Genomic DNA, 52305 nt, shown 5'->3' with positions numbered 1-52305 from the left:
GCTCCCCCCCCTACTCCCCATAGAGCGGCACAGGCACGAGCGTCGAGCCCTCGAGCCGGCTCTGGAGCCGATCGAAGCCCTCGTGTCGGGCCTCGTAGGTGCCGACGAGGACCATGTGCCCCGTGAAATTGTGGCGATCGTGGAAGTCGACCAGGGTGTCGAGGGCGGCGCTCAGGTCGTCGACGATCTCGGGATCGGCCGGTGGCACGATCGCGAGGTAGCAGCGCAGCTCGGTCGGCGCGACCTCCGTCAGCTTGTTGAACACACGCACGGCGTCGGCCGCGAGCCCCGCTGGACGGATCGTGTGGCGATCGACCTGATAGACGTGCTCCCCGGTCACCAGCGAGCTCATGTGAAACACGACCAGCTGGCGGTAGGGGATCCCCGTCGTCGCGCTCTGGCGCCTGGCCAGGGCGATCGCGTTCTCGATCAACCGACCGATCCGCATGCTGCCCACGGCGACGACGATGGTCCGATCTTCGGTCTCGATCTCGGACGACTCGACGGTCTCGACCACCCGACGATAATAGCTGTGGGCCGCCCGCAGCAGCGGCCGGTGGTTGTAGAGAAACAGCACGCCGACGACGCCCACGCCGACGATCACGACCAGCGTGTGCAGCTCACCGATCTCGCCGCTGTAGCTCCCGTACATGCTCAGCAGCGCGTAGCCGAGCACGACCAGGCCGATCAGCGCGGCGGCCGGGATCTTGGTCCCGCCGATGTTGAGGTTGAAGGGCGCCCAGTAGACCCGGCGATCGTTGGCTCGGAACTTGCGCAGGAGGATGAAGGCGATCACCCCCGAGAACATCACGAAGCCGAAGGTCACGCCGTACCAGCGCTCGAGCTTGGACAGGTTCCAGTCGCCCTGCATCGCGAGCAGCAAGATCGCGATCAGCATCATCCAGTGGATCCGCGAGAACGCGCCGCGCTCGTTGGGGTCGAGGATCATCCGCGGCAGGAGGCTGTCGCGGGCCATCGTCAGCCACAGGCCCCGGGCCCCGGCGAAGCCGGTGTTGCACGCGCCGATCAGCATCAGCGCGGCGTTGGCGACGATCACGATCTTCCAAAAGTGCGCGAGGCCGGCCGAGCCAAACACCCCGACCACCCCCTGCTCACCGAGGACCGCGAGCAGGTAGCTCGAGCTCCCAGCCAGCTGCTCGGGGTCGAGGACCAGGAACAGCAAGATGCTGAGTGAGCCGCCGATCCCGAGCAGCAAGGACAGCATCCAGCGGTAGATCTTGGCGATGTCGCGGCGCGGGTTGTCGAGCTCCTCGGGGATGTTCATGACCGACTCGACCCCCGACGCGCCGAGGATCGAGACCCCGGCCCCCGCCAGGATCAGCGGCGCGCCGAGGCGCAGGAAGCCGGGCAGCTCGCTGACCACGCCGTGGTGCTCGTGGGTGTCGGCCTCGGCCGAGGACTCGGCGGCGGCGACGAGGGCCTCGGGCAGCGCGCCCCCCTCGAGGAAGCGCGAGAGATCGGCGCCGTGAATCAGCAGGTAGATCAGGCTCACGAGGATCGTGATGCCCATGACAACCAGGTTGATCACAAAGATCGTCTTGCTGACCTTGACGCTCTCTTTGAGGCCCTGGTTGTTGAGGATGAACAGCATGATCAGCGGCGGCAGCATGATGACCGCCGACGAGCTCATGACCGCGCTGAGCATCAGCCCGAGCAGCGCGGTCACGACGACCGCGATCGTGACCTTGCGCCACTGACTCGGCATCACCCACAGGCCAAAGCCGATCGAGGGGATCACCGACAGGCCCATGGCCATGAGCGTGCGCGGGCCCGTTGAATTCGCGACCAGCGAGGACACGTAGTCCGAGTAGGCCAGCAAGCTGACGATCGCCGTGGCCACGTAGGAGAAGCTAATCACGAGGCCGACCAGGGCCGCGGCCAGGATCGCCAGCTTGCCGAGGTGACCCAGGGCGTAGCGGGTCATCACGTAGGTCCCGCCGTTGCTGAGCGTCAGCAGCACCGCCTCGACATAGAGCGGCACGAGCAGGAAGAGCAGCAGGTACAGGCCGATCTGAAACAGCGGCGTCGCGTAGCCGACGCCCGCGGCGATCAGCGCGCCCGAGCTGTAGTAGGGCGAGGTCAGCGGATCGGGCCCAACGAGGAACAGCCCCTCACGCCAGCTGAGCCGCTTCTCGGCGTGCTGCTGTGGGGGCTGGTCCGGGCTCGCTTTCGCGGGCGGGGCCTGAGTCTGAGCCTGCTGGGGTGCTTCGCTCATGATTTCGAAGCCCCCAGCTCGTGATCACTCTTTGATGTCGCGCCAGAAGTCGTCGGGGACCTTGTGGACCTGCGTGAAGCTCGAGTCGGGGATCACGTAGTACCAGCGCTCAAACCGCTTGGCGAGCATCTCGGCCCGCTCCTGGCCCCGCGGCTCGCCGTCGAGGGACGGCTCCCCGGGGTTTTGATCCCGGCGCGGATCGTAGCCGACGTTGACGAACATGTAGCGGTTGGCCCGGGCGTTCTCGGCCTGCTCGTCGGGCTCGGCGTCCTCACCGCCGGCCGACAGGGCCTCGCCGGTCGCGTAGGTGACCTCGCCAAAGAACAGCGTGTAGACGACGCCGTCGTTGGAGAACAGGTGAACCTCGCCCTCGTTGCCGAGCAGCGACAGGCGCGGCGGCTCGCCGACCAGGAAGAAGCCCTTCGAGCGCATCTCGAAGGGATCGAGGCGGGCGGCGCGGGGCCGGACGCCGACGATCTTCATGCGATCGGAGGCCCCGACGATCTGCTTGACCTTGGTCGGGTTGAGCTCCTTGCCCTCGGGCGCGAGGACCGGCGCGGGCAGCGGCTCCTCGCCCTCCCAGGTCTCGGGATCGATGCGCTCGCCCTCGGGCCCGAAGACCGGCGGCGCGGCCACGGCCCACTCGGTCGAGGGCTGGCCGTCCTCACCGAAGGCGCCCGAGTCCGAGAGCTCGAAGTAGATCGGGTTGTCGTCCTCGAGCGTGGTCTTCTTCTCGCCCGTGGCCTCGTCGCTCGCCTCGACGACGCTGTAGCTGTTGCTGAGCACGGCGACGATGTCGTCGGACTCCATCTTGAGCAGGTCGTCCTCGATCCAGTCGGTGAACTTGGTCGAGACCTGCGGATCGAGCTCGACGGCGTAGACCCGGTTCTCGCCGGGGTAGCGCACGAACTTGAAGCCCGGGCGCTCGGGCACGTCCTTGCCGATGATCACGTCGGCGAGGTTGGTGCCCGAGGCGTCCTTGATCGTGACCCGGCGGCCGCGCGTGCCCTCGGCGGCGGCCTCGTCCTCGGGATCGACGACGCCGAACTCGGCGTGGTCCTTGGGGTCGTCGCTGCGCACGACGTCCTTGTTGACGCCGATGAACGAGGCCGCGGCCTTGCCCATCTGCTCGGTCCCGTCGGCCGGGTAGTCGTTGTGGCTCGGGATCACCCACTTGCCGTCGTCGAGCTTGACCGAGAAGCTGGTCAGCTGGGCCGACTCCTCGTCGAAGTCCTTGACCTCGAGGAAGGTCGCGGCGTTGGGGTCGACGAAGTCGGGGAACAGGGCCTCGCCCGTGTCCTCGAAGGTCGGCGGGGCCATCGGCACCGGCCGCATCGACATCGCGCCAGCAAAGCTCAACAGGGCGAGCACGCCCATGATCACGGTACCTCGCGTCATCAGGATTCCCTCCGCTTGCGGCTCTCGGGGATCGTCGCGCTCTCGCGCCTGCGCTTGCGTATGAACACCAGCAGACCGAACAGGATCGCCGGCAGCGGCGGCACGAGGATCGCGGCGACGCGGATGCGATCGCGGACCTCGTCGACGGCGCGGGCGTGGTCGGCCTTGATCTTGTCGATCTCCTGCGACTTCTCGCGCTCGATCTGCTCGGTCTGGGCCTGGAGCCGGCGGTTCTCGGCCTCCTCGGCCGCGCGGATCTTGATCTCCTTGGTCCGATCGTCGATCCCGGTCTCGGCCCGAATCGCCTGGACGGCCGCATCGAGCGAGGCCTGCGCTTCTTTGATCTTGTTCTCGGCCGCCTCGCTCGCGGCCTTGAGCCGGGCCTGGCGATCCTCGTTGGCCTTCTTGGTCATGTCGTCGACCTGGGCGAGGCGCCGAAACTCGGGCTGGCGCTTGCGCAGCTCGATGAAGCGGGTGTCGTCGAGCAGGCTGTCGATGACGTTCAACAAGAAGGTGACGTTGTCGAAGCGCATGTCGATCAGGCCGTCGCCGTCGAGATCGCCGCCGCGCTCGTGGAAGCTGAAGAAGCTGTCCGCGAACATGTCGAGGTCGGTCAGCACGACCGCGTTGATGTCGCGCCCGCCGCCAGAGCTGCCCCCGCTCACGCGCACGCCGAGCTTCATGTTCTCGAGCCCGTCTTGGGCCGCGAGCTTGTGATAGTCCTGCGGGACGCCGCGAAACTGGAGCCCAAACAGGAAGTTGCTGTCGTCGACGAACACCTCGAAGGGATCCCAGCCGCCCTTCTCACCGGTGGTCAGCAAGGGCGTGACGCTGGTGTCGCCGCCCGAGAGCGCCCGGACCTCACCAGCGAAGAGCAAGACGATCTGCGCGAGGCCGTCGACGGTGATGTCGCCGCCCTCGAACTGACTGCGAGCGTCGCGCTGGCCCAACACCACGATGCTGCGCGGGGCCTCGGCCAGCTGCGGCTCGGGGTTCTCGAGGTCGAAGGCGACGTGGTCGTCGGGCCAGTCGACGCCGATCGACGCGAGCAGCCCGCGGTAGTTGCCCTTTTCCTGGGCCGGCTGGCCGCCGCCCATCATCCCGCCCTGCTGCGGCGGCGGCAGCATCGGCTGGCTGGGCGCGAGCTTGGGGTTGAAGAAGGGCATGGGGTCCGCGACGATCAGCGCCGGGCGACCCGCGAGCAGGTAGGCCTGGACGATGTCGAGGCCCGACTGAGGCAGGCTCGAGACCTGCGGGATGAACAGCACGTCGACGTCTTCGGGGATCGGCGTGCCGGGGTTGAGGCTGCGGACCTCGTACTGCTTCTCGAGCTCGTCGACCACGCGCCAGCGGGGGATCCGGCGGCGGGTCTGGAGGTCGAAGTCGCCCATGATCTTGGTGTCGTCGCGGATGATCCCGACGACCTTCTTCTTGGGCTGGGTCACGACCTCGAGCGCGCGGACGATCTCGTACTCGACCGAGAGCCCGCGATCGAAGAAGGGCACGACCTCCTCGCGCGGTCCGCTGGTGAAGGCCACGCCCATGAACACGGGCATGGTGTCGACCTTGCCGCCCTCGGAGCTCATCAGCGGACGCGGGGCGATCCCGTACTTCTCGATCGCCTCCTGGGCCTCCTCGGAGAAGGGCTCGGGCTCGTAGATCCGGACCGTGAGCCCGGGCCCCCCCGAGGCCTCCATCTCGCGCAGGATGTTGAGCAGGCGGCTGCGCAGGGGCACGAAGGGCCGCGGGACCTCCTTGGACACGTAGGCCGTGACGACGACGGGCGGGACGACCGTGGTCTCACCGGTCTCCGCGTCTTCGACCTCGGTCCCGACCCCGCGGATCAGGGTCTTGGTCCCGGGGGTGATCTGCGACAGGCCTTCGCTGGTCAGGTCGGCGCGCGCGTTGGAGCGCTCGGCCATGTAGGTGACCGAGGCGACGATCACGACGAGCGCGAGCAGCCGCAAGAGACGATGAATGCGAGGTGTAGTGGTCACCAGTGCCTCCGTCCGAGCATGAAGGTGCAGACATAGAGGACGACGACCGCGATGCCGACGAAGTAGACGACGTCGCCGAGGCGGACGATGCCCTCACCAAAGCCGTAGAAGTGACGCTCGACGCCGAGCAGGCCGAAGCTCTCCTCGAAGGCCGCGAAGGTGCCGGTCAGCCACATCACCAGCGCGACCACGGCGCCGCCGACCCCGACGTATCCGGCGTTCTCGCTGCTGCCCTGGATCGTGATCCAGACCAGCGTCGCGGTCCCGGCGATCAGCCCGCAGCCGACGATGCCGCTGGCCCAGGGCGCGGTCCCGGCGAACACCAGGCCCGCGCAGCCGACCGCGCCGAGGATGAAGGCGACCGTCGCGTTGGCGCTGAACATCGAGGCCAGCAAGCCGACGCCGACGAACGCGACCCCGACCAACCAGTAGCCGAGGTAGGTCGAGGCCATCAGCCCGACGTCGGGGTCGCCGAGGCGGGCGAGGACGGCGACGTGGGCGAGCGCGAAGCCGAGGCCGATCGTGTACACACCGAGCGCGCCGAGGTACTTGCCGAGCACGACCTCGACGTCGCGCACGGGCATGGTCAAGAGCAGCTCGTCGGTCCCGCGGCGGCGCTCCTCGGCCCACACGTTCATGGTCACGGCCGGGACGAAGAGCATCAGGATCGCCGGCATGACCTTGTTGAGCAGGGCGAGATCCGCGAGGTTGCGGGCGAAGAACCCGGCCTGCAAGAACGCGCCAGCGCCGGTCGCGGCGATGAACAGGGTCAGGAACACGTAGCCCGCGGGGTTGCCGAGGTAGCTGCCGAGCTCGCGTCGGGCGATCGCCCGGGTGACGGTCCAGTCGATACCCATCAGGAGTCCTCCTCGTCTGCTTGGTCGTCTGCTTGCTCGTCGGCTTCGGCCTCCGGGGCCCCAGCGAGCTCGTAGAAGCGAGATTCGAGCGAGCGCCCGTCACGCAGCTCCGCGACGCTGCCGTCGAAGACCAGCCGGCCCTCGTGGATCATGATCACCGTGTCGGCCACGGCCTCGACCTCTTGAAGGATGTGCGTGGACAGCAAGATCGTCTTTTGTTGGCCGAGCTCGCGGATCAGGCCGCGGACCTCGCGGATCTGGAGCGGATCCAGGCCCGAGGTCGGCTCGTCGAGGATCAGCACGTCGGGATCCGAGAGCAGCGCCTGGGCCATGCCGACGCGCTGGCGGAAGCCCTTGGACAGCTTGCCGATCGGCTTGTGCAGGACCTCTCGGATCGCGCACTGCTCGACCACGCGCTCGATCGCCTTGTCGATGTCGCCGAGCTTGCGGACCTCGCCGAAGAACTCGAGCAGCTCACGCGGGGTCATGTCGAGGTAGAGCGGACCGTTCTCGGGCAGGTAACCGAGGCGGCGGGCCAGCGCGATCCGAGACTCGGACGAGCCGGGATCCTTGCCGAGGAGCTCGACGGTACCGGAGCTCGGCGCGAGGTAGCCGGTCAGCATCTTCATCGTCGTCGACTTGCCGGCGCCGTTGGGTCCGAGGAAGGCGGCGACCGTGCCCTTGCGGACCTCGAAGGACAGCCCGTGAACGGCGACAAAATCGCCGTAGACCTTCGAAATCGCGTTCGCGCGGATCGTCACCGGAGCGGATGAAGTGCTCATATTTCGCTCATGGGTTGGAGTACTCGGGTGCTCGGGGGTCGCCTGAGCGGCGACCGGGAGCCCCGAACACGTGAAGCGGGGTTCTATGCCAGACAATCGACAGCTTCAAGCCGGCCTGATCTCACATGGTTTCCCCCTGCGACCGCCACCTGTAATCCGTCTCATGCAAAGCGCAAGGGGCAAAATGTTCGCGTGCTCGCCCAAAAGGTCGCGGACGCCTACGCAGGTGTTTAGACTCCGCCCCATGGTTCGGCTCCCCTGGCCCCTCCCCTGCTTCCTCGCCCTGACCCTGGTCGCGGCCTGCACAGGCACGCCGCCCGACTCGAACGCGGCCGCCCAGCCCCCGGCCGACGCCGAGGACAGCAGTGACCCCCAGCCCGACGCCGAGGTCGAGCCCGATCCGGCGCCCGCGGGCGAGACCGGCGAGCAGGCCGAGGCCGCGCCCCCGCCCGATCCCTGGGGCCCGATCACCGACGAGCAGCGATCGATCCTGCTCGCCGGCGACGAGGAAGCGCGGATCAAGACCGACATCCACTACGTGAAGACCAACGAGCGCCGTCACGACGTGTGGTTCCCCTACCTCGACAACCGCCGCGGCATCTACATCGGCGTGGCCGCCGACCAGAACTACACGCTGATCGGGGTCGCCAAGTCCGAGTTCGTGTTCTTGATGGATCTCGACTGGCGCGTGACCGAGCTCCACCGCGCCTACGAGGTCCTGATCGAGGCGTCCGAGGATCCCGAGACCCTCCACCAGCGCTTTCACAAGGACAACCAGGACGCCACGATCGCGCTGCTCGAGGAGGCGCTCGGCGATCAGCTCGACGACGATCAGCTCCGCCAGCACATCACCAGCTGGCGAGGCGCCCGCGAGACCGTGTATCGCCACCTCGACAACGTCATCAAGCGCCAGCGCGAGGGCGTGGCCTCGAGCTGGCTGTCGAACCCCGAGTACTACGCCCACATCCGCAAGCTCTACCAAAACGATCGCGTGCGCATGCTCGTCGGCGATCTGACCGGGCCGACCACGCTGACCACGATCAAGACCGCGGCCGAGGGCCTCGGCCTCCCCGTCGGCGTGTTCTACCTGTCGAACGCCGAGGAGTACTACAACTACAGCCCGCAGTATCGGGCCAACATCACCGGGCTGCCGGTCGCCGAAGACTCGATCGTGCTGCGGACGATCTACTCCAAAGACTGGGTCCACGCCGACGCGCTGTGGAACTACCAGGTCCAGCCCCTCGCCGACTACCAGGCTCGGCTCGGCGACAGCAAGAACAGCCGGCGCACGCGGATGCTGGCCCACGCCGACAAGGAGGGCGTGCTCGAGCGCAACCCCGACGACGTCAAGGGGCTGAGCCGCGTGAACATCGGGCTGCTGCCGGGCTGGGGTCAGGGCGGCGAGGCTGCGGCGCCGAGCGAGGCGGCCGAATGAGCGCCGCGCGGGCCGACTTGCTCGACCTAGAGCCCGAGCGCTTCGCCGCCCGCCTGCGCGACGAGGGCGGCCGCGCGTACCTGACCTGGGACCACGACGCCCGCCGCGTGGTCGCGAGCGCGCCGTGGCTCGACGAGCTCGCCAGCTGGCTCGGCGCCGACGAGCGTGACTTTCACGAGCACGAGGGCGTGTTCATGGCGGTCGGCCCCGAGACCGGCGCGCTCATGACCGCCGTCGTACACAAGACCGTCCGGGGTCAGGCCGCCGGCGGCCTCCGCCAGTGGCCCTACCCGCGGCTCGAGGCGCTGATCCGTGACGGCCTCCGCCTGTCGCTGGGCATGAGCCGCAAGAACGCGCTCGCGGGCCTGTGGTGGGGCGGCGGCAAGGGTGTGATCGCGCGCCAGCGTGGTGATCGCCACGCAGACCCCGGCTACCGACGCGCGCTCTACCGTGAGTACGGCGCGTTCACGACCTCCCTGCGCGGCGTCTACGTGACCGCCGAGGACGTCGGGACGAGGCCCGAGGATCTCGCCGCGGTGTTCGAGACGACCCGCTTTGCGACCTGCGTGCCCGCGAGCGTCGGCGGCAGCGGCAACCCCTCCCCGGCGACCGCCAAGGGCGTCGTGTGTGCGATCGAGGGCGCCCTCGCCCACACTAGTCGCGGCACGATCGCGGGCAAGACGATCGCAATGCAGGGCGCGGGCAACGTCGCCAGCTACATGATCGGCGAGCTGCTCGAGCGCGAGGTCGGCCGCGTCATCGCGACCGACATCTGCGCCGCGCGCTGCGAGCAGGTCCGCGATCGCTTCGCGCACGCGGGGGACCGGGTCGAGATCCGCCACGCCGCGCCCGGCGACCTGGCGATCTTCGCCGAGCCCTGCGACGTGCTCGCGCCCAACGCCCTCGGCGGCGTGCTCGGGCCCGAGACGATCCCGATGATCCAGGCCCCGATCGTCTGCGGCGCGGCCAACAACCAGCTCCTCGATGATCGCCGCGACGACCGAGCGCTGGCCGAGCGCGGGATCATCTACGTGCCCGACTTCGTCGCCAACCGGATGGGCATCGTCAATTGCGCCAACGAGCAGTACGGCAACCTGCCCGACGACCCCGCGATCGAGCGCCACTTCTCGCGCGACTGGGACAACGCGGTCTTCGTCGTCACCAAACGGATCCTCGCCCGCGCCGAGCGCGAGCAGACCACGACCTCGCTGGCCGCCAACGCCCTCGCCGACGAAGCCTGCCGAGTCCCGCACCCGATCTGGGGCCACCGCAGCCGCACGATCATCGAGGGCCTACTCGCCAACACCCGCTAGAGCGGCGCAGCTCAAACCAACCCACGAACGTGCAGGACGGCTGCGGGGGTCAAAACACCTACCCCGGGCCGGGTGGGGCTGACATGCCCATGCGCTCGTCGGGGCACGCGAGCTCGACGAGCAGATCGAGGCGCATGACCGGCTCGGTTCCGTACATGGTCTTGTGCCGCGCGCCGAAGTGCAGCGCCCACTCGCCGCCCATGTCGCCGAGCGGGTTCTCGGCCAGATCACGGATCCCGACGCTCCCGCGCGTCGTGTAGTGCAGGAACAAGCCCACCTGCCCGCGCCCACCCGAATCGACCGAGTCGACCAGGTCGGCGCGCATGTCTTCGATGTCGGCGCACAGCTCGACGGGCACGGGGCGACTGAGGGTCAGCGCCAGGACCTCGGGCCGATCCTCGTAGCCCTCGAGCGAGGTCACGACGAACGGCAGCTCGTAGTTATCGCTGCCCGCGAGGTCGTAGTAGTAGCCCGTGGCGTAGCCCGATCCGTAGTCGAGCATCGAGTAGGCCATGCTCAGCCGAAACTGGCGCGGGTTGACCGACTCGGTCGGGGCGAGGCCCTCGCTGAAGGTCAGCTGCACGCGATCGCGCGCGACGAAGCGGGCCCCGAGCACGACCGGTGCCTCGGCGTCGCCGCTCGAGCCGGGCTTGGGCCGCGACGAGGCCTGCGCCGCCTCGCAGTCGCAGTCGGGCGCGGGCGTGTCGACGACCGGCTCGCCGCCAGCCTCGGGATCGACGGTGAGCTCGGCAGGCGCCCGCCGACAGCCGGCCGGCAGCAATACCGCACAAGAAGCGACACAGGTCGCTAGTTCGCGAATCCGCACGCTCATCACGACCATCATACTCAGCTCGACGCGGATGTGTACCCGCGCAGGGCTCGGCGCCAGGCCAGGCGGGCGATCGCGGCCAGGGCCAGCGCCGTGACCACGGCCCCGAGCACCTCCGACGCCCCGAGCGCGCCGCTGAGACTCTGCGCGGGGTAGCTGGTCATGACCGCGAAGGGCACGACGAAGGTGAAGACCAGCTTGAGGGGGCCCCGAAACACCGAGATCGGCCAGTGGGCGAAGTCCAGCAGCGTCTCCATCAAGAAGGTCAGGTTCTGAAGCTCGAGCGCGCGGAAGCTGGCGCTGAGGATCAGCACGCCGAGGGCGTAGAGCGACACCAGCCCGCACGCGAGCACGAGCGCGAGCACGCCGAGCTGCCCGGCGCTCGGCGTCAGCTCGAGCTGGATCGTAGCGACGACCGCGAGCACGACCCCCGTCAGGACCTCGATCAGGCTCCAGGGTTCGAACGCCGCCGACAGACACGAGACCAGGCCATCGACGGGGCGCAAGAGCAGATAGTCGAGGGTGCCGGTCCGGATCTTGGCCATCGACTCGGACACCGCCGGCTGGACCGCGCTCGCAAACACGCCCGAGATGATCAGGAAGAAGCCGGTCAGCAGCACGATCTCCCACGGACCCCAACCCGCCACGTCGTCACGGTGCTCGAGCGCGACGATCAGCGGCACCAAGCCGCCGAGGCTCCAGGCCAGGCCGACCACGCCCTCGGTCCAAAAGCCAACCCGATACTCGAGCGCCGCGAGGGTCGACACCCGCAGCTGCGCGCCGACGAGCGCCAGGTGCCGCCTCAGCGCGCCATGCTCGAAGCCCTGCCCTGCCGAGCTCATGCTCCCTCCGTCATGCGCCGAAAGCTCCGTAGGCCCGCAGCCCCCAGCGCCAGGCCAGCGCAGCGAGGGCCCCGAGCGCGACCAGCCACACGAGCTGCAGGCCGATCCCGGCCACCGCCTCGGCGACCGACAGACGACCGATCAGGAGCTCGACCGGGAACCCGAGCGCCGCGTGAAAGGGCAACATCCGCGCGACCTCGGCCAGGCCCGCGGGGAACAAGCTGGTCGGGACCAGATAGCCAGCGAGCACGACGTAGGCCCCGAGCCACACGTCGTAGAGCGCCGCGGCCTTCGTCAGCCAAAACGCCAGGCAGCCGATCGCCAGCTGGGTCACGAAATTGATCGCCCACGCGAGCGCCAAAACCGGCACGACCAGCGCGAGCATCGCGGGATCCTCGGTGATCGAGATGCCGCCGGTTGCGAGCAAGACCGCGAGCCCGACCGGCGCGGCCAGGGCCGTCCGCAGCGGCAGCGCCGAGAGGTTGGTCATCGCGTGGTGCAGGACCGGGTGGACCGGGCGCATGAGCAGCGCGCTGAGCTCACCGGTTCGGATCTGGCGATCCAGATCCCACACGACCCACGAGGCGCTGAGCTGGCGGACGACGAAGGCCGCGATGAAGTAGCTGTCGAAGCCGTGCTGATCGTAGTCGCCGATCGGACCGCTCTCGGCCAGCGCGCGCCACAGGACCAGGCTGATCAGCGGGAGCGTGGTCGCGAGGACCCAGACCAGCAGCGAGGCCCGGTAGGCGCTCGCCTCGGCCACGCCCAGACGCCACAGCGCCGCGACCTTGCTGCGCCGACCTCGGCCGCTCGCGCTCACCTGGCGCCCTCCTCGCCTGGTCCCGCGTCGAGCTCCCCGCGGCGCGAGAACAGCTCGCGCATGACCTCTTCGAGCGGCGCGTCCTGAACCTCGAGATCGCGGGCCCCCGGCAGCGCGAGCAGCCGAGCCACGACCTCGGGCACGCGCGCGGGCGCGACGTCGAGGGCCACGCGCGAGGGCCCCGCGTCGGCCAGCTGCCCGAGAGCCCCGAGCCCTGTTCGCGTCGCATCGTCGAGGGCCGCCCCGCTGCGGATCGCCACGCGCCGCAGCGGGCGGATCCGGCGGACGAGCGCGTCGATGCTGCCGTCGAAGCGCAGGCGGCCCTCGTCGATGACCAAAATCCGCTCGCACAGCGCGGCGACGTCTTCCATGTAGTGGCTGGTCAGGATCAGGGTCGCGCCGTGGCGACGGTGATACTCGCGGATGAACTCGCGGATAGCGAGCTGCATCGCCACGTCCATGCCGATCGTCGGCTCGTCGAGGAACAGGACCTCGGGCCCGTGGAGCAGCGCCGCGACCAGCTCGCACTTCATCCGCTCGCCGAGCGAGAGCGTCCGGACCGGCCTGCGCACGACCTCGCCGATGTCGAGGAGTTCGACCATCTCGTCGAGGCGCTCGGCATAGAGCCCGCGGGGCACGTCGAAGACCACGCGGTTGAGCTCGAAGGTGTCGAGCGCGGGCAGGTCCCAGCTGAGCTGACGCTTCTGGCCCATGACCAGGGCCACCCGGCGCAGAAATTCCGGCCGCCGCCGCGCGGGCTCGAAGCCGAGGACCTCGGCCCGGCCGCCGCTCGGGTGGAGCAGCCCCGCGAGCATCTTGAGGGTCGTGGTCTTGCCGGCCCCGTTGGGACCCAAGAACCCAACCCGCTCGCCGCGGGCGATGTCGAAGGACAGCTCGCGGACAGCCTCGACCTCGACCCACTCGCGCCGAAACAGGGCCCGCAGCGCCGGCCACAGCCCGGGCTCGCGCTCGCTGACCCGGAAGCGCTTGTCGAGTCGCGCGAGCGAGATCGCGGGCTTGTCAGCCACGGGCCGAGGTTACTGTCTCGCCGCCGCCTCGACCAGCGACCGCGCCCGCTCCCGCGCCCTTCGCTGCACCAAACGGCTCGTCGGACATCGCGTCGCCGACCTCGAGGCGATGCTCGGCGTCAAGCGCCTGCGGTCCATCCCCGAGAAGCTCGCCCTCGGCTCGCGCGCGTGTCAGGCGGCTCACTCGACCTGCGCCAGCGCCACCCTCGCGGCCGCGATCGCGACCTGCGCGGGGCTGCGATCTTCATCGCGCGCGCGCTCGAGCAGCGCGGCGCAGCGATCGGCGATCGCCTCGATCGCCGACGCGACCCGCTCGCGTGCGCCCTCGCCCGGTCCCAGCGTGGTCTCGACCCCCTCGATCACCGCGCCTGCGTTGACGACGACGTCCGGGGCCCACGCGACGCCGCGCCGATGGAGCACGCTGGCCGCCTCTGCGTCGCCGAGCTGGTTGTTGGCCGAGCCACAGACAGCCCGCCATTTGGCGGCCTCGCAGACCTCGCGGGTGAGCGTGCGCCCGAGGGCGCAAGGCATGAACACGTCGCAGGGCGCTCGCAGCAGCTCATCCTCACCGAGGAGCTCGACGCCGATCGCGGCCGCCCGCGCCCGCGCGCCCGGGTTGGGATCCCAGCCCGCGACGGACGCCCCCGCGCCAACCAGCGCGCGCGCCAGCGCCGATCCAACCGCGCCCAGCCCCTGGATGACGTAGCGCCGGCCGCCGATCCCCTCATCGCCGAACACCACGCGCGAGAGCCCGCGGAGCCCGGCGAGCACGCCCGCGGCCGTCGAGCGACCGGCGTCGTTGGGCGCAGGGTTGACCCAGCGCGTCGCCCGGCGCAGCGCCGCGAGCTCCACGGCGCCCGTGCCGATGTCGGGCCCGCACACGTAGTCCCCTCCTAGCCGCTCGATCATACGCCCCAGCGCCTCGTAGGCAGCTTCACGCGCGAGCTCGGGCCGATCGAAGATCACGGTCTTGCCGCCGCCCGCGGGCAGCCCGGCCAGCGCACACTTGAAGCTCATCGCCTCGGCCAGGCGCTTGGCGTCGGCGAGCCCGGCGTGCTCGTCGGCGTAGGCCAGGCGCCGGACCCCGCCAAACGCGGGCCCGCGCGCGAGGCTGTGCAGGACCACGATCGCGCGCAGCCCCGAGGCGGCGTCTTGCACGGCGACGACGCGCTGCCAGTTCGCGCCCGGCTCGCCCGCGTCGCCAAACAGGCTCACTTGGCCCCGTCGGGCTCGTAGCGCTTCATCTCGCCGCTGCGCAGCTTGCCCATGTACGCGTCGAGCCGCTTCTTGACCGCCCCGCTGAGCAGGACCAGGCCCAAGATGTTGGGGAGGCCCATCGACAAGATCATGAGGTCGCCGAAGTTGAGGATGTTGCCGGCCGTGATGATCGAGCCGAGGAACACGAAGACCACGTAGATGATCTTGTAGGTCGTCGAGGCCCGATCGCCGAACAGGTACACGAAGCAGCGCTCGCCGTAGTAGGACCACGAGATCATCGTCGAGTAGGCGAACAGCACGACCGCGATCGTCAGGACCCAGGGGAACCACACGATCTCGCCGCCCATCGCCCGGGCGGTCAGCGCGGCGCCCTCGGCGTTGGCGATCACGTCGTAGTTGTCGGGGTTCTCGAACGCGCCCGTGATCACGATGACGAGCCCGGTCATCGTGCACACGACGATCGTGTCGATGAAGGGCTCGAGCAGCGCGACGATGCCCTCGCGCACGGGGTACTCGGTCTTGGCCGCCGAGTGGGCGATCGAGGCCGAGCCGACGCCGGCCTCGTTCGAGAACACCGCCCGGCGGATGCCCGTGACCAAGACGCCGACGAAGCCGCCGAACCCGGCCATCGGCGTGAACGCCTCGGACACGATGCGCACGCACGCGCTCGGGATCGCGCCGATGTTCATGACCAGGATGAACAGGCAGGCGAGGACATAGACCCCGCACATCAGCGGCACGATCTTCTCGGCCGTGGCCGCGATCCGTTTGATCCCGCCGAGGATCACGATCCCGACCGCGACCGCCATCACCAGCCCGTAGAGCCACGGCATGCTGTCGAACACCGGGATCTGCGTGCGCAAGATGCCCAGCGACTGGCTGACCTGAAAGGTGTTGCCGCCGCCGAACGAGCCGCCGATGCACAAGATCGCGAACATGACCGCCAGGATCTTGCCGAGCGGCTTCATGCCCTTCTCGCTCAGGCCCTCGTCGAGGTAGGACATCGGCCCGCCGAGCACGCGGCCATCGGGGCGGGTCTTGCGATAGACCTGCGCCAGCGTGCACTCGACGAACTTCGAGGACATGCCCAAGAAGCCCGCGATGATCATCCAGAAGATCGCCCCCGGCCCGCCCATTGCGACCGCGAGCGCGACACCGGCGATGTTGCCGAGGCCGACCGTGGCCGACAGCGCCGAGGCCAGGGCCTGGAAGTGGGAGACCTCGCCCTCGTCGTCGGGGTTGTCGTAGCGCCCGCGGACCACGTCGATCGCGTGGCGGAAGGCTCGCAGGTTGATGAAGCCCATCCGGACCGTGAAGAACACCGCGCCCAGGACCAGCCACAGCGCGATGATCGGGACGCCGCCGGTCTTGGCCTCGAGCGTCGTCTCGCGCGCGTCCTCGCTCCGCACCACCTTGAAGGTCCGGGTGCCCTTGGGCGCGCTCGGGACCACGGCCGCGCCGAGCTCGGCCTCGAGCGCCTTGGCGGTCTCGGGCGTCAGCTCCGAGGCCGGGACCGTCAGCGTCAAGCTGGCGTTTTGAACCGCGAAGTCCTTGGCCTCGATCTGGGCGACCAGCGCCTCGATCTCGTCGACCTCGTCGATGAACTCGAGCGTGGTCACCGACTCGCTGTCGGCGAACACCGGCGCGAACAGGACCTTGGTCAGGCCCTTGACCACGACCCCGAAGGCCTTGTCGACGCTCTGCTCGAGGACCCCGGGTTCGCCCTCGCCCTCGCCAGCGCGCGCCGTGGCCGGACTCGCCAGCGCGCAGACGAACGCGATCAGGACCAGGAGCGGTGTGAGGGCGCGACGGGCGGACACGGCCCGGAATGTACCAGAGCCGAGCGCGCGACCAGCTTTCTCGGCCGCCCCCGATCTGCTACGACCCCAAGCGTGGAGCAGCACCGGTCGTCACCGCGCCGGCTCGCCCGCCGCCTCGTCACCGCGCCGCTGATGCTGGGGACCCTCGGCGTCGCGGCGCTGCTGTGGCCCCGGCCGGCGTCTGCGACCGGCCTCAACGTCGAGCGAATTCGCCTCGACCCCGAGGACGACGGCGTCCACGGCGGCTTCCAGATCGGCGTCGACTTTCAGGCCGGCAACACCAACCGCCTCGACCTGCGGACCTCGGCCGCGCTCGCCTTTCGCCGCGAACGCCACGTCGCCTTCCTGATCGGCAGCAGCACCTACTCCACGCGCACGCGGGCGATCAACGGCGAAGACCTCTCGACCCTGCTCCGGCCCGAGTCGCGCTTCGTCAACAAGGCCAACGTCCACGCCCGCTACAATTTCGAGTTCCTCGACTGGCTCGTCGGCGAGACCTTCGCCCAGCTCGAGAGCAACGAGTTCTTGCTCGTCGAGAGCCGCGTGCTGTTCGGGCTCGGGCCCCGCTTCGTGCCGATCAACAACGGCGAGTTCAGCCTCGCGCTCGGCACCGACTACATGCTCGAGCGCGAGGCCCTCGACGCCGCCCAGGTCGTGAGCCCGCTCCCGGCCCAGACCATCGCCCACCGCTGGAGCTCGTACTTGAGCCTGGTCTACGCCGCGACCGAGCGCCTGAGCATGAGCTCGACGACCTACGTCCAGCCGCGCTTCGATCGCTTCTCCGATCTGCGCCTCCTGTCCGAGGGTTTCCTCGACGTCGTGCTCGTCGAGCCGATCTCGATTCGGCTGAGCCTCCGGATCCGCTGGGACTCCCAGCCCTCGATCTACTGCTCGTCCGACGTCGGCATCGGCGGATGCCCGACCGGCGACACCCTGCGCCTGCGCGAGTTCGACATCGCGGTCGAGAACTCGATCAATGTCAGCTTCTGACATTCCAGCGCCGTGGACTGACGCCTCCCAGACTAACGCGCTTCACGCATCACCAGACCCCCTGCTCGCTTACGATCCCTACATGTGGCAAACAGACTCGGGCTCGGACCAAGGGGTCTTCAGCGCAGTCGCAAATTGCTCAAAACCCCCCTCTGTGCCCGATCAGAGCCAGGCCCATCCTCTCGACGAGCCCCGCGATCGGTATTGTACCGATTTGTTTGGGCTGTTAGGTTTCCTCGGCCGCCGATGCCTAGCTTGCACCGACGATTATCTCTTGCGCTCTGCTCTCTGGTTGCGCTCTCGGCTTCGGGCTGTGCGCTCGTGGATTTGCTCGACGGCGACCCGGTGGCGACCGTCCGCTTCTTCGCAACCCACGCTGGAACCCCGACCGAGGACGGATATCCAGACTACGGGGACTCCCAGACCACGCGGGTGTTCGTCAACGACATGGGCTGGCAGATCGCCCTGAGCACCCTCTACGTGACGACCTCCGAGGTCCGGCTCGTTCGCTGCCAGGAGGACTCGGGCACCGCAATCGAGATGTTCTGGGGTCCGTGCCCCGAGGACTTCGTCTCGTTCAACGACCTCGACTCGGTCCCGCTTGGTGCGGTGACCGTGACCGACGGCGCCTACTGTCGAGTCGACGTGACCTTTGGCCCCTTCGTGGCCCCAGCGAGCGCCGACGAGCACATCGCCGTCGGCAGCCCGATCATCGAGGACAACACGATCGCCGTCATCGGCGTCGCCCGACGCGGCGAGCCCCCGATGCAGGAGGAGGTCCCCTTCGAGATCGTCAGCGACGCGGTCGTGACCGCGCGAGTCGACATCTCGAAGCTCGAGAACGGCGGGCCCGTCAGGCTCGAAGACGAGCAGTTCGCCCGCGACCTGACGATCATCAAGTCCTACGACACGATGTTCGACGGCCTCGACTTCGAGACGGCGACGCCCGCCGAGATCGAGGCCTCCGTGCTCAACGGGCTCGAGTCCTTCACCCGCGCCCACAACGGCACCTACGATACCGACTAAAGGCTGTTTTAGACCCCCCCGACCGTCAGCAACTCTGCCACGCACGGCCGGTCGCTCCCTCGCTCCGCTCCCTCGCTCGGTGGGCTGGCATGAGCTTCGCCATCGTTTGCGTGGCCCCCTAAACGGGGGCTCCTTTAAACCCCGCGGCCGTCGTCAGCTTTAGACCCCCGTGGCCGCTCGCTCGGGGGGCTGGGGTGAGCTTCGCAGTCGCCTCCGTGGGCGCCCTGGAGTCTAGAGCGAGGGGAGCTCGTCGTAGCTGGGATCGGTCGGGGCCGGCTCTGGACTGAGGGGCTCGGGGGGGGCTGGCTGCTCGACGTCGTCGCTGAGCTCGGGCTCGGGCTCGGGCTCAGGCTCAGGCTCGGGCTCGGGGGGCGCTCCGCCGTCGTCGAGCTCGGCGTCGGCTGGGTCCTCGTCGTCGCCGTAGAGGTCGAGGAGGATGTCGGCCTTGGCCTCGGCTTGGGGAGCGGCGACCTCGCTGGGCTCGGTCCCGGCGAGGAAGTACTCCTCCATGATCGTGTCGGGCGCGGGTGGATGCTCGAGGCCCTCGGCGTCGATGACGAAGGGTGGCGCGAGCAGGCCGGTGGCCTTGTCGATCGTCCGCACGCTCACGCTCGGCGGCGGTGAGAAGGGCGAGAACTGCGGGGCGACGCTGGCCTCGGCCTCGGGGCCTTCGCGCTCGCGCGCGGCCTCCATGACCGCGAGCCAGATCGGCAGCGCCGCCTTGCCGCCGCTCTCGCGCTTCATCGGCTTGGGCGTGTCGAAGCCGACCCAGGCGATCGCGACCTGCTCTTCGCTGAAGCCGGCGAACCATGCGTCGCGGCTCTCGGCGGCGGTCCCGGTCTTGCCCGCGACCGGGACCCCGAGCTTCTTGGCCCGCTGGCCCGTGCCGTCTTCGACGACCGAGCGCATCAAGCTCGCGAGCACGAACACCAGGCCACCATCGAGGACCTGCGCGACCTCGCGCTCGGGCGTCCAGGTGTCCTGATTCGGGACCTCGATCGAGCGGATCAAGATCGGCTCGATCCGCGAGCCCCCCCGCGCGAGGGTCAGGTAGCCCCGCATCAGCTCGAAGGGCGTGACCTCCGAGGTCCCGAGCGCGAGCGAGAGGTTGGGCTCGAGCGCCGACTCGATCCCGCAGGCGTGCGCGAACTCGATCGCCGCCTCGATCCCGACCGCGTCGAGCAGCTTGATCGCGACCGTGTTGACCGAGTGCGTCAAGGCCACGCGCATCCGGATCGGCCCGCGGTAGACGTCGCGCTCGTAGTTGGTCGGCCGCCACTTCTCGTAGATCTCCGGCGAGTCCTCGATCAGGCTCGCGGCCGTGAAGGTCCGGCTGCGCAGGGCCGAGCCGTAGACGAAGGGCTTGAACGCCGAGCCGGGCTGACGACGGGCCGCGAGCACCCGGTTGAAGTCGCCGCGTGAGTAGCGATAGCCGCCGACCATGGCCAGGACCTCGCCGGTGTCGACGTCGGTCAGGATCGTCGCGGCCTCGGGGCCCGAGCCGATCTCGGCCAAGCCCCAGCCCTCGGGCAGGCCCCGCTCCTTCGCTGCCTCGAGCGCGAGCACCCGGCCCATGGTGATGCCGCCCGCGGGGAATTGCTCGAGGTGGGTCTTGTCGGGCTCGTCGTAGCGGCTCCCGGCCGGGACCTCGACCCAGACGTGGAAGTCCTCGCCGATCGTGGCCGGAAAGCCCTCGTCGAGCTGGTCGCGCAGACTGGCGGGCAGGCCCTCGCGCGCGTCGATGATCAGCGGGTAGATCTTGCCGACCGTGTGCGGGCCCGCCCCTCGCTTGGCCGCGCGGGCCTTGTTCTTGTCTTTGGCCGGCGAGATGCCGTGGCCCCAGTTGCGCCGCGTGTCCATGGCCACGAGGCCGTCGAGCAGCCCGGCCCGAGCCTGGCGCTGGAGCTCGAGGTCGACGGTCATCGTGACCGTGGCCCCAAGCTCGCCGAGCGCGTCCTCGCCGTAACGCTCGACGAGCTCGGCCTTGGCGACGTCGACGAATTCCTCGGCCCCGGGTGAGACCCTCGCGGCCCGGGTCGGATCGATCTCCGTGTCGGCGTCGGCGTCGGGCGAGCGATCGACGATCTCGAGGGGCAGGTCGACGAAGCGCGCGACCTCCTCGGGCTTGGCGAAGCCGTGCTTTTGCATCTGCCCGAGCACGTAGACCTGGCGCTCCTTGGCCTTGTCGTAGTTCTTGTAGGGCGTGCCGACGCTCGGGGCCTTGGGCAAGGTTGCGAGCAGCGCGGCCTGACCGAGGTTGATCTCGGCGATGCCCGAGCCAAAGTAGAACTGGCTGGCCTCCTCGATCCCGTAGCGGCCGTGGCCGAGGTAGATCTCGTTGAGGTAGAGCTCGAGGATCTCGTTCTTGTCGAGGAGCTCCTCGATCCGCCGGGCCAAGATCAGCTCCTGAACCTTGCGCTCGAAGGTCCGCTCGGGCGAGAGCAAGAAATTTTTGACGACCTGTTGGGTGATCGTCGAGGCGCCCTGCCTGAGCGAGCGGGCCCGAAGGTTGGCGACCAGCGCCCGGACCATGCCGACGTAGTCCATGCCCTCGTGGCGATAGAAGTCGGCGTCCTCGGCGGCGAGGAACGCGTTCTCGACGTGGGCCGGGATGTCCTCGTAGGCGACGAAGGTCCGGCGCTGCGAGAAGATCTCACCGATCAGCACGCCGTTGCGGTCGAGCACCCGGGTGACCTGCGGCGGCCGATAGTCGCGCAGCGCGTCCTCGTCGATCGCTTCGACGTCGCGGCCGTAGTACCAGAAGATTCCGGCGATCCCGCCGATGCCTGCGAGCATGCAGACGACGGTGGAGATCGCCAGGCTCAGGGCCGTGATCTTGAGCCAGCGCGGCGGCGCGTAGCGCTTGCGCGGACCGTTGGTGGCGGTCGCGTCGCCTCGTCCGCCCTGCTGTGGTTCCTGCTCGGCCACCGGCGCAGTCTACTTCAGCTCCGCGTCGGCGTCGGGGGCGGGAAACAAGATCCGGGCGTGGCGCGAATCGACGCTGCGCATGTACCAGCGGGCCCGCTCGAGCGCCCGGGTCTCGGGGTCGAGGTCGCCGGCGCGGCCGAGCGCGGCCCGACGCCGCTGGGTCAAGGAGTACAGGCTCAGGGCCGCGGCGACCGAGAGGTTGTAGCTCTCGGCGAAGCCGTGGATCGGGACCCGAAAACGCAGCGAGCACGCGGCCTGGGCCTCGGCGCTGAGGCCCGCGTGCTCGTTGCCGAACAGCAGGCAGATCGGTCGCTCGGTCGGCAGCTCGTCGAGCATGTGCGTGGCGTCGACGCACGCCCCCGCCAGCAACATTCCCCGCTCGGCGCTGCGCTCCGCCAGGGCCGTCACGAACCCGTCGAACCCGGCGTGGTGACGGGTCTCGATCCAGTGGTGGGTCCCCTTCGTGGTCCCGCGGGCCCGCAGGATCCGCTCGCTGGCCGCGATCACGTGGACGGCCCAGGCCCCGAGGGCCTCGGCGCTGCGGACGACGGCGGCGGCGTTGTGCGGGTCGTAGGGGTTCTCGATCGCGACCTCGACGCTGCGTAGACGGGCCTCGAGCACGCCCTCGATCCGCGCCTGGCGACGCTCGCTGACGTAGGGCCGCAGCCCGTCGACGATCGCGTCGGCGCCGTAGTGCCGCGCGAGGCGGTCGAATTCGGCCCGCGTCACCGCTGACTCCCCTGCTCGCGCATCACGGCCACCTTGCTAAACGATGGCCGCTCACTCGTCCATCGCTGGACGCCCGGGTGCGTCGGAATTGGCCGGATCGCGGTTGTCGGGGCGGTCGGGAGTCCGCTCTCCGATCGGTTCGAGCGTCGGCGGCTCGAGCCGCGGACCGGGGCTGTCGTCTCCGCCGTCTGCGCTCGGATCCGGGAGGCCATCGAGGCCCGGCACGAAGGTCGGCAGCGGCGGGCGCACGCCCCAGGTTCGGCTTGGCGGGGCCTCGCGGGGCGCCCAGTCGAGCGAGGCGCCGTCGTCGCTCTGATCACCGAGCAGGCCCGACAGCGCCCGCTGGGTCTCGGTCCCGGCCATCAAGGTGTCGATCTCGGCCAGGCACAGCTCGGGGTCGCCGCGCTCGAACAGATCGAACTCGATCGGCATCGCCGAGTAGACCGCGTGCTCCTCCGCCGTGATCCGTTCGCGCTCGAGCATCAGATCGTGGATCCAGCGGACCTTGGCGTCGAAGCGCTCGCTGAGCTGGCCGTTGCAGTAGTGAACGTGGCGACGCACGGGGCTCGGCAGCATCGACGCGAGGTACGCGGCCTCGAGCGAGGTCAGCTCGCCGGGGTGCTTGCCAAAATAGTGGCGACTCGCGTCGCTGACCCCGTAGATGCCGGGGCCGAACTCGATCACGTTGAGGTACAGCTCCATGATCCGCTGCTTGCTCAGAGCTTGCTCGACCCACCAGGTCAAGAACAGCTCCTGCATCTTGCGCGAGAGCGTGCGCTCGTGGCTCAAGAGCACGTTCTTGACCATCTGCATGGTGATCGTCGAGGCGCCGATCCGGACCTTGCCGGACTTCAAATTGCGGCGCAGCGCGACCTCGAGCTGGGACCGGTTGAACCCGTCGTGACGCCGGAAGCTGCCGTCCTCGGTCGTGAGCACCGCTTCGGTCATGTAGCGCGAGATCCCGTCGAGCGGCGTGTAACCGCTCGAGCCGAGGTAGAGCCCCACGCGTCGCGTGCGACCGTCTCGCATCGTCACGCGATGGACAAAGCCGCCGTTCAGGCGCTCGGCGCTGGCCAGGCGTGGGGCCCCGCTCACGCGGCAGCCCTCGATCCCGATCTCGGCGTCGAGCTTCAGCGCGTCGAGGTCGGAGAAGTCGGCGTCGAGGGTGAGCTTGGCGAAGAACTCGCCGTCGAGCTCGAAGCCCGCAAACCCGGGCACGAGCTCGCGCGGGATCGCGTCGAGCACCGCCTGGCAGCCGACGGCGGGGACGCGCAGATCGACCTGGTAGCGGCGTTGCTCGCGCTCAGCGGCGTGGACCAGCTCGCCGTGCGCGAGCAGCTCGACGCCTGCGCGGCCGATCGCGAGGCGGCGCAGCTCGACCCGGCGCGCGGCGGGATCGACCTGGGCGTCGATCCCGACCGTGAAGCCGACGTCACGCACGATCTCGCGCGCGAGGAGGTGGTGGCTGACGTTGAGGCCGTCGAGGGCCAGCTCGCCGTCGAGCTCGGCCACGCCGTCGCCGAAGTCGAGCTCGAGCTCGCCGCCGACCGTCGCGCCCTCGGACTCGACGAGCGGCAACCGAGCGAGCACCTGGGGCACGCGGCCGAGCTCGAAGGCGTCCATCTCGACCGCGACCTTGCCCGCGGAGAGATCACGCGCGAAGCGGCCCGACACCGACCACAGATCCCCGCCCTCGATCTCGGCGACGTCGCCGGCGTCGATCTCGGCGAAGCCCCCGGCGAGCTCGACGCTGAGCTCGCTCGCGCGGCGGTCGTGGGCGGTGACCGATCCGTGGACGCCGGCCACGGCGATGTTCGCGTCGACGTCGGCCGCGAGCCCGGCGACCGTGAGCGTGATCGGGAAGCGCAGACCACCGTCGCGCTGCTCGAGCGAGGTCCGCAGGGAGGCCGCGCGGAGCGGACGATCGAGGCCGAGCCCGAGCTCGGCGACCAGCCCGCTCGCGCGCAGCTCGACGCGGCGCTGCTCCGGCTCGGCTGTCGCGGCCAGGGTCCCCGTCACCCGGCGCGCGTCGTCGCTGACGGTGAAGCTCAGCCCACGCAGCTCGAGCGCGTCGGGGGTCAGGCGGGTGCGACGGCGCAGCCAGCCGCCATCATGGTCATCGGCCAGGTCGCGCTCGAGATCCTGGAGCTCGTGCGCGAGCTTCTCGAGGCCCCCCCGCGTGCCGTCGAGGTAGCCGCCGTGCGCCTCGACCTCGGTGACCTCGACCCGCGCCGACCACAGGGATCGCCGATCGAGGCTCACGTCGACGCGGTCAACTCGAAGGTCGACCCCTTCGGCGTGCAGGTCGACCTTCCGCAGCTGTGCCCCGCTCCAGCTGGCGTCGAGCTGACCGATCTCGACGCTCGCGTCGAGCCGCCGCCCGACCCGTTCCTCGAGCTCCGACTTGATCCGGCTCGCGCCCCAGCGCGGCGCAGTGACCAGCGCGATCGCCAGCGCGATCACGATCACGACCAAGCCAAGCCCGACCCACGCTGCGATCCGCGCCCCGCGAGGTCGCCCGCGGGTGGGGCTAGCAGCGATCGAGCGCCGCCGACTCGAGGAGCCCTCGACCATGCCCGGAGACCTTAGCGCAGCCACTCAAAGAGGACGCGCCGGCCAACCAATCTCGTCCCCAAAATTGGACGAGCCCCCGGTGGTCGGGGGCACGTGGGCGGGAGGCCACGCAGACCGGCGCGAGGCGACACGATGCATTGCACCCCGGGCTGCTAGCCCTTGCACTGGTAGGCGAAAATGATCGCCTGATCGCCCCGACGGACCGGGATCAGCATGATCTGGTTGCTGCCGACCATGAAGTCCATGTCGACCAGGCTCGAGCCGCCTCGCTCGAGCTTGGTGTGGAGTTCGAGCTTGTCTTTCCCGCCGCCGAGCAGGGTCAGCTTGACGTTGTGACCCGACTTGAACTTCTGATCGACGACCTCGCCGAGCTTGAGCTTGAAGTCCTTGGCGTCGAGCAAGCGAAAGCCCTTGTAGCGGGCAAATTCTGGAGCTTGCAGCTGATCAGCCAAGAAATTGAGCTCGGCCGGGATCGTGCCGTCGCCCTTTTGGCTGGCCTCGACGGCGTGGATTCGGCAGGCGGCCTCGTTGACCGCAGCCCTCGCAACGTCAGGGCTGAGCAAGGTGATGGCGCCAGCGAACAACGCCGGGACAGCGAGCAAGCTCGCCAATGAGGAAGCCAAGAACTTCGAGTGCATGCTGCGGTGCGTCATAGCGAACGCTCACTATCCACGGGGGCCTCGTCTTCGGTCACCCAGATGACCGTGGTCGTCCCCCGAGATCCCTCGACCTGGGAGATCGTGCCGGTCTGCCCACCAAATTCGATGCGCCGGATCTCGGCTTGACCTGGCTCGGGCTGCGGGAACATCTCGGGATCGACTTCGGGGCTGGGTTCGGGCGCGACGGCGATGGGGCCGATCTCCGGAGCGGGAGCGGACGGGGTGACCGCGGGGCTCTGGCGCGCTTGCTTGCTGGGCTGGGCGTCAGACGCCTGATCTTCCTGGGTATTCGAGGCCACCGCGCCGTCGTCTTCAGCCTCGATCTCGGACGGTTCCCCGGCCGATCGAGCGAACACGAACACCAGCGCGCCTGCGGCCGCCACGGCCGCAACGGGCACCCGGATCGGCCGGACCCAGCTCGACAGACGCTCCCACAGCGAAGGTGGCGCCTCAGCCGCCTCCTGCAGCCGCGACTCGCGGTCGAGGGTCTGCTCGAAGCTGTCCCAGATCTGCTCGAAGCGAGCCTCGGGCACGCGCTCGGCCTGATGGTCGAGATCGCCGACGACGATCGTCCGCATGAACTCGAGATCGGCCAGGTGCGCGGCCAACTCCGGGTTGGCCTCGAGCTCGGCGTCGACGACAGCGCGGGTGCTGGCCTCGAGCTCGTCGTCGAAATAAGCCGAGAGTTGCTCGTCGATCTCCAAAGCACTGGACTGGATCTGCATCACATACCTCCGCCCGCGACCTCGGCGGTGTGAAGACTGGGGTTGGCCTTGCGCTCGAGCGCTCGGGCTTCGATCTCCGCCGCGTCCTGGGTCGGGACGCAAGCGCCGAGCCGATCAGTCAAAAGCCGCTGCATGTTTCGGCGTGCGTGAAACAGGCGGCTCATGATCGTGCCCTTGGAGCACTTCATCGCCTGCGCCATCTCTTCGTAGGACATGCCCTGGAGCTCGCGCATGACGATGACCGCGCGGTGCTTGTCACTGAGGTGCTCGAGGCTGCCCTCGACCGCGGCGAGGATCTCTTTGCGACGGAGCATGTCCGAGGGGTCGCCAAACTGAGCGAGGTGCGGGAGGAGATCCGAGGGCGGCTCGTCCTTCCCGTCGTGGCGCAGCCCGTCATCGAACTCGACGTCGCGGTGCCGCTTGGCCTTGCGCAGCTGATCGATGCAGAGGTTCGCCACGATCCGGTACAGCCAGGTGTAGAAGCTCGAGTTGCCCTCGAACTTCCCGATGTACCTGTGGACCTTGATGAAGCTCTCTTGCACCACGTCGAGTGCGTCCTCTTGGTTTCGAAGGAATCCATAGGCGACGGCGTAGACCTTGCGCTGGTAGCGCTGCATCAGGACTTTGAAGGCTCGCTTGTCGCCGCCTTTGACGGCGGTCACGAGGGCCAAGTCCTCGGCGTCTGTGGAGACCACTTGTTTCGCTGCCTTTGGACGGGTGCTGTGAGCCGCTATTCAGCGGCGAGGAGAGCCAAGAGCGCGACCCGATACCGCAATTCGAGGGGTTCGGGCGAGAGCGCTGGGATTCTGGACGCGAGGACGGGCGAGAATCGCGCTGTTCGTAGGTCGAGTTCTCGGCGCTGTGTCCACGGTTATACCCAATGGCGGCGATCGTGGCCCCATGCAAGGGAGGAATCCGCCCAGGGGATCCTCCCCCCATCCGGTTTTGGCGTACTTGGCGCGCGAGGATCACAGCACCCGATCTGTTCAGTGTGCCGGCGCACGCCCGCAGCTGAGGCATGCTGAGGCCATGGCCACGATCCAGGAGCTCGTCGCGCTGACGGACGAACTCGTGCAGCTCGCCCCGTGGTGGGCTGGTTGGGCTCGGCCGATCTCCGAGGGGGAGATCGCGCTGTTCGAGACCGAGCACGGCGTCGCGCTCTGGCCCGGCCACCGCGCGGTGCTGGTGGAGATCGGCGACCATGCGCCGCTGCCGACGAGGCCCGGCGGGGCCCTCGCTCCCCTCGCCCGAGCCCGCGCGCTCACCACCGCCAGCGCGTTCGTAGGTCCGCTCGCCGACGCGTTCCCACACAGCGGAGCCGCGCCCGTGGAGCTCGAGTGGGACGACGATCGTGACGACTACGCCGACCCCCACTGGCTCCGCGGTTGCCTGCCGCTGACCGGCACGGGCTGCGACGAGAGCTACGTGCTCGTCGTCAGCGGGCCCGATCGGGGCCGCGTGTGGGGGGTGACCCCCAGCGGAGCGCCGCAGCTGCATCCGACCGGGCTGGCGTTTTGCGCCTGGTATCGGGCCGAGCTCGAGCGCGGGGTCGCGCGCGAGCGGGCGCGTCACGGCGAGCTCACCGAGCTCGAGCGCCGAGTCACGAGGGACCCCGAGGACGTCGAGGCCCTGGTCGAGCTCGGGCGCGCGCACCTGTTCGACGACCGCCAGCGGGCGGCGAGCTTGCTCGAACGCGCATGGTCGATCGGACGGGGCGATCCCAGGGCTCACGGGCTCGGCCGCGCGATCGCACAGCTCGATCTCCTCGAGGACCGACAGGATCTACGGGATCGACAGGACCGACAGGACCGACACGATCGGATCGCCGCCATGGCCGACCTCGAGGACTCCGCCGAGGTCTCGTGGCTACGAAGCTACGCCGCGATCGCCGCCGCACGACGGGGCGACGACGCCGAGGCCGTCACGCTGTTCGAGCGCGGCAAGACTCCCGCGCCGCTTTGCCCCATCGCCGCCGGCTACCGCGGGCTCGCGCTGTGGCGCAGCGGCCAGCCGGACCGCGCCCTCGCGGCCCTTGCCCGGGCCCCCACCCTCGCCAACCTGGCGATGAGCGCAAAAATTCGAGGCGAGCAGGGCGATCTCGACGGCGCCCGCCGGGGCTGGGCGCGCGTCCGCCTCGGCCTCACGCGCGGGTCCGAGGACGCCCCCCGGGCGCCGACGCTCGCGGACTTCATCACCTTGCCCGCGCCGAGCCTCGCCGATGTCGACGCCGCGCTCGCGCGACTCGGCGTTCACTCGGGCTGACGCAGCGAGTTGGGCCGCAAGACCAGCTCGAGGTTGTCGGACAGGAGCTCGGCGACGCGCATCAGCTCAACCTTGTCGTGGGCCGCCACGCGCACGTCGGGCGAGAATCCGGGGCACTCGTACATCATCACGGCCGCGGCTTCGTGCTCGCCACACACCCACCACGGCCCGGTCTGGGCGACCCGCGCGAACCCGAGCTGCGCCGTGATCCAGGCGAAGCGAGGCAGCCACCGCCCCGGCGGGCTGTCGGGGAAGCGCGGCAGCCGAGTACCCGGCGACTGCAGGTGCACCTCCCACTCGAAGCGCGGCAAACATTTTTGCGTGAACGCGAAGCCAAACAGCATCGAGATCAGCGAGGGGTGCTCGGGGTTGACGATCGGTGTGATCCCGTCGCCGAGCGCGAGGCGCACGAGCGGCGCGGGCTCGGTCTGCGCGCGACGATCGAACATCAAGGGCGGCGTCGCGTCGTCGCTCGGCACGCCTGCGATCACGAACGCGCGCGGATCGGGGTTGAGCTCGGCCTCGACGAACTCGAGCAGGGCCTCGGCGCGCAGGTCGATCGCCGCGTCCCCGTAACCGTTGAGCCCGTCGCTGTCGGCGCCCATCCGGAGCAAGAAGGCCTGGTGCTCGGGCGAGAGCTCGGCGCCGAGCTTGGCCCCGATCGCCGCGACGAGCTCGGGATCGGCCCCGACCACGCGCTCGGCGAAGTCTGGCTGCCAGCCGCTGACGAGCTGCTCGAGCTCGACGATCGCCGCGGCCGACATCAGCTGTCCGAGCCCTTGGGCGGGTTCGGGCACAGCATCGCGGAGATGTTGTCCACGCAGGTTGGACACGAGGTGACCGAGTGGGCCGAGTCACCGCCGTCTTGCTTCTTCATGTAGGTCTCGGTCATCGAGACCGGCGTGCAGCCCTTCTCGAGCGCGGTCATGATCAGCTTCTGGGCCGCGCACTGCCCCGGCGGGTTGTTGCTGTCGGGCGACTTGCGCAGCACGACCTGCTCGCCGCGCGCGCTGGTCACGGTCATCGGATCGGCGGGCACGACGTTGCGCGCCGGGGTCATGCCCGCGTCAGTCGCGACGCCCTCCCAGCCCTTGAACGAGGTCGCGCCCGTGGGCTTGCCCGCGACCGCCACGTAGGTGTGCTTTTGCTGGTCCGGCGGACACTCGCAGACCATGGCGCCGATCATGCCTTGCTTGTTCTTGGTCGTGTTGCCCTGCTGGATCGCCGTGCCGAACTCCTGGGTGGCCTCCTGGCTGTCCTCGTCCTCGCCGAGCGGAAAATTCTCGGACTCGTGATCGCTGGCCTTCTCACCGCAGTTGGGACACAGGTCGTCGCCGCTCTCGAACGGATAGGCCACGTTGGTGCTGCCGACGACCAGCGTGAAGGTGTTGTCCTGGTTGCCGTTGTGGCCGGCGACATCGGTGAACCGGACCACCCCCTTGCCGTCGAATTTTACGTTGGGGCTGCAGGTGCTCCACGACAGCTTGCCCAGGTTCTTGCTCGAGATCACGCCGCCGGCGGTGCCGGCCTCGTCGCCCGAGCTCATCGCGATGCTCGACGACTCGAGCGCGACGGAGCAGCCCTGGATCTTGACCGACGTGCTGCCGTCGGTGAGGTTGGAGCTCATCGCGATGTTGACGTAAGGGATCGGCACCGGGCCGGCGGGCGACGGGGTCTTGCACACGTCCGGGATCGGGCAGGTGTGGGTCATGCCGTCGCCCTGGTGGACGATCGAGAGGCTGTTGGCGAACACGCTCACTTGGGACCTCGCGCTCCGGCCTCGACCAGGCACGCGCCGAGGGTGCCGTCGTCGGACTCACCGTAGATCAGCACCCGGCGCAGGGCGTCGCCACGCGAGAACCGAAGCCCGGCGAACGCGAGCTGGATCGGCGCGGTCGCGGCCCCGCAGTCGCCGAGCTCGTCGTGGAGGCTCGCGTAGTTCATCGGCTCGGGCATCAACTCGGCGTGGCGCAGCGAGGCCATCTTGAATTCGCGGCCCCAGTGGTTGGTCGTCGGCTGGCTCGAGTATACGGCGTCGGCCCGCCAGCTCGGGTACGCGTCGCGCAGCTGCGCGAACAGCCGGGTCAGGCCCTCGGCCAGGGTCGACTTGGGTTGGAGGAGGTTGCGGGGCTCGGTCCCGCTGTGATGGGCGTTGATCCAGGCCCACGGCCGAGCCTTGATCTGGCGCGGGACATCGGGGCGCGCGAGCAACACGAAGGCCGCCGCCTCGCCGGGGATCCGGCCCTGGGGGTTGTCGTCGCCGAGCAGGGCCCCGCGCCGCGACAGCCGCAAGAGCGAGGCCGGATCGCAGTCGGTGTCGACGGCTCCAATCAGGACCAGCGGCTCGCCGCCTGCGAGCAGCGCGTGGGCTTTGGCGACCGCCGCAAACCACCCACCGCGGCCCCCGGCAGACCACCAGCCGTCGACCGGGCGCGGGACCGCGGCGTCGCTGAGCTCGCGCAGGTGGGTGATCATGAAGTCGCGGGGGACGTCGTGGTCGGCGACCGGCTCGGGGCCGACCATGATCAGCGGCAGCTCGACGCGCTTCCAGTCCGCGAAGCGACGCATGAGATCGAGGTAGGCGGTCCCGGCCAACCAGTGGACCCGCCGGCCCCGGGCCGTGTCGACGCCGAGCAGCTCGAGCGGGGCGCAGACCGCCGTGGTGTCGCCCGTGCCGAAGGCCTCGGTCGTGCACATCCGCGAGAGCCCGGCCTCGACCGCGGCGAGCGAGCTCTCGGCGTCGAGGCCGAGCGAGCTGCACACGCCGACGCCGACCACCGCCGCGAGCCGAGGGGGGGCGCTCATGTGTAGGCCCCCCCGCGCGCGCCCTGCCCTTGGTCCAAAGCGCCGTGGACCGGGGCGATCTCGGGCATGGCCTCCCAGTCCTCGAGCGCGCGGACGACCGTGTAGTTGTGATCGCCGCCGCGACCGAGCGCGACCGTGGCCCGCAAGATCAGCGTCAAGCTGCCCTCGTCGGGCTCGAGGATGACCGCGTCGAGGCGCATGCCCACGCGCTCGACCCGACGCTTGAACACGGACTTGCAGCTGAGCCGAACCGTGGGCAGGCGAAAGCCGAGGCCGCCGCCCGGATCCACGCCCGACATGATCACGGGCTCACCACCGCGCAGATGCGGGATCGCGCTCAAGCCCGGCGCCGCCGCGAGGAAGAAGCGCTCGTCGAAGTCATCGGGCCACAGCGGCGCCCGATTCCGGACCCAGCTCTCGTCGTAGGTGCCCGCGAACGCGACGCGCGGGCGCCAGTGGCGTCCGATCGGGCCGAAGCCGACGGGCGGAGGCCGCGACCACAGCTCCGAGATCAGCGCCGCCGGGTGTTCGATGTTGGGTAAGGGCGCGTCCGAGGCTGCCCGGGCGCTAGCGTAGACCCCGACACCGATCGGGTTGCGGGGCTCGTAGCCGTGCTCGCCCGCGTCGACGCTGCCGCCCCCAAACGCGCGCTCCCACACCAGCGGCATGCGCACGAAGGGGACGGGCGGCGACACGCGCAGGGCTCCAGCGGTGTTGACCCACACGCGATCGCCGAACACCCGCGCGCGCGCGCGGCAGCTGCCGACGGCGAGCTCGACCGCGACCTCGGCGACCGCGCGACCGCCGGGCGCGTGGGCGCTGCCGTTGAGGTAGATGTCGGTGCCCGGCCGCGTGTACGCGCTCTGGCCTTCGTAGCGCAAGCTGGTGGTCGTCGGGTCGCCCCAGTAGACGTCATCGAAGTGAGGCGGGGCCTGGTCCTCGCAGGGCGCGAGCGGACCGAGGTGCCTGCGCCCGGCGGGCGGCAACGCGAAGTGAGCGGCCGCGGCCACGACGACGATCTCTTCGCCGTCGCGATCGACGTTGGGCAGGAACGCGAACCCGTAGGGCGAGAGGTTTTCGATCGGACCCATGGCTCAAATGTCGAGGTAGCCCCGCTGCGGATCGAGGCGCAGGTCCGCGAGCTCCGCGAGCTGGCGATACTGCCGGGCCGCGAACGCGCGGGTGCTCGGTTGCACCCGCGAGCGCGTGCGCAAGGTGATCTCGTAGCCGAGCAGGTGACGACGACGGCTCGGACCGTGAATGTAGGCCCGCCGCATCCACGCGAGATCGGAGGGGCGGCCGTAGAGGTAGCGGCAGCGGGGATCGAAGCGATCTTTGACCTGCGCCCACCAGGCCTCCACGGCCTCGGGCTTGGGCATCGGCAGGCGGCGGACGAGCGGGTCGAGCCCCGCGGCCGCGTCGGACTCGACCGCCTCGTCCCGCGCGGCCTCGGCCGCCGCGAACGCTCCATCGGGCTCGGCCAGGTCTCGATCACCCGGGCGGAGCTCGGCCGCCGCGACCTCGGGGTTGTCGCTCGGGAGCCCGGTGATCGCACAAAAGGCCTCGAAGGCGAGGCGGACGATGCGCTCGTCGGCGTGGCGAAGCAGCTGCGCGCACAGGTGCGCCGCGTAGGGGCGCCCGGAGTGGCCCAGCGCCCAGACCCGGCCCTCGCTGATGTGGCCGTCGGCGACGCTTTGGATCAACGCTTGATGATCCTTCGCGTTGCCGACGATCCCGATCAGCTCGATCACTCCGTCCGGCACGGCCGGAGACTGGAACCACTCGCGGCACAGGTTCCAGGCCCGGTGGCTGCCGACCTGCAGACCCGCGCGCAAGGCCGCGACCCGAACCGGCGCGTCCTTGCTGGACAAGAAGTAGCCGAGCACGTCGTGGATCTTGTCTCCGGCGCTCGCGGCCATGTCGGGCACGACCTCGAGCGCCGCGAGGACCGAGTCCTGGTCTCCGCGGAGGCAGTAATTGACCATGTTCTCGTCGGCCGGCTGACCGCGGATCGCAAAGGTTCGCAGCCACGCCGGCCACGACTTGGGGTCGGTCCGCAAGCTCGCCTCCCACAGCGCGCGATCGGAGTGCGGCGCGTCCCACAGCTGCAGCGCCCGATGCAGGTGCACCGCCGAGCCGGCCACGAGCTCCTCGCTCGCGGCCGTGATCAAGCGCTCCGTTCCGGACACGGGCTGGGTGAGGATCCCGAGCGCCGCGGTCGCCCGCTGGGCGCGCTCGTCGAACGCCTCTTCGGCGCCGTCGGCCCGGATCGCCGGGAACAAGATCCGCTCGACGACGGGGAGTCCACCGTGGACGAGACCTCGGACGTGGGCGGCGAAGCGGCGCTCGGGGCCGACCGCGAGCTGGTGGAGCGAGTCATCGGGCCCGTCGAGCGCGCCCTCCCAGCGCAAGAACAAGTACTGCGCGTCCTCGAAGTGCTCTTCGAGGACACTCCACAGGATCCGTTCGGATCGCGTGCGCGGGAGCGGAGGCAGCGACACAGTCACCGCGACTCTAGCAAGAACCTCGGGTAGTCTTAGACCCCCACAGCCGTCAGCTACTCTGCCACGCACGGCCGCAAGCGGCCGGTCGCTCACTCGCTCCGCTCCCTCACTCGGTGGGCTGGCATGAGCTTCGCCATCGTTTGCGTGGCCCCCTAAAAGGGGGATCCTTTAGATCCCGCGGCCGTCAGCTTTAGACCCCCACAGCCGTCAGCTACTCTGCCACGCACGGCCGCAAGCGGCCGGTCGCTCCCTGGCTGTTTTAGACCCCCACAGCCGTCAGCTACTCTGCCACGCACGGCCGCAAGCGGCCGGTCGCTCACTCGCTCCGCTCCCTCGCTCGGTGGGCTGGCATGAGCTTCGCCATCGTTTGCGTGGCCCCCTAAAAGGGGGCTCCTTTAGATCCCGCGGCCGTCGGCTGCTCTTGACCCCCGCGGCCGTCGGCTGCTTTTGACCCCCCACAGCCGTCAGCTACTCGGCCACGCACGGCCGCAAGCGGCCGGTCGCTCACTCGATCCGCTCCCTCGGCTCGGTGGGCTGGCATGAGCTTCGCCATCGTTTGCGTGGCCCCCTAAAAGGGGGCTCCTTTAGATCCCGCGGCCGTCGGCTGCTTTAGACCCCCACAGCCGTCAGCCACTCGGCCACGCACGGCCGCAAGCGGCCGGTCGCTCCCTCGCTCCGCTCCCTCGCTCGGTGGGCTGGGATGAGCTTCGCAGTCGTTTCCGTGGCCCCCTGAAGGGGGCTTTAACGCAGTTTTCTGTGTCGGCGGCGCGCGCGGCACGCGGCACGTATTAAGAAGAATATTTAAGAGAGCTAAAAGATCTAGGAGATCCCGGCATCGCGGGTCAGCGACGGTCGCAGACGGTCCGGGACCGTCGCGCTGGGGTTGGACGCGTGTCTCCGGCTTGGTTCGCATGTATACCCAAGACGCTGATGGTTCACGCCGAGGCTCAGCTCCTGCGGGACTACCTTCGCGCCCTTCGTCGCGTGACGCTGCGGCGGTCCGTGGGCGCGCTGATCATCGACGGCGCGCTGGTCGTGGTCGTGTGGTCGGCGCTGCTCGTCGCTGTGTCTGGGCTGACGCTGCGCGGGGATCTCGGCGCGGGGATCGGGGGCGCGATCGGGGCCCTGCTCTTGGCCGGGCTGGTCGTCGTGAGGACCCGTCAGCTGCGGCGCACGACCGGCTCCCCGCTCCTGCTCGCGCGGGCGATCTCTCGCGCGCGCGGGCCCCTGCGTCAGGTTGCGACCCCCGACGAGCGCGAGCGCGACGTGATCTTGCGTCACGAGCTGCTCGGCGCCACCGAGCTGTGGCGGGAGCTCGACAGTCACGTGGGTGGGAACGCGGACACGGGGGCGCGCTCGCCCGAGCTCGCGGCCGCCTATGTTCACCGCGTGGGAGTCGCGACCCTCGAGCTCGATCCGGGGCTCGCGCTGCCGCGTCCAGCCCGGGCGATCCGCGCGCTCGCGGCCCTCATCGCAATCGCGCTGGTGACCGGGCTCGCGCTCAGCCCGCTCGGCCCGCGTGGGACCGAGCTGCTGCTCGCCGCCGAGGACGGCCGCCCGCCGCCGCCGCCCCAGCCGGTCTGGACCTCGCTCGTGCTGGTCCTCGACTACCCCGAGCACACCCGGCGGCCCGATCGGCGAGTGCCCAACCCCAGCGGCACGATCCGAGTCCCGGCCGGGACCCAGATCAGCCTCGAGCTCGAGGCCGCCGCCGAAGCGGACGCCGTGCGCCTGGTCCTGACCCACGATCGCCTCGAGCTGGCCTCGGCGCCCGAGCCCGAGGTCATCAGCCTCGAGGCCGAGGGCGACCCCGCCGCCCGGCGCTGGACCGGACAGTTCTCCGTCCGCGGCGGAGGCAGCTGGGTCGTCGCGCTGCTCGACGAGGGCGAGCGCGCCGACGCGGGCGCCCTCGCGGTCGCGGACCGCCGCTCGGCGCCGATGCGGATCGAGCTCGAGCCAGACACGATGCCCGAGGTCGAGCTGCTGCCCCTGCCCGACTGGCAGCGCGAAGCCGGCGAGACCGACAAGATCGATCTGCGCTTCACGGCTCGCGACGACTTCGGGGTCGTCGAGGCCGAGCTCGTCTACGAGCTCCTCACCCCCGAGGGTGAGGTCGAGCGTCACCGCCGCCCCGCGGGCAAGGCCCCCGGCGGCGCCGCGCGATCGTGGCGCCATCGCTACGGCTGGGATCTCTCGGCGATCCCGATCGAGCAGCGCAGCGCGGTCACCTACTGGATCGAGGTCCGAGACAACGATCCGGGCCTCGGCCTCACCCCGCTGCCCAATGGCCCGGGCAAGGTCGCCGCGTCGGCCCGGCAGCAGCTGCTCTTGCACGACGAGGAGGCCGAGCACGCCGCGAACATTCGCGACCTCCAGACGATCCGCGACGCCGCCGTGGACATGCTCGCCGCGCGACTCACGACCGACTCGTTCGCAGACCTCGAGCGCGAGCTGACGCTGCCGCGCAAGCTGCGACAGGCCCGCGCGCTCCACACGGGCGCCGCGACGCTCCTGACCGCGATCGCGGGGGCCGTCGACGCGCTCGCGGTCGACACCATGGTCGAGGAGCGCGACGTCGAGGCGCTCGCGGCCATCCACGCCCGCCTGCTCGAGCTCCATCGCGACGAAGCCGCGATCCACGAGACGCTGCCGCTCGGCGCCGAGCTCGAGCGTGAGGCCGAGCGCGCCCCGCTGCTGCGCAAGCTCGGCGTCCACAACGTCCGCGAGATCGAGCAGCTCGAGGACGAGATCATCCGCCTCGACGACCTCGTCGACGGCCAGATCATCGACCACATCGAGACCCTCGTGGCCCGGCTGCAGACCTCGCAGCAAAAGCTGGTCGAGAAGCTCGAGCAGCTCGCCTCGGGCGACGAGTCCGTGCGCCCGGAGATCGAGCAGCTCGAGCAGCGCATCCGCGAAGACATGCGCCGCGTCCAACAAGCCCGGGCGCAGCTGCGCAAGGAGGTCGGCGACGAGTGGATGAACCTCGACGCGTTCAAGGCCATGGAGGCGCGAATGCGCAGCCAGGAGCTGCTCGAGCAGCTCGAGCGGGGCAACGTCGAGGGCGCGCTCGAGCAGGCCCGGGACCAGCTCGACGCGATCCGCTCGCTGCGTGAGAGCGTCCAGCGCAGCGGCTCCGAAGACCAGGCCGTGGCCCTGTCCGAGGAGGATCGCCAGCGCATGAAGATGCTGCGGGAGCTCAGCCGCCTCCAAGACGAGCAGACGGGGGTCCGTGGGGAGACGCGCAGGCTCGACGAGCAGTGGCGCGACGCCATCGACGCGCGCGAGGCCAACGAGCGCACGGTCGAGCGCGTCGGCGAGCAGGCCGAGCGCATGCGCGAGACCGTAGAGGCGATCGACGACACCAACCTCTCGCGCGAGGGTCGCAGCGCGTGGGAAGACGCCCGCGAGGCGCTCGAGACCCTCGAGGCCGCGGCCGAGGATCGCAAAGCCACCGAGTTCGAGCTGTTCGAGGCCGCGAAGCAGGCCGCCGAGGCGCTCGAGCGCGCCGAGGCCGGGGCCAAGCCCGGCGAGTCCGAGGCCAAAGCCCTGCGCAAGCTCGCGCGCGAGGCCGAACGCATGCGGGGCGAGCTGCGCGAGCCGCTGCCCGACCCCGACGAGGTCCTCGACGCCGACCAGGCCCGACGCCTGTCCGAGCTCGGCGAGCGCCAGCGAGCCCTGCGCGAGCGCGCGAGGCGGCTGCTCGACGATCCCGCCGCCAAGATCCTGCCCGGGCCCGGCCGCGAGGCGATGGAGCGCGCCGATCGGGGCATGCGCGAGGCCGGCGAGTCCCTCGACGAGGGCGCCCTCGACGGCGCCCTCGACGGCGAGCAGCAGGCCTGGGGCGGGCTCCAACAGGCGATCGACAGCCTCCGCCAGAGCTCCCCTCCCCCGCCACCGAGCGGCGGCGGCGACTCGTCGACCGAGGCCGAGCGCGACCGCTCGCTGCGTGATCAAGTCGTCGAGGCCATGCGCGAGGGCGACCGCGACGGCTTCGACGACGACACCAAGCGCTACTATGAGGAGCTGCTGCGATGAGCGCCGACCACGACCCGCGATTGCTCCCGACCGGCCGCGCCCTCGCACGTCGCGGCGCCCTCGCCCTGACCCTCGCGCTGCTCGTCGTCGGCCGCGGGGCCGAGCAGCCCGCGGAGGCCGCCCCGCCCAGCTCGGGTCCGGCCTCGGAGCCGGCGACCAAGTCCCCCGTCCAATCCCCACCTTCGCAAGCCCCGGCCCCGCAGCTCAGCCCCTCGTTCGACAGCTTCATGGCCAGCGTCGAGACCTGGCACCTCGCCGAGGCCCAGCGACGCCGCGACGCGATCAGCGACTCCCGCGAGCGCGAGCTCGCGACCGGGATCCTCGCGATCTACGAGGCCCGCTACCCCGAGGCCGAGAGCGCGCTCGCGGGCGTCGTGGCCGGGATCGAAGATCCAAGCCGCGATCCGATCGGGGGTCGGGCGGCCCACTACCTCGACATCGCGCGTGGGGCTCAGCTCGCGCTCGGCGAGGCGACAACCATCCGCAGCGACGACGGTCGCTTCGAGGCCGCGTTCGTCGATCCCCGCGACGAGCTCCTCGCGCCCTATCTGTTCGAGGCCATGGCCTCGGCCTACGACGCGCTCGGCGACGATGTCGGCGTTCGGCCCGAGCACCCGATCCGCTTCGAGATCTACGACGAGCCCGGCAAGCTCGCGCTCGTCACTCCCCTGACCCTCGACAACATCTACACGACCGGGACGGTCGGGATCTGCAAGTACCGGCGGATCATGATGATCAGCCCGCGGGTCATGGTCTACGGCTACGGCTGGCTCGACACCGCCGTCCACGAGTACGTCCACTACCTCGTGACCATGCGGACCAACAACGCCGCGCCCGTGTGGATGCAAGAGGGCCTGGCCAAGCTCATGGAGACGCGCTGGCGCGACGAGGGCGGCCCCGACCCGCGCCTCGCCCCACCCCTGCGTCGTCTGCTCCACGACGCGATCGCGGCCGACGAGCTCGTGACCCTCGAGCAGATGCACCCCTCGGTCGCGATGCTGCCCAGCCAGGAGCTCGCGGCGCTCGCCTACGCCGAAGCCGAGACCATGCTCGGGCTGCTCGAGGAGCAGCGCGGCGCCGAGGGTCTCGCCGCGATGCTCGATGACGTCGCCGGGGGCGTCGACGCCAAGCAAGCCTTCGCCGACGCGTGGGGCGACGAGTTCGAGGTGTTCTTCGCCCACTGGAAGAAGACCATGCGCGAGCGAACCGCGGGCGCCACCGACGGCTCGGTCTCCGGCCTCTCGCCGCGCTTTCGGGACGACGAGGCCGAGGCCGAGGCCGAGGCAAACGCATCTCCAAGCCAAGATCCCAGCCTCCACGGCGACGTGTTCTCCCACCTCGGCGGGGGCCGGGCGCGCAAGCACGCGCGCCTCGGGGTCCTGCTGACCTTGCGCGGGCACATCGAGGCCGCGGTCCTCGAGTACGAGAAGGCCCGCGCCGTCGATCGCTCGGTCCGCAAGGACCCCAAGCTCGCGCGTCGCCTCGGCGAGCTCTACCTCGAGCTCGGACGCCCCAGCGACGCCCTGCCGCTGCTCTCGCTCGCGGGCGAGGACGAGCCCGACAACGCCAACATCGCCGCCGCCGAGGCCCGCGCCCGCCGCTTGACCGGCGACGACGAGGGCGCCCGGGCGGCGCTCGATCGTGCCCTGCGCCAAAACCCCTTCATCCCGGGGATCCACTGCGACCTCGCCAAGCTCGCGCCCAACGAGGCCGTCGCCGCGCGCGAGCGCGAGCTGTGCATGGAGTGAGCTCGGCGCTCAGGGCCGATAGATCCGGAAGCTCGGCCGCCACGCGCTCGCGCGGGCTGAGGCCGCGCCCCTTCGCGCGAGCGAGGCCGGCTCGATCGCCCGGCCCCCCTCGCCTTGGGCTTCGGAGTCCCCGGCGCGAAAGTGCGTGATCGAGTCGAGCTCGTCGATCGCGGCCGGGAGCGCGACCTTGACCCATTGGGTCTGGCCGTCGCTGAGCACCGAGACGTCGCCGTAGGCCCCGACGAGCTCGCCGTCGACCTCGAACTCGAAGCGATCGAGACCCGACACCCGGCGTGGATCGACGGCCCCGGGCATCGTCCACCACTCGCGCGTGCCGTCGGGATAGATCGCGCCAACCAAGAGCTGCTCGACCGCGCCGGGCTCCCCGGACGCGCCCTCGAAATCCCACGAGGTCAGGGTCTTGATCCGCTGGTAGGTCTTGTTCCAGGTCCAGTCCGAGACCCAGCTCGGGCTGCAGTAGCTCATGTAGTCGAAGGCGTCGTCGGGGTCGTACATCAAGAAGCGCCGGATCCCGAAGCCCCAGTTGCCGATCCGCCCGTTGGCGTAGGGGTAGCTCGGATCGGGGTTTGCCGAGTCGGCGTTGGGGCACTCGACGTGGTTGAGGCCCTGCGCGTGACCGGTCTCGTGGGTGTAGGTGTCGGCGGCGATCGTCGGATCGGGAGCGAAGAGCACGGTCGCGCTCACGCGGCTGCCCCCGTCGGTCTTCGAGTCGTTGGCGAGGTAGGAGATCCCGAGCGTGCCGCCGAGCGACTGGCTGCCGACGTCGACGAGCGCGTGATAGTAGACGTTTGGATCGGCGCCCTCGTCGCTGCGCAGCTCGGCCATGACCGGCAGCAGACTGCCGAGGCTGTTGAGCTGGCCCGGATAGTCGACCGGCGGGTGCACGTCCCACAGGATCTCGGTCGCCGGGTTTTGCTCGTAGAGGTTGTTGACGACGGTCTCTAAGGTGGCGTCGTCGACCCCGGCGGTCACGCCCCCGTAGGTGATCGGCACGAGCAGGGTCTTGATCTGCATCGGCACCGACTCGAAGCCGATCAGCTCGGAGCCAGCGGCCGGGTTGGCCCAGTCGCCCTCTTCGAAGCCCTCGCCGAGGCCCCCGACCGTCTCCCACAGCTCGACGTGATACCGCGTGCCCGCGATCGTCTGCCCGTCGTCGGCGATGAGCCCGAAGAAGAACGGGCCCGCGGTCAGGTTCTTGCGGTTGGAGTCGTGCTCGACGAAGCGCGTGTCGGTGAACGACTTGGTCGAGCCGTCGGGGAACTCGAGCGTGAGCCGGGCCTCGATCTCGCGCGGCGCCCAGCCCTCGTCGACGGCGTAGTGAATGCGCATGAGCGAGTCACGCGAAGCGATCAGGAACCCGGTCCGTTCGGGGCCGTCGACCCACTCTCCGCCAAAGCCGATCGGAATGCGGGTACCTTGATTGATCTCGACCTCGACGATCGAGATGCCCCGCGCCGGGGTCGCGTCACTGAGCGGATCGCCGTCATCCGCAGAGCCCCCCGCGTCGGTGTTGAGCGCCTCCTCCGCTTCGAACGCGCCCGTCTGCCCGACCCCGCAGGCGCTGATCGCCCCAACGACTCCGACCAGGGCGACGGCGAGATGGGAGGCGCGGCCAAGACGCGTCACAAATCAAACATACCGTCCGTGTGATTTTTGCCAAGAAAATAAGTCCCAAACTCGTCCAGGTTTGTGAGTTTAACCGCGAGATGCTCATGAGGCCGGCAAGACCGCCACCAGGAGCACAATTGCGCAAGCTCCGCAAAGCTCATCAGCTCACCAGGTTCAGCACCAACGTAGAGGCCCCTCACGGCCGATTGCGCACCTAACTAGAGCCACCGGCGCTCGGCCGCGGCGACGCCGGATCGACACCCGAGGCGCCGCCCCGGCCGTCCAGAGCGCCGAGAACGATCTCCCAGCGGTGCGCGCCGCGACAACTTGCACGGCCAACCCCACGTTTTGGCGGTGTATAAGGATGTCATGCGATTCTTGTCCTTCGGCTCCACGCGCACCACCACGCTCGTTTGGGCGGCCTCGCTATTGGGGGTGTTCGGTGCCGCTGGGGCCTGCACCGTCGACATCGTCAGCGTCGATACGGGCGCCGACGGCACGACCGGCGACGGCGACGGCGACGGCGACGACACCTCGAACTGGGAGCCGATCCCAGCCCGAGGCGACATCGCGCTGTCCCACGTGGTCGTGAACCAGGGCGTCGACGTCCCGATCGCCGTGGCCGGCGAGTGGGTCGGCCCCGCGGATCGCAACACCTACGTCGTCGGCAACCGGGACACGCTGCTGCGCGGGTTCTGGGAGGTCCCCGAGGACTGGGTCCCACGCAACATCACCGCGGTCCTCCAGCTCGAGTACCCCGACGGCACCAGCGAGTCCATCAAGAACACCCTGCCGGTCGAGGGCGCCTCGTTCCCCGGTGACTTCGATCGTGCGTTCGTGTTCCCGCTCGTCGCCGAGCAGTTCCCGCCCGGGATCGAGTACCACCTCTCGCTGTGGGAGGCGGGCCCCGGCTACGAGGATCAGCGCGAGTCGACGACGATCATCGAGTCACCGATCGGCGGCGCGGAGCAGATCGGCGTTCAGCCCGAGCCTGCCGAGCTCAAGATCGTGATGATGCCCGTGGCCTACACGGCAAACGGCTGCAACACGAACACCGGCGATCTCGCGACCGTCAGCGCCGAGCAAGAGCAGCTGTTCATCGACTACATCCACGAGCAGTACCCGGTCCAGAACATCCAGTGGGAGTTCCGCCGCGAGACCCCGATCCAGTGGACCGAGGAGCTGACCAGCCTCGCCCAGCTGTGGCAGCCGCTGCGTGACCAGCGAGAGGCCGACGCGGCCCCGCCCAACACCTACTACTACGCGCTCGTCGACGCGTGCACCAACGGCATCGACGGCGCAGGCGGCATCGCGCCGGGGCTCGCAACCGACACCAAGGCGGCGGCCTTCGAGCGCGTCTCGTCGGGCCTGTGGCTCGGCGGCGACGACTACAGCTACGAGACCATGGTCCACGAGCTCGGCCACAACCACGGCCGCGCGCACGTGTTTTGCTCGGGCGGCGACGCGGCCGGCGTCGACCCCAGCTACCCCTACGACGACGGCATCACCGGCGTCTGGGGCTTCGGCATCCGCCTGTTTCGCTTTCACAGCCCGACCGGCACCTACGACTTCATGACCTACTGCAACCCGACCTGGATCTCGGATTGGGGCTGGTCAAAGGCCTACAACCGCATCCGCACCCTGACCAGCTGGGACTACGAGGGCGCCGTCCCCAACGACGACCCCGTCGGCGAGGTCCTCGTCGGCCTGCTGTTCAAAGACGGGACCGAAGAGTGGTCGACGACCACGGGCGCGCGCGAGCCCGAATTCTTCAGCAGCGGCGAGAGCGTCAGCTTCGACTACGGCGACGCGGTCATCGACTCGCCCACCAACGTGCAGATCTTGGACGACGGAACCACGATGATCACGAGCGCGGTCCCGCGGCCCCGGACCACGATCCAGGCGGCCTCGCGGCTCGACGCCGGACAGGCCCGCTCGATCGTGCTCCAGACCCCCGAGACCCGGGCCTGGAGCTTGTAGGAGTTTCGCCGCCGCAGCGAGGGGCCTTTTTGAAAGTTGAAAGGCCCCTCGCTGACCAGAAGGCCTGAGTCGAGCGCGCAGCGCCACGGGCTGCTAGCGCTGAATTCAAAAAGCTGAATGATTTAGGGCTAGTACGAGCCGCAAGGCGAGCGTTTGGGGTGAGCGGAGGGGGCTTTGCCGCCGCAGCGAGGGGCCTTTTTGAAAGGCCCCTCGAGGACTAGAAGGCCTGAGTCGAGCGCGCAGCGCTTGATTCAGGGCTAGCAGCCCGGGCTGCTAGGCCACGCGGTGGAGGCCGGCGGCTTCGCTGCTCCTGGCCGCTTGGCCGGAGCCCGCGTCGGCGCTGGCCTGGTTGCGGGCGGCGGACGCCAGCGACCTCCGGAAGCTGCGGTCGATCTGGCGCAGCAGACGACGCAGGCTCTTGCAGACCGGCGTCGCCTGCCGAACCACCACGCCAACCTGGAATCCGAGCCGGCTCGGGCCGAGGCGGTCGACGACCAGCCGATGCTCCCCGACCGTGGCCTGGATCTCCGTGCCCGCGCCGTCACCTTGCTGGACCTCCATGTCGTGGAAGACCTGCGAGAGCCGGGTCAGCACGCGGCCGACCACGGCGTCGTCGAGGCTCGAGTCGTTGCGTCCGGCGATGACCTCGGTGTTGCGCAGCAAGTAGGCGGCGAGGATGTCGGTCGTCTGGGCGAGGCGCTCGATCTTCTCGAGCACATCGCGGGGCGCCTGCTCGATGTCGAGCGCGCCCCTGCTCTCGCCGAGGTCGTGCTCGAGCAGACCCTGGATCCGGCCCACGATCGTCCGCGCGGCGGCGCTGCGTCCCGCGATCCAGGTGGCCTTGCCGCCGCGCCAACGCAGCAGCTCCCGGACCGCGTCGACGCCGAGGTGGCCCTCACAGTGGGCGTGGATGGGCTGACCGTCCTCGAGGTGAATCGCGCCAGACCGGCCCTCTGCGGCCAGATGGAGGATCCCGTTGCTGCCCGCGATCGCGTGGAGGCGCAGAAGCTCGCTGGTCTCGACCCCTTCACAGCGACCCGCGAAGCTGACCTTGCGCTCCTGGGCCTTGAGCACACGCAGCAGCGTGCCTGACTCGCACGGGCTGGGAATGATCGCGGTCGCCTCGACGCCGGCGGCGACGTCGATCCCCCGCTCGTCGAAGCGCGGCGCGATGACGACCAGCGACAGCTCCGGGTGCTGGGCGCGAACCCGCTTGGACAGCTCGCCCAGCTCGGGCCCGGGCGACTCGACAACCATCGCCAGGTCGAGGGGGCTCGCGCTCTCGCCCTCGCCAAACTGAACAATGTGCACTCCAGGTCGAAGATTCTGGACCATTTCGGCCAGTGCGGCGCTCTGGCTCGCATCGTGCGCAGCAATCAACAGTGTCAGCGGGGTTGGCGTGAGGCTCATTTACGTGGTTCTCCTGCGCGCCATCTCGACGCGCTCGCCGTGTGCTGAGCACGTGCCGTGCCAGTTTTGACCGGTGGCATCGAGTCGCACCAGATAGATCGCAATTGCCCGCTCGGACGCGAGCACCCTGTCACTACGGACACCTGCTTGCTGTAGCGGATGTAATGGAGACTTCGCAGATACCGCTCATTTTTGGGACCTTGGGGCGTTACTCTACGGGCGCGGGGCGAGACCGAGCCTCGATCCAAGATCCACAGCCTGGGCTGTTCTCGCATTTGGAGCGCACACAATGAGCGAGGTCGAGCGTCTCAATGCGACCACAAGAGCCAAGCTCGGGCGCCGGTCGATCCTCGTCATCGACGATCACGAGGCCACGCTGACCGCGCTTCGGGTCCTGTTTCGGCGGCAGGGGTGGGATGTGACGACCGCGTCGTGTGGCGTCGATGGGCTCGAGCTGATCGCCAGCTCCGCGCCCGATCTCGCCCTCGTCGATCTCAACATGGACGACCTCGATGGCTTGGCTGTGCTCGCGCGCGTCCGCGAGGCCGGACCGAGCGCGCCTCCGTGCCTGATGATGTCGGCTGAGAACAGCGTGCCTGCCGCGGTCGAAGCCATGCGCCTCGGCGCCCGCGACTTCTTGGTCAAGCCCCTCGATCCACGCGTGATCGTCGAGCGCGTGCATCAGGCGCTCGGGTCGAGCGCGAGCGTCGATGGCCGAGATCCGCGCGCGGCGTGGCGAGACCTCCACGCCCCCGGGATCGTCGGCGAGGACGAGCGGCTCCTCAACGTGTTCCACCTGCTCGAGCGGATCTCGCCGACCGACTGCACGGTCCTCATCCACGGCGAGAGCGGGACCGGCAAGGAGCGGGTCGCGCGGGCGCTCCACGCCGCGTCGCCACGTCACGAGGAGCCCTTCGTCCCCGTCAACTGCGCGGCGATCCCCGAGACGCTGATCGAGCGCGAGCTGTTCGGCCACTCGCGCGGGGCCTTCTCTGGCGCGACGCGAGATCGCGAAGGTCGGTTCGCGGCGGCCGACGGGGGGACGCTGTTCCTCGACGAGATCGGCGAGATGTCCCCGGCCGCGCAGGCCAAGCTCCTGCGCGTTCTGCAAGACCGCGAGTTCGCGCCGGTCGGCGAGACCCGGCCCCGGCGCGTCGACGTCCGCATCGTGACCGCGACCAAGCGCGACCTCGGGGCCCTGGCCGAGCGCGGCGGGTTCCGTGCGGATCTGTTCGATCGCCTCAACCAGATCCCCCTTCGCCTGCCAAGCCTGCGCGAGCGGGCCGACGACATCCCCCAGCTCGCCAGGCACTTCCTGGACCGCGCGGCCGCTCGCTTCGGGCGCGAGGCCAGCGAGTTCTCGCCAGCCGCGATCGCGCACCTGCACGACTACCCCTGGCCGGGCAACGTCCGCGAGCTCGAAAACGCGATCGAGCAGATCGTGCTCCACGCAGATGGCGGTGTCATCGGCGTCGCCGACATCCCAACGCCGATCGCCGCGGCCGGACTCGTCGGCCCGGCGACCGAGCGCACGAGAACCGGCGTGTTCGAGCTGCCCGAGCAAGGCGTGGATCTACGAGCGCTGCTCGCCCGCATCGAGCTCGAGCTGATCGAGCAGGCGCTCGCGCGGACCGAGGGGAACCGGAGTCAGGCCGCGCGCTTGCTCGGGCTCAACCGCACCACCTTGGTCGAGAAGCTCCGACGGACACGCTGCTAGCCGGTCCAGCGTGATACCCTCCGCGGGTCGACTGGACTTGCCTGGAGAATTCGATGGCCTACAAGCTCGCCTACTTCGTCCCCCTGCTGCTGCTCTTGCCCGCGTGCGCCGGTGATGACGGCGGCAGCATCTACACCGCGACCACGACCGCGGGGACCCTGACCAAGGGCGACAGCACGCTCGAGGACACCGGTGACAACTCTGGCGACGGTGACGGCGAGCCCGGTGATGGCGACGCGGACGAGGGCGACGGCGACGCCGACACCAACACCGACACGGGCCCCAAGCTCGACGTCCTCAACGGCGAGGAGATGGGCAGCGCCGATGACGGCGGCAACAGCGCAGGCTGCAAGAAGGTCGACTTCCTGTTTGTGATCGACAACTCCGGCTCGATGCTCGAGGAGCAAGACAACCTCGCCTCCTCGTTCCCGAGCTTCATCAACTCGATCAGCAGCACCCTCGACGCGGCCCAGGACTATCACATCATGGTGACCGACACCGATGAGTGGGTCTACGCGGGCTGCCCGTTCCTGTGCGCGTTCCCGCTGCCTGGCGTCTGCGTGGGCTACGAGTGCGGCGTGACCCAGCCACAGCAGTGCGAGGACATCCTCGGCGCCGGCATCACCTGGCCCAAGGGCGCCAACGCCAGCAACGTCGACTGCAACTTCGTCAACGGCAAGCGCTTCATGACCGACGCCGAGCCCAACCTGCCCGGCACCTTCCAGTGCGCCGCCCGGGTCGGGACCGACTCGACCGACGATCCCGAGCGTCCGATGGAGGCGATGGTCCAGGCCGTGTCCGGCGCGGGCGCGGTCGGGACCTGCAACTACGACTTCCTGCGCGACGACGCGATCCTGGTCGTCACCTTCATCACCGATGAGGACGACGACAACGGCGACGGCTCGGCCGGCAACGTCGACACGTGGCGACAGGCGCTGATCGACGCCAAGAACGGAGACGAGACCGCGATCGTGATGCTCGGCCTGTTCGGCGACGGCGACCTGCCCAACGGCATCTGCGGCGCGCTCGACAACGGCGGCGCGGAGTCCTCGGCGCGCCTGCGCGCCTTCCTCGATTCGTGGGGCGACAACGGAATCTTCGGTTCGATCTGCGCGCCCGACTACGACGACTTCTTCCAGTCGGCGGTCGACATCATCGACACGACTTGTGACGACTTCACGCCGCCCGAGTGAACGGCCACGCCGCGCCACCGCGCGGTTTTGGGTGTACTTCGAGCAACTACACCTCACAAATGCGCACGCCTGGCCGGACGTCGCAGGGCCGCGATCCAGTGCGTGTTCCCCGTCCGCGCGAAAAAAGCCGACATCGGGCAAAAAAAGTAGCTGAGCGTGATTGCGCAGGTGCCTGGGCGTGCAATTGTAGCTCCCCCAACCGGCCCAATGGGCCGACCCGCCACGCGCGGGCAGTCGGACGCCGCCAAGGAGGCAGCATGTTGACACTCACCAGGAAGGCCGGCCAGAAGATCCGCATTGGCGACGACATCGAGATCGTCGTCCGCGAGGTTCGTGGCCGACAAGTGCGTCTCGGTATCTCGGCGCCCAACGGCCTCAACGTCTACCGCGAGGAGCTCTACCAGCAGATCCTCGCGGAGGCCAAGCCCGACGAGGGCGCCACGCCAACGGCCGAGCGCGAGGACGAGTAGAGCGCTCGACGGTCAGCGGTCGCGGCAAGCGTAGGCGACGTCGCGGACGGGCACGTCGGCGCCACCGTCAAAACCGAAGTGCCACCACTCGCGGGCGTAGGGCTTGAACCCGACCCGGACCATCTCCGCCCGAAGCTGGAGGCGCCGGTCGAGCGCGGGGCCCTCGACTCCGCGCAGGTAGCTGCTCGAGTCGAACTGATCCCAGGCCGAGCCCATCTCGACCGCCTGGCCGTCGCTGCGCGCGAGACCGACATCGATCGCGCGCCCGCGGCTGTGGGCAGAGTGAGGAGCGATCCAGCCGTCGTCGATCAGATCCTGCCGATCACTGTCGCGGCACCACCTGACCATCGCCTGGCTCGCGCGCCGCGGACGGTAGGCGTCGTAGATGATCAGCCGCAGGCCCTCGGCCTCGAGCCGGGCGGCGGCGGCGGCGAGCGCATCGGCGGCCTCGGCCTCGAGCCAGGCGCCCGGGGCCTCGTAGCCCGGCAGCGGCGCGCCGCTGAAGTTGTCGGCCCGGTGGTAGCCGGCGAAGATGATCGCCGTCGGGATCCGTGCGCCGAGATCGACGAGCCCGGGCGGCGGATCGACGAGCTCACACGGCGCAACCGACGGCGCGACGCCGTGTTCGCGGCGGCGCGGCCGTGACCGGGCTGCGGGCTCATCCAGGCTCGGAGCCGTGGACGCGACCGGGCGCCGACGCTCGCGAACTTCATCGCCGACGCCCTCGGCCGGACGTGGCGCGCGCTCGCCCTCGCCGCAGCCGAGCAGGCACGCGACCAGCAGACAGGCTCGGGCCGCGCGCCTCAGCCCTGCCCCCCCTTGCGACCCGCCCAGCGCCGGCCAAAGAAGGCATAGCGCCCAGTCGAGCGGCGCTCGAGCGCCAGGCGGCTCAGCGCCGACTGCATCCGGGCGCGGACCAGGTCGTCGCAGCGCTGGACATAGGCGTCGTCGGCGGCGGCGTCGGGACCGTTGGGCTCGAACTCGATGGGATCGAGGATCTCTCCGAGCATCCGGACCGGGAAGGGCAAATATAGAGGTGGCGGACCGGGGGTCAGACCCCAGGGCAAGCTCAGGGTCAAAGGCCAGGTCTTGACCCGGAACAAGGGCTTGGTCAGCAGCAGCCGCGCGAGCACCGGGCCCGCGCCGAGGACCACGAAGACCTCGTGCGCCCCGGCGACGACGGTCGGGATCACGGGCACGCGCTCGCGCAACGCCAGGCGGACGTAGCCTGTGCGCCCGGCAAAAATGATCCGATCGCGCTCGGCCCAGGGTCGCAGCGTGTCTTGCTCGCCGCCGGGATAGACCAGGACCTTGCGACCGGCCGCGAACACCTCGTGGGCGACCGCGCTCGACGCCCGCAAGACCCCGAAGGGCACCATCTCGCGGAACAAGGGCATGCTGACGACCATGTCGTGTGCGAGCCAGTAAGGCACGTAGTCGACGCCCAGCTCGCGATACAGGGCGACCGCGATCACGAACGAGTCTGGCGACATCGAGCCGCCGTTATGATTGCCGACCAGCAGCGCGGGGCCGCCGGGCATCCGGTCGAGCCCGCGGATCTCCGGCCGGAACCAGAAGTCGAGGGCCGGACCCATGCGCTCGGCCGCGTTCGCGAGCCGCTGATCGTCACGGGCGATGTCGTCAGGATCGAAGTGCGACGGATCGGACATGTCGCGAAGGCGAAACCATAGCTGTTTTTTCGCCGGGCGGGGCCGCCGGCCTGGGTCGAAGCCGCCCCAACGCGACCGTATACTGCCGCGCATGAGCCAGAGCGCGACCCACTTTCGCACCTGCAATTTGTGCGAGGCCATGTGCGGTCTGGCGATCGAGACCGCGGGCCAGGAGATCGTCGCCATCCGGGGCGACCAGGACGACGTGTTCAGCCGCGGCCACCTTTGCCCCAAGGGCCCCGCGCTCGCCCAGCTCCACGCCGATCCCGACCGCCTCCGACGGCCGCTGCAACGCACGAGCACGGGCTGGCGCGAGCTCGACTGGGAGGACGCCCTCGACGCCGCGGCCGCGGGGCTCCACCGCGTCCAAAAAGATCACGGCAAGGACGCGCTCGCGGTCTACCTCGGCAACCCCGCGGTCCACAACCACGCCGTGGTCCTCTACGGGCCGCCCTTCCTGCGCGCGCTCCGGACCCGCCACCGCTACTCGGCGACCTCGGTCGACCAGCTGCCGCAGATGCTGGTCGCGCACCTGATGTTCGGCCACCAGCTGCTGATGCCGGTCCCCGACATCGACCGCGCCGAGCACATGCTGATCGTCGGGGCCAACCCGCTGGTCTCAAACGGCAGCATCATGAGCGCCCCCGACGTGCGCCGGCGCCTCCGCGGCATCCAGCGTCGTGGGGGTCGGGTCGTCGTCGTCGATCCACGCCAGACACAGACCGCCAAGCTCGCAGACGCGCACGTGTACGTGCAGCCCGGGACCGACGCGCTGCTGCTGCTCGCGATGCTGCAGGTGATCGTGTCGGAGGGCCGCGAGCGCCCCGGGCGTCTGGCCGCGATGGTCAGCGGCGCAGGTCGGGTGCGCAGCGCGGTCGAGGGCTTCACACCCGAGCGGGCGGCCGGTCCGACCGGGATCGAGGCCGAGCGCATCCGCGAGCTCGCCCGCGAGCTCGTCACCCGACGGGGCGTGGTCTACGGCCGGGTTGGTGCCTCGACCCAGCGCTTTGGCGCGCTGAGCCACTGGGCGATCAACCTGCTCAACGTGTTCACGGGTGCCCTCGATCGGGTCGGAGGCTCGATGTTCACCCGCCCAGCCGTCGATCCGCTGGCCATGCCGCGCGGCCTCGGCGTCGGCCCGGGGGCCTTCGGGCGCTGGCACAGCCGCGTCCGCGGGCTGCCCGAGTTTGGCGGCGAGCTCCCGGTTGCGAGCTTCGCCGAGGACGTCGTCGCGGGTCACGAAGACCGGCGCGGGAGCCACGAGCCGCTCGCAGCGATCCGCGGCCTCCTGACCCTGGCCGGCAACCCCGTGCTGTCCACGCCCGACGGCTCCGGCCTCGGCCGCGCGATCGAGCGCCTCGACTTCAAGGTCAGCATCGACATGTACGTCAACGAGACCAGCCGCTACGCGGATCTGATCTTGCCCCCGACGTCTCCGCTCGAGCGCAGCCACTACGATCTGGTGTTTCACCTCCTCGCCGTGCGCAACACCGCCAAGTGGTCGCCACCGCTGTTCGACCCGCCGAGCGACGCACGCCATGACTGGCAGATCCTCCATGGGCTGTGGACCCGGATCGACGAGCTGCGCGGCACCACGAGCCTCGTCAGCCGCGGCGTCCACGAGCTGCTTGGGCGCCTTGGGCCCGACGGCCTGATCGACCTGGGCTTGCGCGCGGGGCCCCACGGACGCGTGCTGCCCAAGGCCCTGCGATCGGTCCCAGTCCTGGGTCGCCGCGCGAAGGGCCTCGATCTCGCCAGCTTGGCGGCCCAGCAGCACGGCGTGGATCTCGGCCCGCTCGAGCCCTGCCTGCCCGAGCGCATGCCCGGCAAGGGCCGGCGGATCGAGCTCGCCCCCGTGCACCTGATCGAAGACCTGAGTCGTCTCGAGCGCAGCTTCCCGCTCGGCGCCACCGGCCCGCGGGCGCCGAGCGTGGCCCGGCCCTGCTTCACCCTGATCGGGCGTCGACTCCTGCGCAGCAACAACTCGTGGATGCACAACCTGCCCAAGCTCGTCGCCGGCAAGCCCGCGTGCACGCTGCTGATGCACCCCAGCGACGCCGAGCGCCTCGCGCTGCGGCCCGGGGACGAGGTCCGGGTCCGCTCGCGGGTCGGCGAGGTTCAGGTCATGCTCGAGCTCAACGAGGGGATCATGCCCGGCGTCGTCAGCCTCCCCCATGGCTTCGGTCATCGCCGCGAGCACACCCGCCTGGCCGTCGCCAACGAGCACGCAGGCGTCAGCATCAACGATCTGACCGACCCACGCGAGGTCGACGAGCTCTCGGGCGTGGCCGCGCTCTCGGGCGTTCGCGTGGAGGTCGAGCTCGCCCCCGAACCAAAATGAGCGGGCGCTCCTTCGAGCGCCCACTCGATTCCCTCCAGCGGCCGTGCGTGGCAGAGTCGCTGACAGCCGCGGGGGTCAAATAAACGAGCCCCCTTTTAGGGGGCCATGCAGACCACGGCGAAGCTCATGCCAGCCCACCGAGCGAGGGAGCCCAGCGACCGAGCGACCGGCCGCGCAGCGGCCGTGCGTGGCAGAGTCGCTGACGGCCGCGGGGGTCAAATAAACGAGCCCCCTTTTAGGGGGCCATGCAGACCACGGCGAAGCTCATGCCAGCCCACCGAGCGAGGGAGCCCAGCGACCGAGCGACCGGCCGCGCAGCGGCCGTGCGTGGC

Annotated in this window: 39 protein-coding genes; 13 read left to right on the top strand and 26 right to left on the bottom strand. The window is 69.8% G+C overall.

Annotated features, from left to right (window positions below):
* Positions 1-10: 10 nt before the first annotated feature.
* The 5 genes from ENSA5_RS17390 to ENSA5_RS17370 are packed head-to-tail and all read right to left on the bottom strand — an operon-like array spanning position 11 to position 7270.
* The gene (locus tag ENSA5_RS17390; RefSeq protein ID WP_106392794.1) at positions 11-2236 is read right to left on the bottom strand and encodes an APC family permease; all 2226 of its coding nucleotides are present in this window, start codon (positions 2234-2236) and stop codon (positions 11-13) included.
* Between the two features lie 24 nt (positions 2237-2260).
* Positions 2261-3634: a DUF4340 domain-containing protein gene (locus tag ENSA5_RS17385; protein ID WP_106392793.1), complete on the bottom strand. Its 1374-nt coding sequence runs from the start codon at positions 3632-3634 to the stop codon at positions 2261-2263.
* Positions 3634-5631 (bottom strand): GldG family protein, encoded by a 1998-nt coding sequence (locus ENSA5_RS17380; RefSeq protein WP_146155807.1) that lies wholly within the window; start codon positions 5629-5631, stop codon positions 3634-3636. Before ENSA5_RS17380 ends, ENSA5_RS17385 begins: the two co-directional genes overlap by 1 nt.
* A complete protein-coding gene (locus ENSA5_RS17375; protein ID WP_106392791.1) occupies positions 5628-6488 on the bottom strand; it encodes an ABC transporter permease in 861 nt (286 codons plus the stop codon). The genes ENSA5_RS17380 and ENSA5_RS17375 overlap by 4 nt, the downstream gene beginning before the upstream one ends.
* Positions 6488-7270 carry an ABC transporter ATP-binding protein gene (locus ENSA5_RS17370; protein WP_106392790.1) on the bottom strand — a complete coding sequence of 261 codons (783 nt, stop codon included), beginning with the start codon at positions 7268-7270 and terminating at the stop codon, positions 6488-6490. The genes ENSA5_RS17375 and ENSA5_RS17370 overlap by 1 nt, the downstream gene beginning before the upstream one ends.
* Positions 7271-7514: 244 nt before the next feature.
* On the opposite strand from ENSA5_RS17370, the gene ENSA5_RS17365 reads away from it, so the two are divergent.
* Positions 7515-8705 carry an LIC_10091 family protein gene (locus ENSA5_RS17365; protein WP_106392789.1) on the top strand — a complete coding sequence of 397 codons (1191 nt, stop codon included), beginning with the start codon at positions 7515-7517 and terminating at the stop codon, positions 8703-8705.
* On the top strand, positions 8702-10018 hold the full coding sequence (locus tag ENSA5_RS17360) for a Glu/Leu/Phe/Val dehydrogenase dimerization domain-containing protein (RefSeq protein ID WP_106392788.1): 1317 nt from the start codon (positions 8702-8704) through the stop codon (positions 10016-10018). The genes ENSA5_RS17365 and ENSA5_RS17360 overlap by 4 nt, the downstream gene beginning before the upstream one ends.
* 58 nt (positions 10019-10076) lie before the next feature.
* Here ENSA5_RS17360 and ENSA5_RS17355 read toward each other — a convergent pair whose 3' ends face one another.
* The 6 genes from ENSA5_RS17355 to ENSA5_RS17325 form a co-directional block, all read right to left on the bottom strand.
* Complete coding sequence (locus ENSA5_RS17355; protein ID WP_146155806.1) at positions 10077-10850, bottom strand: hypothetical protein; 774 nt, start codon at positions 10848-10850, stop codon at positions 10077-10079.
* Positions 10851-10864: 14 nt separating this feature from the next.
* Entirely contained in the window at positions 10865-11689 is an 825-nt protein-coding gene (locus tag ENSA5_RS17350; RefSeq protein WP_106392786.1) for an ABC transporter permease, read from the bottom strand.
* 10 nt (positions 11690-11699) lie between these two features.
* On the bottom strand, positions 11700-12509 hold the full coding sequence (locus ENSA5_RS17345; RefSeq protein ID WP_106392785.1) for an ABC transporter permease: 810 nt from the start codon (positions 12507-12509) through the stop codon (positions 11700-11702).
* Positions 12506-13537: an ABC transporter ATP-binding protein gene (locus ENSA5_RS17340; protein ID WP_181197853.1), complete on the bottom strand. Its 1032-nt coding sequence runs from the start codon at positions 13535-13537 to the stop codon at positions 12506-12508. The genes ENSA5_RS17345 and ENSA5_RS17340 overlap by 4 nt, the downstream gene beginning before the upstream one ends.
* Positions 13538-13717: 180 nt before the next feature.
* Entirely contained in the window at positions 13718-14752 is a 1035-nt protein-coding gene (locus ENSA5_RS17330; RefSeq protein WP_106392783.1) for a Glu/Leu/Phe/Val dehydrogenase dimerization domain-containing protein, read from the bottom strand.
* Positions 14749-16575 (bottom strand): alanine/glycine:cation symporter family protein, encoded by a 1827-nt coding sequence (locus tag ENSA5_RS17325; protein ID WP_258182890.1) that lies wholly within the window; start codon positions 16573-16575, stop codon positions 14749-14751. Before ENSA5_RS17325 ends, ENSA5_RS17330 begins: the two co-directional genes overlap by 4 nt.
* Before the next feature lie 72 nt (positions 16576-16647).
* Here ENSA5_RS17325 and ENSA5_RS17320 point away from each other — a divergent pair, with 72 nt between their 5' ends.
* Together ENSA5_RS17320 and ENSA5_RS17315 are read left to right on the top strand one after the other, a co-directional pair.
* Positions 16648-17565, top strand: coding sequence for a DUF481 domain-containing protein (locus tag ENSA5_RS17320; protein WP_106392782.1), 918 nt, complete (start codon positions 16648-16650; stop codon positions 17563-17565).
* 321 nt (positions 17566-17886) lie between these two features.
* On the top strand, positions 17887-18591 hold the full coding sequence (locus ENSA5_RS17315) for a hypothetical protein (protein WP_106392781.1): 705 nt from the start codon (positions 17887-17889) through the stop codon (positions 18589-18591).
* A 231-nt stretch (positions 18592-18822) separates the two neighbouring features.
* On the opposite strand, the gene ENSA5_RS17310 is transcribed toward ENSA5_RS17315, so the two are convergent.
* The 6 genes from ENSA5_RS17310 to ENSA5_RS17285 all read right to left on the bottom strand — a co-directional run bounded on the left by ENSA5_RS17310 (position 18823) and on the right by ENSA5_RS17285 (position 26868).
* Positions 18823-21519, bottom strand: a complete 2697-nt coding sequence (locus ENSA5_RS17310) for a penicillin-binding protein 1A (protein WP_106392780.1) — start codon at positions 21517-21519, stop codon at positions 18823-18825.
* Between the two features lie 9 nt (positions 21520-21528).
* Entirely contained in the window at positions 21529-22248 is a 720-nt protein-coding gene (locus ENSA5_RS17305) for a TrmH family RNA methyltransferase (protein WP_106392779.1), read from the bottom strand.
* 51 nt (positions 22249-22299) lie between these two features.
* Positions 22300-24822: a biosynthetic peptidoglycan transglycosylase gene (locus ENSA5_RS17300; protein WP_146155805.1), complete on the bottom strand. Its 2523-nt coding sequence runs from the start codon at positions 24820-24822 to the stop codon at positions 22300-22302.
* A 152-nt stretch (positions 24823-24974) separates the two neighbouring features.
* Complete coding sequence (locus ENSA5_RS17295; RefSeq protein ID WP_181197852.1) at positions 24975-25475, bottom strand: hypothetical protein; 501 nt, start codon at positions 25473-25475, stop codon at positions 24975-24977.
* Entirely contained in the window at positions 25472-26206 is a 735-nt protein-coding gene (locus ENSA5_RS17290; RefSeq protein ID WP_146155803.1) for an anti-sigma factor family protein, read from the bottom strand. The genes ENSA5_RS17295 and ENSA5_RS17290 overlap by 4 nt, the downstream gene beginning before the upstream one ends.
* A complete protein-coding gene (locus ENSA5_RS17285; protein WP_258182888.1) occupies positions 26206-26868 on the bottom strand; it encodes an RNA polymerase sigma factor in 663 nt (220 codons plus the stop codon). Before ENSA5_RS17285 ends, ENSA5_RS17290 begins: the two co-directional genes overlap by 1 nt.
* A gap of 367 nt (positions 26869-27235) precedes the next feature.
* Here ENSA5_RS17285 and ENSA5_RS17280 point away from each other — a divergent pair, with 367 nt between their 5' ends.
* Positions 27236-28468 carry a tetratricopeptide repeat protein gene (locus ENSA5_RS17280; protein ID WP_106392775.1) on the top strand — a complete coding sequence of 411 codons (1233 nt, stop codon included), beginning with the start codon at positions 27236-27238 and terminating at the stop codon, positions 28466-28468.
* Here ENSA5_RS17280 and ENSA5_RS17275 read toward each other — a convergent pair.
* From ENSA5_RS17275 to ENSA5_RS17255, 5 genes are read right to left on the bottom strand one after another with little or no spacing between them, the layout of a single operon-like run.
* Entirely contained in the window at positions 28456-29265 is an 810-nt protein-coding gene (locus ENSA5_RS17275; protein ID WP_106392774.1) for a hypothetical protein, read from the bottom strand. The two genes, ENSA5_RS17280 and ENSA5_RS17275, sit on opposite strands and share 13 nt — an antisense overlap.
* The gene (locus tag ENSA5_RS17270) at positions 29232-30221 is read right to left on the bottom strand and encodes a DUF4150 domain-containing protein (RefSeq protein WP_258182887.1); all 990 of its coding nucleotides are present in this window, start codon (positions 30219-30221) and stop codon (positions 29232-29234) included. Before ENSA5_RS17270 ends, ENSA5_RS17275 begins: the two co-directional genes overlap by 34 nt.
* Positions 30222-30223: 2 nt before the next feature.
* Complete coding sequence (locus tag ENSA5_RS17265; protein WP_146155801.1) at positions 30224-31273, bottom strand: hypothetical protein; 1050 nt, start codon at positions 31271-31273, stop codon at positions 30224-30226.
* Positions 31270-32364: a DUF2169 family type VI secretion system accessory protein gene (locus ENSA5_RS17260; RefSeq protein WP_106392772.1), complete on the bottom strand. Its 1095-nt coding sequence runs from the start codon at positions 32362-32364 to the stop codon at positions 31270-31272. The genes ENSA5_RS17265 and ENSA5_RS17260 overlap by 4 nt, the downstream gene beginning before the upstream one ends.
* A 3-nt stretch (positions 32365-32367) precedes the next feature.
* Entirely contained in the window at positions 32368-33780 is a 1413-nt protein-coding gene (locus tag ENSA5_RS17255; protein WP_146155800.1) for a hypothetical protein, read from the bottom strand.
* Between the two features lie 927 nt (positions 33781-34707).
* Between ENSA5_RS17255 and ENSA5_RS17250 the strand changes: the two genes are divergently transcribed.
* Positions 34708-37815: a DUF4175 family protein gene (locus ENSA5_RS17250; protein WP_106392770.1), complete on the top strand. Its 3108-nt coding sequence runs from the start codon at positions 34708-34710 to the stop codon at positions 37813-37815.
* Entirely contained in the window at positions 37812-39563 is a 1752-nt protein-coding gene (locus ENSA5_RS17245; protein WP_106392769.1) for a peptidase MA family metallohydrolase, read from the top strand. The genes ENSA5_RS17250 and ENSA5_RS17245 overlap by 4 nt, the downstream gene beginning before the upstream one ends.
* 9 nt (positions 39564-39572) lie before the next feature.
* Here ENSA5_RS17245 and ENSA5_RS17240 read toward each other — a convergent pair whose 3' ends face one another.
* Complete coding sequence (locus ENSA5_RS17240; protein WP_106392768.1) at positions 39573-41210, bottom strand: M66 family metalloprotease; 1638 nt, start codon at positions 41208-41210, stop codon at positions 39573-39575.
* 351 nt (positions 41211-41561) lie between these two features.
* Here ENSA5_RS17240 and ENSA5_RS17235 point away from each other — a divergent pair, with 351 nt between their 5' ends.
* A complete protein-coding gene (locus ENSA5_RS17235; protein ID WP_146155799.1) occupies positions 41562-43172 on the top strand; it encodes a hypothetical protein in 1611 nt (536 codons plus the stop codon).
* A gap of 273 nt (positions 43173-43445) precedes the next feature.
* Here the strand turns inward: ENSA5_RS17235 and ENSA5_RS17230 are convergent, their stop codons facing one another.
* Entirely contained in the window at positions 43446-44483 is a 1038-nt protein-coding gene (locus tag ENSA5_RS17230; RefSeq protein ID WP_181197851.1) for a DUF4388 domain-containing protein, read from the bottom strand.
* 388 nt (positions 44484-44871) lie between these two features.
* On the opposite strand from ENSA5_RS17230, the gene ENSA5_RS17225 reads away from it, so the two are divergent.
* From ENSA5_RS17225 to csrA, 3 genes are all read left to right on the top strand, one after another.
* Complete coding sequence (locus ENSA5_RS17225) at positions 44872-46299, top strand: sigma-54-dependent transcriptional regulator (RefSeq protein ID WP_106392765.1); 1428 nt, start codon at positions 44872-44874, stop codon at positions 46297-46299.
* A gap of 53 nt (positions 46300-46352) precedes the next feature.
* Positions 46353-47492 (top strand): hypothetical protein, encoded by a 1140-nt coding sequence (locus tag ENSA5_RS17220; RefSeq protein WP_181197850.1) that lies wholly within the window; start codon positions 46353-46355, stop codon positions 47490-47492.
* 257 nt (positions 47493-47749) lie between these two features.
* Entirely contained in the window at positions 47750-47962 is a 213-nt protein-coding gene (gene csrA / locus ENSA5_RS17215; protein WP_106392763.1) for a carbon storage regulator CsrA, read from the top strand.
* A gap of 12 nt (positions 47963-47974) precedes the next feature.
* Here csrA and ENSA5_RS39225 read toward each other — a convergent pair whose 3' ends face one another.
* Positions 47975-48496, bottom strand: a complete 522-nt coding sequence (locus ENSA5_RS39225) for a M15 family metallopeptidase (protein ID WP_258182892.1) — start codon at positions 48494-48496, stop codon at positions 47975-47977.
* Here ENSA5_RS39225 and ENSA5_RS39220 point away from each other — a divergent pair.
* A complete protein-coding gene (locus ENSA5_RS39220; RefSeq protein ID WP_258182886.1) occupies positions 48479-48607 on the top strand; it encodes a hypothetical protein in 129 nt (42 codons plus the stop codon). The genes ENSA5_RS39225 and ENSA5_RS39220 overlap by 18 nt on opposite strands.
* 158 nt (positions 48608-48765) lie before the next feature.
* Here ENSA5_RS39220 and ENSA5_RS39215 read toward each other — a convergent pair whose 3' ends face one another.
* The gene (locus ENSA5_RS39215; RefSeq protein WP_258182885.1) at positions 48766-49632 is read right to left on the bottom strand and encodes a 1-acyl-sn-glycerol-3-phosphate acyltransferase; all 867 of its coding nucleotides are present in this window, start codon (positions 49630-49632) and stop codon (positions 48766-48768) included.
* Positions 49633-49723: 91 nt separating this feature from the next.
* On the opposite strand from ENSA5_RS39215, the gene ENSA5_RS17205 reads away from it, so the two are divergent.
* Positions 49724-51973: a molybdopterin-dependent oxidoreductase gene (locus ENSA5_RS17205; RefSeq protein ID WP_106392761.1), complete on the top strand. Its 2250-nt coding sequence runs from the start codon at positions 49724-49726 to the stop codon at positions 51971-51973.
* Positions 51974-52305 lie beyond the last annotated feature (332 nt).

Origin of the sequence: Enhygromyxa salina (genome assembly GCF_002994615.1) — a bacterium.
Lineage (GTDB): Bacteria > Myxococcota_A > Polyangia > Nannocystales > Nannocystaceae > Plesiocystis > Plesiocystis salina_A.
This window is presented reverse-complemented; position numbering and strand designations above follow the sequence as displayed.

Excerpts from the sequence above, each read along its gene's own strand:
- ENSA5_RS17250 (WP_106392770.1), top strand. The coding sequence starts at position 34,708 with ATGGTTCACGCCGAGGCTCAGCTCCTGCGGGACTACCTTCGCGCCCTT.
- ENSA5_RS17265 (WP_146155801.1), bottom strand. The coding sequence starts at position 31,273 with ATGAGCGCCCCCCCTCGGCTCGCGGCGGTGGTCGGCGTCGGCGTGTGC.
- ENSA5_RS17370 (WP_106392790.1), bottom strand. The coding sequence starts at position 7,270 with ATGAGCACTTCATCCGCTCCGGTGACGATCCGCGCGAACGCGATTTCG.
- ENSA5_RS17295 (WP_181197852.1), bottom strand. The coding sequence starts at position 25,475 with ATGACGCACCGCAGCATGCACTCGAAGTTCTTGGCTTCCTCATTGGCG.
- ENSA5_RS17260 (WP_106392772.1), bottom strand. The coding sequence starts at position 32,364 with ATGGGTCCGATCGAAAACCTCTCGCCCTACGGGTTCGCGTTCCTGCCC.
- ENSA5_RS17290 (WP_146155803.1), bottom strand. The coding sequence starts at position 26,206 with ATGCAGATCCAGTCCAGTGCTTTGGAGATCGACGAGCAACTCTCGGCT.
- ENSA5_RS17225 (WP_106392765.1), top strand. The coding sequence starts at position 44,872 with ATGAGCGAGGTCGAGCGTCTCAATGCGACCACAAGAGCCAAGCTCGGG.
- ENSA5_RS17355 (WP_146155806.1), bottom strand. The coding sequence starts at position 10,850 with ATGAGCGTGCGGATTCGCGAACTAGCGACCTGTGTCGCTTCTTGTGCG.
- ENSA5_RS17365 (WP_106392789.1), top strand. The coding sequence starts at position 7,515 with ATGGTTCGGCTCCCCTGGCCCCTCCCCTGCTTCCTCGCCCTGACCCTG.
- ENSA5_RS17235 (WP_146155799.1), top strand. The coding sequence starts at position 41,562 with ATGCGATTCTTGTCCTTCGGCTCCACGCGCACCACCACGCTCGTTTGG.
- ENSA5_RS17360 (WP_106392788.1), top strand. The coding sequence starts at position 8,702 with ATGAGCGCCGCGCGGGCCGACTTGCTCGACCTAGAGCCCGAGCGCTTC.
- ENSA5_RS17280 (WP_106392775.1), top strand. The coding sequence starts at position 27,236 with ATGGCCACGATCCAGGAGCTCGTCGCGCTGACGGACGAACTCGTGCAG.
- ENSA5_RS17245 (WP_106392769.1), top strand. The coding sequence starts at position 37,812 with ATGAGCGCCGACCACGACCCGCGATTGCTCCCGACCGGCCGCGCCCTC.
- ENSA5_RS17375 (WP_106392791.1), bottom strand. The coding sequence starts at position 6,488 with ATGGGTATCGACTGGACCGTCACCCGGGCGATCGCCCGACGCGAGCTC.
- ENSA5_RS17350 (WP_106392786.1), bottom strand. The coding sequence starts at position 11,689 with ATGAGCTCGGCAGGGCAGGGCTTCGAGCATGGCGCGCTGAGGCGGCAC.
- ENSA5_RS17220 (WP_181197850.1), top strand. The coding sequence starts at position 46,353 with ATGGCCTACAAGCTCGCCTACTTCGTCCCCCTGCTGCTGCTCTTGCCC.
- ENSA5_RS17300 (WP_146155805.1), bottom strand. The coding sequence starts at position 24,822 with ATGGTCGAGGGCTCCTCGAGTCGGCGGCGCTCGATCGCTGCTAGCCCC.
- ENSA5_RS17385 (WP_106392793.1), bottom strand. The coding sequence starts at position 3,634 with ATGACGCGAGGTACCGTGATCATGGGCGTGCTCGCCCTGTTGAGCTTT.
- ENSA5_RS17205 (WP_106392761.1), top strand. The coding sequence starts at position 49,724 with ATGAGCCAGAGCGCGACCCACTTTCGCACCTGCAATTTGTGCGAGGCC.
- csrA (WP_106392763.1), top strand. The coding sequence starts at position 47,750 with ATGTTGACACTCACCAGGAAGGCCGGCCAGAAGATCCGCATTGGCGAC.
- ENSA5_RS39215 (WP_258182885.1), bottom strand. The coding sequence starts at position 49,632 with ATGTCCGATCCGTCGCACTTCGATCCTGACGACATCGCCCGTGACGAT.
- ENSA5_RS17390 (WP_106392794.1), bottom strand. The coding sequence starts at position 2,236 with ATGAGCGAAGCACCCCAGCAGGCTCAGACTCAGGCCCCGCCCGCGAAA.